This window comes from Saccharophagus degradans 2-40, from assembly GCF_000013665.1.
GTDB classification, from domain to species: domain Bacteria; phylum Pseudomonadota; class Gammaproteobacteria; order Pseudomonadales; family Cellvibrionaceae; genus Saccharophagus; species Saccharophagus degradans.
Genome location: NC_007912.1, coordinates 2,738,946 through 2,796,616 on the forward strand (window position 1 = coordinate 2,738,946; position 57,671 = coordinate 2,796,616).

General features: G+C 45.2%; 53 protein-coding genes (2 of these 53 cut by a window edge). 9 read left to right on the top strand and 44 right to left on the bottom strand.

Translation table 11 applies throughout. The features are described 5' to 3' along the window. A protein-coding gene (gene pheA / locus SDE_RS11255) for a prephenate dehydratase (RefSeq protein ID WP_011468625.1) crosses the window boundary here: on the bottom strand, positions 1–638 show its 5' portion. 484 nt of this gene lie to the left of the window's left edge; 638 of the gene's 1,122 nt are visible here — the first part of the coding sequence; the start codon lies at positions 636–638; its stop codon lies off the left edge, out of view. Positions 639–668: 30 nt separating this feature from the next. Next, complete coding sequence (gene gyrA / locus SDE_RS11260; protein WP_011468626.1) at positions 669–3,329, bottom strand: DNA gyrase subunit A; 2,661 nt, start codon at positions 3,327–3,329, stop codon at positions 669–671. A 276-nt stretch (positions 3,330–3,605) separates the two neighbouring features. Between gyrA and SDE_RS11265 the strand changes: the two genes are divergently transcribed. From SDE_RS11265 to SDE_RS11280, 4 genes are all read left to right on the top strand, one after another. Continuing rightward, entirely contained in the window at positions 3,606–4,946 is a 1,341-nt protein-coding gene (locus tag SDE_RS11265; RefSeq protein WP_011468627.1) for a TRZ/ATZ family hydrolase, read from the top strand. 10 nt (positions 4,947–4,956) lie between these two features. Beyond that, complete coding sequence (ubiG, locus tag SDE_RS11270; RefSeq protein ID WP_011468628.1) at positions 4,957–5,667, top strand: bifunctional 2-polyprenyl-6-hydroxyphenol methylase/3-demethylubiquinol 3-O-methyltransferase UbiG; 711 nt, start codon at positions 4,957–4,959, stop codon at positions 5,665–5,667. A gap of 114 nt (positions 5,668–5,781) precedes the next feature. After that, positions 5,782–6,468 carry an HAD-IA family hydrolase gene (locus tag SDE_RS11275; protein WP_011468629.1) on the top strand — a complete coding sequence of 229 codons (687 nt, stop codon included), beginning with the start codon at positions 5,782–5,784 and terminating at the stop codon, positions 6,466–6,468. Next, positions 6,465–7,229, top strand: coding sequence for a YciK family oxidoreductase (locus SDE_RS11280; protein WP_011468630.1), 765 nt, complete (start codon positions 6,465–6,467; stop codon positions 7,227–7,229). The genes SDE_RS11275 and SDE_RS11280 overlap by 4 nt, the downstream gene beginning before the upstream one ends. Positions 7,230–7,309: 80 nt before the next feature. Here the strand turns inward: SDE_RS11280 and SDE_RS11285 are convergent, their stop codons facing one another. From SDE_RS11285 to flhA, 15 genes are all read right to left on the bottom strand, one after another. Next, positions 7,310–7,978: a hypothetical protein gene (locus tag SDE_RS11285; RefSeq protein WP_158303875.1), complete on the bottom strand. Its 669-nt coding sequence runs from the start codon at positions 7,976–7,978 to the stop codon at positions 7,310–7,312. 222 nt (positions 7,979–8,200) lie between these two features. Next, the gene (locus tag SDE_RS11290; protein WP_011468632.1) at positions 8,201–8,605 is read right to left on the bottom strand and encodes a DUF2802 domain-containing protein; all 405 of its coding nucleotides are present in this window, start codon (positions 8,603–8,605) and stop codon (positions 8,201–8,203) included. Between the two features lie 55 nt (positions 8,606–8,660). Continuing rightward, a complete protein-coding gene (locus tag SDE_RS11295) occupies positions 8,661–9,146 on the bottom strand; it encodes a chemotaxis protein CheW (RefSeq protein WP_011468633.1) in 486 nt (161 codons plus the stop codon). Between the two features lie 252 nt (positions 9,147–9,398). Beyond that, positions 9,399–10,556 carry a chemotaxis protein CheW gene (locus SDE_RS11300; RefSeq protein WP_011468634.1) on the bottom strand — a complete coding sequence of 386 codons (1,158 nt, stop codon included), beginning with the start codon at positions 10,554–10,556 and terminating at the stop codon, positions 9,399–9,401. Further along, positions 10,553–11,353 carry a ParA family protein gene (locus SDE_RS11305; RefSeq protein WP_011468635.1) on the bottom strand — a complete coding sequence of 267 codons (801 nt, stop codon included), beginning with the start codon at positions 11,351–11,353 and terminating at the stop codon, positions 10,553–10,555. The genes SDE_RS11300 and SDE_RS11305 overlap by 4 nt, the downstream gene beginning before the upstream one ends. A gap of 206 nt (positions 11,354–11,559) precedes the next feature. After that, on the bottom strand, positions 11,560–12,426 hold the full coding sequence (locus tag SDE_RS11310; RefSeq protein ID WP_011468636.1) for a flagellar motor protein MotB: 867 nt from the start codon (positions 12,424–12,426) through the stop codon (positions 11,560–11,562). A gap of 14 nt (positions 12,427–12,440) precedes the next feature. Then, positions 12,441–13,181: a flagellar motor protein gene (locus SDE_RS11315; protein WP_011468637.1), complete on the bottom strand. Its 741-nt coding sequence runs from the start codon at positions 13,179–13,181 to the stop codon at positions 12,441–12,443. A 15-nt stretch (positions 13,182–13,196) separates the two neighbouring features. Continuing rightward, on the bottom strand, positions 13,197–14,294 hold the full coding sequence (locus SDE_RS11320) for a protein-glutamate methylesterase/protein-glutamine glutaminase (protein ID WP_011468638.1): 1,098 nt from the start codon (positions 14,292–14,294) through the stop codon (positions 13,197–13,199). A gap of 38 nt (positions 14,295–14,332) precedes the next feature. Continuing rightward, positions 14,333–16,636 (bottom strand): chemotaxis protein CheA, encoded by a 2,304-nt coding sequence (locus SDE_RS11325; RefSeq protein WP_011468639.1) that lies wholly within the window; start codon positions 16,634–16,636, stop codon positions 14,333–14,335. Positions 16,637–16,647: 11 nt separating this feature from the next. Then, positions 16,648–17,448, bottom strand: a complete 801-nt coding sequence (locus tag SDE_RS11330; protein WP_011468640.1) for a protein phosphatase CheZ — start codon at positions 17,446–17,448, stop codon at positions 16,648–16,650. A gap of 17 nt (positions 17,449–17,465) precedes the next feature. Further along, on the bottom strand, positions 17,466–17,852 hold the full coding sequence (cheY, locus tag SDE_RS11335) for a chemotaxis response regulator CheY (RefSeq protein ID WP_011468641.1): 387 nt from the start codon (positions 17,850–17,852) through the stop codon (positions 17,466–17,468). 192 nt (positions 17,853–18,044) lie between these two features. Next, positions 18,045–18,797, bottom strand: coding sequence for an RNA polymerase sigma factor FliA (locus SDE_RS11340; RefSeq protein WP_011468642.1), 753 nt, complete (start codon positions 18,795–18,797; stop codon positions 18,045–18,047). Positions 18,798–19,020: 223 nt separating this feature from the next. Then, positions 19,021–19,860 (bottom strand): MinD/ParA family protein, encoded by an 840-nt coding sequence (locus SDE_RS11350; RefSeq protein WP_011468643.1) that lies wholly within the window; start codon positions 19,858–19,860, stop codon positions 19,021–19,023. 91 nt (positions 19,861–19,951) lie between these two features. Next, entirely contained in the window at positions 19,952–21,535 is a 1,584-nt protein-coding gene (gene flhF / locus SDE_RS11355; protein ID WP_011468644.1) for a flagellar biosynthesis protein FlhF, read from the bottom strand. A 32-nt stretch (positions 21,536–21,567) separates the two neighbouring features. Next, positions 21,568–23,835 (bottom strand): flagellar biosynthesis protein FlhA, encoded by a 2,268-nt coding sequence (gene flhA / locus SDE_RS11360; protein WP_011468645.1) that lies wholly within the window; start codon positions 23,833–23,835, stop codon positions 21,568–21,570. Between the two features lie 223 nt (positions 23,836–24,058). Between flhA and SDE_RS11365 the strand changes: the two genes are divergently transcribed. Continuing rightward, positions 24,059–25,258, top strand: a complete 1,200-nt coding sequence (locus tag SDE_RS11365; RefSeq protein WP_011468646.1) for a tetratricopeptide repeat protein — start codon at positions 24,059–24,061, stop codon at positions 25,256–25,258. Between the two features lie 13 nt (positions 25,259–25,271). Here the strand turns inward: SDE_RS11365 and flhB are convergent, their stop codons facing one another. The 12 genes from flhB to SDE_RS11425 all read right to left on the bottom strand — a co-directional run bounded on the left by flhB (position 25,272) and on the right by SDE_RS11425 (position 35,404). Next, positions 25,272–26,402 carry a flagellar biosynthesis protein FlhB gene (gene flhB / locus SDE_RS11370; protein ID WP_011468647.1) on the bottom strand — a complete coding sequence of 377 codons (1,131 nt, stop codon included), beginning with the start codon at positions 26,400–26,402 and terminating at the stop codon, positions 25,272–25,274. A 16-nt stretch (positions 26,403–26,418) separates the two neighbouring features. Further along, positions 26,419–27,204 carry a flagellar biosynthetic protein FliR gene (gene fliR, locus SDE_RS11375; RefSeq protein WP_011468648.1) on the bottom strand — a complete coding sequence of 262 codons (786 nt, stop codon included), beginning with the start codon at positions 27,202–27,204 and terminating at the stop codon, positions 26,419–26,421. Between the two features lie 5 nt (positions 27,205–27,209). Beyond that, positions 27,210–27,479, bottom strand: a complete 270-nt coding sequence (locus SDE_RS11380; RefSeq protein ID WP_011468649.1) for a flagellar biosynthetic protein FliQ — start codon at positions 27,477–27,479, stop codon at positions 27,210–27,212. Positions 27,480–27,575: 96 nt separating this feature from the next. Further along, entirely contained in the window at positions 27,576–28,418 is an 843-nt protein-coding gene (gene fliP / locus SDE_RS11385) for a flagellar type III secretion system pore protein FliP (protein WP_011468650.1), read from the bottom strand. A gap of 1 nt (position 28,419) precedes the next feature. Next, complete coding sequence (fliO, locus tag SDE_RS11390) at positions 28,420–28,899, bottom strand: flagellar biosynthetic protein FliO (RefSeq protein WP_011468651.1); 480 nt, start codon at positions 28,897–28,899, stop codon at positions 28,420–28,422. A 118-nt stretch (positions 28,900–29,017) separates the two neighbouring features. Then, entirely contained in the window at positions 29,018–29,425 is a 408-nt protein-coding gene (gene fliN, locus SDE_RS11395; RefSeq protein WP_011468652.1) for a flagellar motor switch protein FliN, read from the bottom strand. Further along, on the bottom strand, positions 29,418–30,419 hold the full coding sequence (gene fliM, locus SDE_RS11400) for a flagellar motor switch protein FliM (protein ID WP_011468653.1): 1,002 nt from the start codon (positions 30,417–30,419) through the stop codon (positions 29,418–29,420). Before fliM ends, fliN begins: the two co-directional genes overlap by 8 nt. Before the next feature lie 13 nt (positions 30,420–30,432). Continuing rightward, positions 30,433–30,975, bottom strand: coding sequence for a flagellar basal body-associated FliL family protein (locus SDE_RS11405; protein ID WP_011468654.1), 543 nt, complete (start codon positions 30,973–30,975; stop codon positions 30,433–30,435). Between the two features lie 256 nt (positions 30,976–31,231). Next, positions 31,232–32,689: a flagellar hook-length control protein FliK gene (locus SDE_RS22645; RefSeq protein ID WP_011468655.1), complete on the bottom strand. Its 1,458-nt coding sequence runs from the start codon at positions 32,687–32,689 to the stop codon at positions 31,232–31,234. Positions 32,690–32,942: 253 nt separating this feature from the next. Beyond that, the gene (locus SDE_RS11415) at positions 32,943–33,284 is read right to left on the bottom strand and encodes an Hpt domain-containing protein (RefSeq protein ID WP_011468656.1); all 342 of its coding nucleotides are present in this window, start codon (positions 33,282–33,284) and stop codon (positions 32,943–32,945) included. A 5-nt stretch (positions 33,285–33,289) separates the two neighbouring features. Then, the gene (locus SDE_RS11420; protein WP_011468657.1) at positions 33,290–35,017 is read right to left on the bottom strand and encodes a SpoIIE family protein phosphatase; all 1,728 of its coding nucleotides are present in this window, start codon (positions 35,015–35,017) and stop codon (positions 33,290–33,292) included. 78 nt (positions 35,018–35,095) lie between these two features. Next, positions 35,096–35,404 (bottom strand): STAS domain-containing protein, encoded by a 309-nt coding sequence (locus tag SDE_RS11425; RefSeq protein ID WP_041324621.1) that lies wholly within the window; start codon positions 35,402–35,404, stop codon positions 35,096–35,098. 271 nt (positions 35,405–35,675) lie between these two features. On the opposite strand from SDE_RS11425, the gene SDE_RS11430 reads away from it, so the two are divergent. From SDE_RS11430 to SDE_RS11440, 3 genes are all read left to right on the top strand, one after another. Next, positions 35,676–37,022 carry a substrate-binding domain-containing protein gene (locus SDE_RS11430; protein WP_011468659.1) on the top strand — a complete coding sequence of 449 codons (1,347 nt, stop codon included), beginning with the start codon at positions 35,676–35,678 and terminating at the stop codon, positions 37,020–37,022. Positions 37,023–37,024: 2 nt separating this feature from the next. Beyond that, entirely contained in the window at positions 37,025–39,049 is a 2,025-nt protein-coding gene (locus SDE_RS11435) for a hypothetical protein (protein ID WP_041324622.1), read from the top strand. Positions 39,050–39,151: 102 nt separating this feature from the next. After that, positions 39,152–40,843, top strand: a complete 1,692-nt coding sequence (locus tag SDE_RS11440; RefSeq protein WP_011468661.1) for a substrate-binding domain-containing protein — start codon at positions 39,152–39,154, stop codon at positions 40,841–40,843. 58 nt (positions 40,844–40,901) lie between these two features. On the opposite strand, the gene fliJ is transcribed toward SDE_RS11440, so the two are convergent. The 9 genes from fliJ to SDE_RS11480 all read right to left on the bottom strand — a co-directional run bounded on the left by fliJ (position 40,902) and on the right by SDE_RS11480 (position 50,717). Further along, complete coding sequence (fliJ, locus tag SDE_RS11445; RefSeq protein ID WP_011468662.1) at positions 40,902–41,333, bottom strand: flagellar export protein FliJ; 432 nt, start codon at positions 41,331–41,333, stop codon at positions 40,902–40,904. Next, the gene (fliI, locus tag SDE_RS11450) at positions 41,326–42,702 is read right to left on the bottom strand and encodes a flagellar protein export ATPase FliI (protein WP_011468663.1); all 1,377 of its coding nucleotides are present in this window, start codon (positions 42,700–42,702) and stop codon (positions 41,326–41,328) included. Before fliI ends, fliJ begins: the two co-directional genes overlap by 8 nt. Beyond that, positions 42,689–43,738 (bottom strand): FliH/SctL family protein, encoded by a 1,050-nt coding sequence (locus SDE_RS11455; protein ID WP_011468664.1) that lies wholly within the window; start codon positions 43,736–43,738, stop codon positions 42,689–42,691. Before SDE_RS11455 ends, fliI begins: the two co-directional genes overlap by 14 nt. A gap of 99 nt (positions 43,739–43,837) precedes the next feature. Then, positions 43,838–44,878, bottom strand: coding sequence for a flagellar motor switch protein FliG (gene fliG, locus SDE_RS11460; RefSeq protein ID WP_011468665.1), 1,041 nt, complete (start codon positions 44,876–44,878; stop codon positions 43,838–43,840). Continuing rightward, a complete protein-coding gene (gene fliF, locus SDE_RS11465; RefSeq protein ID WP_011468666.1) occupies positions 44,875–46,545 on the bottom strand; it encodes a flagellar basal-body MS-ring/collar protein FliF in 1,671 nt (556 codons plus the stop codon). The genes fliG and fliF overlap by 4 nt, the downstream gene beginning before the upstream one ends. A 112-nt stretch (positions 46,546–46,657) precedes the next feature. Continuing rightward, positions 46,658–47,023, bottom strand: a complete 366-nt coding sequence (fliE, locus tag SDE_RS11470; protein ID WP_011468667.1) for a flagellar hook-basal body complex protein FliE — start codon at positions 47,021–47,023, stop codon at positions 46,658–46,660. Between the two features lie 381 nt (positions 47,024–47,404). Next, complete coding sequence (locus tag SDE_RS22950) at positions 47,405–47,581, bottom strand: PA3496 family putative envelope integrity protein (RefSeq protein ID WP_011468668.1); 177 nt, start codon at positions 47,579–47,581, stop codon at positions 47,405–47,407. Between the two features lie 321 nt (positions 47,582–47,902). Then, on the bottom strand, positions 47,903–49,396 hold the full coding sequence (locus tag SDE_RS11475; RefSeq protein ID WP_011468669.1) for a sigma-54-dependent transcriptional regulator: 1,494 nt from the start codon (positions 49,394–49,396) through the stop codon (positions 47,903–47,905). Continuing rightward, positions 49,389–50,717, bottom strand: a complete 1,329-nt coding sequence (locus SDE_RS11480; RefSeq protein ID WP_011468670.1) for a sensor histidine kinase — start codon at positions 50,715–50,717, stop codon at positions 49,389–49,391. The genes SDE_RS11475 and SDE_RS11480 overlap by 8 nt, the downstream gene beginning before the upstream one ends. Before the next feature lie 537 nt (positions 50,718–51,254). Here SDE_RS11480 and SDE_RS11485 point away from each other — a divergent pair. Further along, the gene (locus SDE_RS11485) at positions 51,255–51,527 is read left to right on the top strand and encodes a hypothetical protein (protein WP_011468671.1); all 273 of its coding nucleotides are present in this window, start codon (positions 51,255–51,257) and stop codon (positions 51,525–51,527) included. A gap of 81 nt (positions 51,528–51,608) precedes the next feature. Here the strand turns inward: SDE_RS11485 and SDE_RS11490 are convergent, their stop codons facing one another. The 6 genes from SDE_RS11490 to SDE_RS11515 form a co-directional block, all read right to left on the bottom strand. Further along, positions 51,609–53,048 carry a sigma-54 dependent transcriptional regulator gene (locus SDE_RS11490; protein WP_011468672.1) on the bottom strand — a complete coding sequence of 480 codons (1,440 nt, stop codon included), beginning with the start codon at positions 53,046–53,048 and terminating at the stop codon, positions 51,609–51,611. A 342-nt stretch (positions 53,049–53,390) separates the two neighbouring features. After that, a complete protein-coding gene (locus SDE_RS11495; RefSeq protein WP_011468673.1) occupies positions 53,391–53,651 on the bottom strand; it encodes a hypothetical protein in 261 nt (86 codons plus the stop codon). A gap of 104 nt (positions 53,652–53,755) precedes the next feature. Further along, positions 53,756–54,148 (bottom strand): flagellar export chaperone FliS, encoded by a 393-nt coding sequence (gene fliS, locus SDE_RS11500; protein WP_011468674.1) that lies wholly within the window; start codon positions 54,146–54,148, stop codon positions 53,756–53,758. Between the two features lie 291 nt (positions 54,149–54,439). Further along, positions 54,440–54,844: a flagellar export chaperone FliS gene (gene fliS / locus SDE_RS11505; protein WP_011468675.1), complete on the bottom strand. Its 405-nt coding sequence runs from the start codon at positions 54,842–54,844 to the stop codon at positions 54,440–54,442. 186 nt (positions 54,845–55,030) lie between these two features. Continuing rightward, entirely contained in the window at positions 55,031–57,109 is a 2,079-nt protein-coding gene (gene fliD / locus SDE_RS11510) for a flagellar filament capping protein FliD (protein WP_011468676.1), read from the bottom strand. 256 nt (positions 57,110–57,365) lie between these two features. Next, positions 57,366–57,671 carry the 3' portion of a flagellar protein FlaG gene (locus tag SDE_RS11515; protein WP_011468677.1) on the bottom strand. 93 nt of this gene lie beyond the right edge of the window, so only the last 306 of its 399 coding nucleotides appear in the window; its start codon lies off the right edge, out of view — the gene reads right to left on this strand; its stop codon occupies positions 57,366–57,368.

Genomic DNA, 57,671 nt, shown 5'->3' on the forward strand with positions numbered 1-57,671 from the left:
CTGCATTGCGCCAAAGACTGCGCATGAGAATAAATGCGCGAAATATTTTGTACGTGTGTTACATCAGAAACTAACAGGTGGTGATGAATACGCAGTACAACTTCACCACAAATTTTTACGCTACTGCCTAAAAAGTTATCTAAGGTGTGCGTAACCACGCCTTCGGTGGAGTTTTCTACCGGCACTACACCATAGTGCGCAGCACCAGATGCTACTTCGCGGAAAACTTCATCAATAGCGGGCAAAGAAACAGCTTGAGCGGAATGACCGAAATGCTTAAGTGCGGCTTGCTGGGTATAGGTGCCTTCTGGCCCCAAGTAAGCCACTTTTACTGGTGCTTCTAAAGCCAAGCAAGCAGACATTATTTCGCGAAATAAACGGGCAAACTCTTCGTTAGACAACGGACCCTTGTTACGCGCCATAGCATTGCGCAATACCTGTGCTTCGCGCTCTGGGCGATAAAACTTTGGCTCGGTGATATTAGAAAAGCGTTTTTTTACATGGGCAACTTCTACCGCACAATTTGCGCGAGCACATATTAAGTCGCCAATCTGCTGATCTATATCGTCTATTTTTACGCGCAATTCACCAAGAAGCGCCGCTTCTTCTGCACTAATTGGCTCGGATTTATCACTCACTACTGCATAACTCCGTAAATTAGGTGACGACTATGCGTCGTCACCAGTTGCGTCTTCGTCTGCGCCACTCACATCGGGAGCGTTCACATTCGCTTCGTTAGCATCTGCTGTATTTTCTACCACTGCAGATTCTTCGCCGCCTTCAACGGCTTCTGGCACAGGTGGCTCATCTATTCGCTCTAGGCCAACAATATGTTCGCCCTCTTTAACGCGAATTAAGCGAACACCCTGAGTGTTTCTGCCAGATAACGATACTTCGTCTGCACGTGTTCTAACCAAGGTACCCTGGTTAGAAATAAGCATAATTTCATCGCCTTCAAATACCTGAGTAGCACCAACCAAACAGCCGTTACGCTCAGACATCTGCATAGCAATTACGCCTTGCGAACCGCGGCCTTTTGCGGGGTATTCTGTAACTTCGGTACGCTTACCAAAGCCGTTTTCACTTACAGTAAGTACTTTACCGCCTTCTTCCGGCACAACCATGGCTATTACACTTACGTCGTCGGCCATGCGCACACCGCGTACACCGCGTGAAACTCGGCCCATAGAGCGAACATTTTCTTCGCTAAAGCGTGCAGCTTTACCAGCAGAAGTAAGCAAAATAATATCTTTTGTGCCGTCTGTAATTGCGGTGCCTACCAAGTGGTCGCCTTCAACCAAATCGATAGCACGTAAACCAACGCTACGTGGACGAGCAAATTGCGACAATGGTGTTTTCTTCACTGTGCCGTCTGCTGTCGCCATAAAGATAAAGTGATCGTCGTCGAACTCACGCACAGGCAGTATGCTAGTAATGCGTTCGCCCTCTTCTAGCGGCAATAAATTCACAACAGGTCGACCACGAGATTGACGACCAGCAACGGGTATTTGGTATACCTTTAGCCAGAACACTTTACCTACGCTGGTAAAGCACAATAAGTAATCATGAGTATTAGCAATTAATAGATGCTCTACGAAATCTTCATCTTTAACCGAGGTAGCCGCCTTACCCATGCCGCCGCGACGTTGCGCTTGGTATGCATCTAACGGCTGGCTCTTAGCATAGCCACCGTGCGAAATAGTCACTACGCGATCTTCTTCGCTGATGAGATCTTCGTGGGTAAGATCGGTCATGCTTTGCTGAATAACAGTACGACGCTCATCGCCGTAATCGTTATAAATAACTTCAAGCTCTTCACGAATTACGTTCATCAAACGCTCAGGGTTACCTAAAATTTCTAAGTAGCCTGCAATTTGAATTAATTTCTCTTCGTATTCAGCAAGTAATTTATCGTGCTCCATACCCGTTAAACGGTGGAGACGTAAATCTAGAATGGCTTGAACCTGAACCGGCGATAAGTAGTAGCTGCCATCTTCACGTAAACCAAATTCTTCTGGTAAGCCATCTGGGCGACAAGCGTTTTCGCCAGCGCGATCAAGGAATTCACTTACCGCACCTACTGGCCAGCCGCGAGCAAGCATGGCGTCGCGCGCATCGGCAGGGGTTGGCGAAGACTTAATTAAAGTAATTACTTCGTCGATATTGGCAATAGCTACAGCTTGGCCTTCTAACACATGGCCGCGCTCACGCGCCTTGCGCAACAAGTAAACCGTACGGCGTGTAACTACTTCGCGACGGTGTTTAACAAAGTATTCAAGCAACTCTTTTAGGTTTAATAGCTTGGGCTGATCATCCACCAGCGCAACGATATTAATACCGAATACGTTTTGTAGCTGTGTTTGAGCATACAAGTTGTTAAGTACAACTTCGCCCATCTCACCGCGTTTAATTTCTACAACTACGCGCAAGCCGTCTTTATCGGACTCGTCGCGAATTTCTGAAATGCCTTCTATTTTCTTTTCTTTTACCAGCTCGGCGATTTTTTCGATTAATCTCGCTTTGTTTACCTGGTAAGGGATTTCATTAATAACAATGGTTTCGCGGCCGGTTTTTTCGTTGGTTTCTACTTCGGCTTGCGCGCGAACATAGATACGACCACGACCAGTGCGGTATGCCTGCAAAATACCTGCACGGCCATTAATAATGGCACCCGTTGGGAAATCTGGACCAGGAATATGCTCCATTAACTCATCGATAGTAATTTCTGGGTTATCGATAAGCGCCAAACAACCTTTAATCACTTCGCGCAAGTTGTGCGGCGGAATGTTAGTTGCCATACCTACAGCAATACCGGACGAGCCGTTTACTAGTAAGTTGGGCACGCGGGTTGGCAATACGGCGGGAATAAGCTCTGTGCCATCGTAGTTGGGCACAAAATCGACGGTTTCTTTATCTAGGTCGGCAAGCAGTTCGTGCGAAATTTTGGCCATACGGATTTCCGTATAACGCATTGCCGCGGCGCTGTCGCCATCGATCGAACCGAAGTTACCCTGCCCGTCTACCAGCATATAACGCAACGAGAAAGGCTGCGCCATACGTACAATTGTGTCGTATACAGCGGAATCACCATGCGGGTGATATTTACCGATTACGTCACCTACCACACGGGCAGATTTTTTATAGGCTTTATTCCAGTCGTTATTCAATTCGCTCATTGCGAATAATACGCGGCGATGCACGGGTTTTAAGCCGTCTCGCACATCTGGAAGCGCACGCCCTACGATTACACTCATTGCGTAATCGAGGTAAGACTTTTTCAGTTCGTCTTCAATCGTGACAGGAAGGATTTCTTTAGCTATATCACCCATGTTTCTTGTTCCACCGATCAGGTGCGCGCACAAAAATGCGTGCAATCCTTATTGTTGTATTTTGGATGGAGTCGGGAACCCCCGAAAGGCGGCGATGATAGCATAAAAACGCCTCTCAAAGCACTATGAGCGCGTTTAGCCAAAATATTAGCTTGGGTAAGGGTTTCGTACAGCTGATCACACAGCGTAGTTTAAGGGGTATACTGAGCAGCACCGTTTAAAACGGCGCCCATAAACGCGCCTTTTCACTCACTTTTCAGTCAATTCGATTACGCCATGACCAACAAAACACCTGCCGACCTTATTGTAAGCGCCCGCTGGATATTGCCAGTTCGCCCAACAGGCCGCCTATATGAGCACTGCGCATTAGTAATACGAGATGGCAACATTATTGAAATTGTGCCAACTAGCGGTATAGACAGCCAATTTGACTACCAAGAGCACATCGATTTGCCCAATCAGCTACTTATGCCAGGGCTTATTAATATGCACGGGCATGCAGCCATGAGCTTGTTTAGGGGTTTGGCAGACGACTTACCGCTTATGGAGTGGCTGCAAGATCACATTTGGCCTGCTGAAGGTGAATGGGTAGACGAACAATTTGTGCTCGACGGTACTCAGCTAGCCATGGCCGAAATGCTATTAAGTGGCACCACTTGCTTCTCAGATATGTACTTTTACCCCGAAGCTGCTGCCGGCGCAGCCTTTGAAGCGGGTATGCGCGCCCAAATTAACTTTCCTATACTCGACTTTCCCACCCAATGGGGAAGCGGCCCCGAAGATTACATTCACAAAGGCCTAAAACTGCACGATAACTATCGCTCTGTAGATCTTATCAACATTGGCTTTGGCCCACATGCGCCTTACACAGTGTCTGATGAGCCTTTAAAGCGAATAGCGGTTTTAGCAGAAGAGCTGCAAGCCCCTATTCAAATACATATGCACGAAACCGCGCAAGAAGTAAGCGACTCGATAGCTAATTTTGGGGTGCGACCATTGCAACGCATTGCAGACCTAGGCCTACTCGGCCCCGCTACCCAGCTAGTGCATATGACGCAAATAGATGAACAAGACATAGCACTACTTACCACCTATTCTGCCCATGTAGTGCACTGCCCTGAATCTAACTTGAAATTGGCCAGCGGTTTTTGCCCTGTACATACACTGCAAGAGCACTGCATTAACACGTGCTTGGGCACAGACGGCGCTGCTTCGAACAACGACCTAAGCTTGTTTGACGAAATGCACACAGCAAGCTTGCTGGGCAAAGGCGTTGCACAACGCGCCGATGCACTTAAAAGCGATACTGCAATAGAAATGGCCACCATTAATGCCGCCACAGCAATGGGGCTAGACAATATTGTTGGCAGCTTAGAAAAAGGTAAGCGTGCAGATTTTATTGCAATTGACTTTAGTAATTTGCAGCAAGCCCCCATCTATAATTTAAAGAGCCATCTCGTTAATACCCACGTTAGCCACCTAGTTACCCATGTATGGGTAGATGGCAAATGCTTAGTTGCAGAACGCGAATTACAAACCTTGGACACCAAAGACATTTACAGCAAAGCCTGCGCTTGGCAAGTTAAAATTCAAGCGCAGCGCGCTTCCGGCAAATAGGGTTACCACAATGACTACACAAGAACTGAACGTAGACAGTGCAGAAATAGCAAAATTCGAACGCTTGGCAGCCCGCTGGTGGGACTTAGAAGGCGAATTTAAACCCTTACACGACCTAAACCCGTTGCGCGCAAATTATATTGATGAGCGCGCCCAAGTAGCGGAGAAAAAATTACTCGATGTGGGTTGCGGCGGCGGCATTCTATGCGAAGCCATGGCCCAACGCGGCGCCATAGTAACCGGTATTGATATGGGCGACGCCCCACTAGAGGTTGCTAAATTGCACAGCTTAGAAAGTGGCGTAAATGTAGACTACATAAAAACCACCGCCGAAGAATTTGCAGCTAAGCACCCACAAAGTTACGACGTAGTTACCTGCTTAGAAATGTTAGAGCACGTGCCCGACCCAGCGCAAACCATTGCCGCCTGTGCACAGCTGGTAAAACCAGGTGGAGATATTTTCTTTTCCACAATAAACCGCAACCCCAAAGCATACCTATTTGCTGTGGTTGGTGCAGAGTACGTACTAAAAATGCTGCCTAAAGGCACCCATGACTACAACAAATTCATTCGCCCATCTGAGCTAGCCCAATGGATGCGCAACGCAGGCTTAGAACTGCAAGAGATGTGCGGCATGACCTATAACCCAATCACTAAACACTATAAGCTAAATGCAAAAGATGTATCGGTAAATTACATTATGCATGCGCGAAAAATATAAAATTCGCCACAACCAAAAACACTGTAAAAAAAGCGTCTCTTTAGAAGCGTACTATTGAGACTTGCAAATTTGCTTTACGGGTAAGCTTCTACGAATAATGGCACTACCAAAACTATGACAATCCGAGCAGTTTTTTTTGATTTAGATGGCACACTGCTGGATACCGCCAGCGATTTAGCCCATGCACTAAATGCGTTACTAGAAGCTAAAGGCAAACCAGCGCTACCTAACGATACGATTCGGCGTGTAGTATCTGATGGCGCCGCGGCACTTATTAAATTAGGCTTTAATGTGGATGATTCGCACAAAAGCTACGCAGCTTTACGCGAAGAACTTTTGGCGTTTTACCACGACAACCTTTCCACCCACACACAACCTTTCGACGGTATTGGCGCGCTTATAGAACAACTCAACCAACACAATATAGCTTGGGGAATTGTTACCAATAAGCCCTGGCCCTACACTGCCCCACTTATGCAAAAACATTTATTTGCAAGTGAACCAAGCGCAGTAATTTGCCCAGACCATGTACAAGAAAAAAAGCCGCATCCAGAAGCCCTACTGCTAGCGTGTAAGCAAAGCAACTGCTCTGCAAACGAAGCAATTTATATAGGTGACCATTTACGCGACATTGAATGCGGCCGCCGCGCCGGCTGCGACACAATCGCCGTTGGCTATGGCTATATACCCGAAAATGAAAAACACACCGATTGGAATGCTACACACTGCGTAACACACGCAGATGAATTGTGGCCTATTATTAAAACGTACATAAAAAAAAGTCACGAGGAAGCACTATGATCGACTCGGAATTTTTGACGCAGTATAAACCGAGAGAAAACTCGCTAGCCGATAAAATAATCGTAATTACCGGCGCTGGTGACGGTATAGGCCGCTGCGTTGCAAAAACCTGCGCACAGCACGGCGCAACAGTGGTATTGCTAGGCCGCACTCAAGCGAAATTAGAAAGTGTTTACGACGAAATAGAAGCCGCCGGCTACCCCAAACCCGCCATTTACCCTATGAACCTTGAAGGCGCTATTGAGCAAGACTTTAGCGCAATGGCTGATGTATTAGAAACTGAATTTGGCAAAATAGACGGGCTTATTCACAATGCCAGTGAATTAGGGCCGCGCACACCCATTGCAAATTACAGCGCTGTGCAATGGCAAAAAATTATGCAAGTAAATGTAAATGCGCCTTTTATGATGACCAAAGCGCTGCTGCCTTTGCTCGATAAATCCACCAGTGCTTCTATATTATTTACCAGCTCGTCGGTGGGTGCTAAAGGTCGTGCATACTGGGGAGCCTATGCAGCCAGTAAAGCCGCAATAGAAAACCTAGTAGAAACATTGGCAGATGAGCTAGACGGCACAAGTAAAATTCGCGTTAACAGCTTAAACCCAGGGGCAACTCGTACGGGTATGCGCGCAGCGGCTTACCCCGCAGAAGACCCAACCACTGTGACCGAGCCAGAAGCAATTATGAACAGGTATTTGTTTTTACTTGGCCAAGAAAGTGAGCTAATAAACGGTCAGCACTTTGATGCACAACCCAAATAATTATTAGCGTTACAATCATAATACTAAAACGGCGAGCTAACCCTCGCCGTTTTTATTTGTGTTAGAGCCAAACATAAAATTTAGCGAGTAGGAGGGAAATTAAATTCTTTAGGCGGTGGTGTGTTTACAGGTGGTTTTTCAGACTCTTGCACACCCTTATTTGGGGTAACGCGCTCTTGCGGCGGCTGCACTTTAGAACCGTCGGCTTGCATTAAATCTATTTCTACCACTTCGTTTTGTGGTTGTGGCTTGTACATTACTGAGTTGTCTGCACTAGTAGCTCGCGTCATAACTTCTGTTTCGCTTGCGTTGCTGTTGCCACCGGTATTCATATTGTTATTCATAGCGCTTTGCGAACTAGGCTTTACAGCTTGACTTTTTGGCGCCACTAACTGAATTTCGTCACGAATAAATGTTGTATTTACGGGCGGCTCGTTAAAGCTTACCTGAGGCGAGGAATCCCCCCAATGGGATACCAGTTTATCGTCGATAAATACAAAATGTAGATATTCGGCTTGCTGTTGCGTTTCGCTACTGCGAATTAGCCACATGTAATTTACTTGCTCTATTTTTTTTGTGGTTACTTTGTAGGTGTGTATTTTTTGCTGCCTAGGGCCATCTTGAATGATGCTTCCTTGGCCTAACTGGCTTGCCAACCATGCTTCGCTTACGGCATAGGTATTAATGGTTTCGAAGAAACGCTCGGGGATTCTGCCTTCTATATCAGAGTACTCCACACGCTCACTCATAGTGCATGCAGATGCAAAAACTAGAATAAATAGAAAAGAGAATGCGCGTAAACTAGAAGTAAACCATGCGTGCAAAACAGGTTGTAACGAAGGCATACAATGTTGTGTATGCACATTACCTAGTAGTTTATTAGCAACTTTATGCCACACGGAGCTACCACCTGTTTTACATTGAGCTAACGCAGAGCTACTAGCTAATTTAAATAAAAATGCCTAAAAAACTTAAGCTGTATCGCGCTGACCGTGTACAAGCTGCATTAATTGAATTTCACTTTTAGACAATCCACTATTTGCCGCAACGGTTGAGCTATCGGCGCCCTGCTCTAACAAACGCAGCGCTTGGGTATAGGCAAACTGGGCTTCGCTATCGTTCATTTCGCTTTGATTGCTTTGCAGCTCATCCAGCTTTGCCTGTAGTTGCACCATGCGCTGACCCATACCTACCGTGCTAGACGACAGTAGAGCCAGCTCTTTAGAAAGTGCTACCAGAAGCTTCTCGTCGTGCTCACTTTTGGCTTTAAGCTTTAGTACAACAGTGGTTAATTTAAGCAAAATTGCCCCACACAATGTAAACCCCACCGTGAGCGGCCAATCTTGCGCTAAATTTTGAATAATAATATCGAACATATACGTACCTACACTGTTGCTTACTAACCTAAACCCAATAAACGACAGGGCCTTACTAGATTTCGTCTATTTCAGCCCACTCGTCATCGGTTAGCAACTTATCTAATTCAATTAGAATAAGCAGCTCTTCGTTTTTATGACATACACCTTGAATAAATTTCGCGCTTTCTTCATTCCCCACATTAGGGGCGGTTTCTATTTCTGATTGGCGCAGGTAAACAACCTCTGCCACGCTATCTACCATAATGCCCACTACATGCTTTTCTGCTTCGATAATGACAATGCGCGTATTGTCAGTGACTTCGCCATCGGTTAAACCAAAGCGCTGGCGGGTATCAATTACAGTAACCACGTTGCCACGAAGGTTAATTATGCCTATCACATACGTTGGGGCACCTGGTACAGGGGCAATTTCTGAGTAACGCAGCACCTCTTGTACCTGCATTACATTTACACCATAGGTTTCACCAGCTAGTTTGAAGGTAACCCACTGCAGGACCGGATCTTCACTGATATTGTTTTTACTTAAATTAGCTGCCATCGATGCTTGTCCTCGTTATCACCCTTGTCCAACAACCCTTTGACGTCATTTTTTTGTCGAGCGTTGTCGTTTTAATACTTTTTACCACCGCATCTTGCTACTTTTACCGCCCAAACCAGCGCAGGGCTAGCGTTTGCGTCAAGAATACGTAGTCTTTCTCTTTTTAATATAGTTTAGGGCAGTATTTATGCCAGCAAAGAAAACTTTTTTATGTGTTACGGAGTTAAAAACCGTTAAATTAAGCCACTTAAGCTAGCGCTTTTGGGCATTTTTGTCGGAATCGTGCAGTAGTTTCGCCATCTGCGGAATATCTATTAATGCACACATTGCAGACTTTACGGTGCCCGCTAGCCAAGGGCGCTTGGTGCGCTCCCCCCGCCATTTCACTTCACTGGGGTTTAAGGTTACTGGTTGATTCACCTTATCTACCGCTAGCCCCCAACTTACGCCATCAATTGATATAACGTATTTGGCCGTTTCTAAGAAGGTTTCGTTGTATTTTTCGGGCATTACAAATAACGCCGTGTTAATAGTTTTAATTTTTCCGTGGGCTGAGTTAAGCAAGCCCATAAACCAGTTAGATTGGCCAAATAAAGGGGTTAGATTTTCGTTAAGTGGCTGAATTTGACCCAAGGCCACCAACGGCACCGCTAGTGTTAAGCCGCTCACCTCGAATAACAGCACATCAAAGCGCTCTTGCGCCCACATCGGACGGCCATTTTCGTGCCATTCGAGCAGGTCGTTCACTCCCAAGGAATAACCCGTTTGCGCCGCTGTTTGCTGCTCCACTGTGGTTATTTCTTGCACCGGCGCTTTTACTTCAACATGTACTTCTTGTACTTTCTGCTCAACCTGTATCTTCTGCTCAACCTGTACTTTTTGCTCAACCCGTACCTTTTGTTCAACTTTTTGCGCAACCTTCTCTATTACCACTTGCGCTGTTTGTGGCTTGGTTTTAACAGGCGCCTGTAGCTGTATTCCCTGATTAAGTAACGCCTGCAATTTCTGCTTTTGCGTTTCTTCTAAATAAGCTTGTCTTTGCTGCAGCTCTGATTTGGCTTCCGGCTGTAACTGCGGCGCAGGCTCCTCCTCTGAGGCTGGCGTGACAGTGTTACTTGGCGCGGGAATGGACGACGCTGCAGCAGGCTTTTGTATCGGCTGGTGTAGCTCGGGTAATGCTTCTGGCTCGGTGCGGGCTAAGCTGGCATTTTTAGGTGTTTTTTTTTCCGGTGCTTTAATTACATTTGCTTCTGCGATTTTTTCTGGCGTTTGGTTCGCCTTAGGCGCAACTGGCTTTGCAGTAGTTTTTTCTTCTTCGGCGGGCTTCTGAGCCGGTACTGGGTCAGTTAGAAGCTCATCGAAATAGCTTGCCAAAAAAAAGTCAGAATCTTTGGACGATGGCGTGCTCATTCACCTGCCTCCATCGCGATATGCTCTTTTTCATAACTGGCCAGTACAAACTTATAGAGTGACCGGTAAGCCTCTACGGCGCGGCCATTGGGGTCGAATAAGTGCGGTGGTACACCCGCCCTGCTCGCATCTCGCAACTTTGTATCAACGGGTATTTTGCCGGCCCATACACATTCGCCATAATCGTTGCGAATGGTACGTAAGCTAGAAACAGATGCTTGTGTTCGCCGGTCGTACATAGTGGGTAATATGATGTGATTTAGCGGCTTTTTACGCGATTTAGCCAGCATTTCTAGGGTGTGCAATATACGCTCTAGCCCTTTAATGGCTAAAAACTCGGTTTGTACAGGAATAAGTAAACGACTACAGGCCGCAAGTGCATTAACCATAAGCACACCAAGCTGCGGGGGGCAGTCGATTATGGCCAGATCGTATTGGTCGGTAACCTTGGCCAGAGTGCGCGATATAACCAACCCCATACCATCGCCTATTGCTTGACGCTCGAGCGTTGCCAAAGCGGTGGCTGCGGGCAGTAACGATATACCTGCGTATGGTGTTCGCACCGTTACTTTCTCTATGAGCGACTCTGTTAGCGCTGTGCGCTCCTGAAACAAAGTAAAGACGCTGGATAACTGCATATCAGGGTCGAGACGAAAGTAGCTTGTAAGCGAGCCATGCGGGTCTAAATCGATAAGTAATACCCGCTTACCCGCTTCGGCAGCCAAACCTGCAAGCGCAACGCTGGTGGTGGTTTTGCCTACCCCACCCTTTTGGTTGGAAACAGTCCAAACAATCAAACAATTAGCCTCATAGTTCTTACTATATCGCCCTAAGCGTCAAAAACTTTACGCACATTGATACTATTAACCACAACGCAAGAAGCATGCCCTATTGGAAGTAACAATACCGCGAAACCAACATCCCTACATTTAGGGAACAGCGTTTAAAGCATAATGAGTGTTTGATTTAAGAGACAATAATCAATTGAAATACTAGCGCGACCCTATCGATTGTTTCGCGCTCTATCGGGGTCGCTTGTAAACAGTAAGCCACCGTTTTTTAATCTTACTGGTTCGACTGTTTCTGGTTGCTCTTCAGCTGGGCCGGGGTTAACTACTGGCTCTGGGTTGGCTGGCGTTGCAGGCGTTTCGCTTTGGGGAATTGCATTGGGCGCAATCACTTTAGGAATATCGGCCCTATCGCGGGCTACACGTAACACAACACGCCTATTGGCACTGCGCCCCTCGGGTGTTTGGTTATCGGCGATAGGTCGGTATTCCCCGTAACCTACAGCAGACATTCTCTCGGGGCTAACACCTGCAAAGGCCAATAGATTCACCACCGTCACTGCTCGGGCGGAAGATAGCTCCCAGTTATTTTTGAATTGGGCATTGTTTATTGGCGTGTCGTCGGTATGGCCACCCACTGCTACAGCGTTATCAAAGGGGGAGATAATATCGGCAACCTTGTTTAAGACAGTGCGCGCCTCATCACTTGGAGTGGCCTGCCCAGACGAAAAGAATGAATTTGCATCTATTACAATTTCCACCCAGTTTTGATTGCCATTTAACGTTACCTCACCGGTAGCTAGCACACCGCTTAAAGCCTGTTCCAGCTGCTGTTCTATTTGCTTAAGGGGCGCCACTTCTGCTTCGGTAGTGTCGGGCGAACGGTTTTTATTTGTTTTTTTGGCGCTACTAGAAAACGCGTTACCCAAGGTTTCAGATAAGGTGCGATATTTGGTTTCGTTAACCTGCGAAACTGAATACATAACCACAAAAAAAGCAAATAGCAGCGTAATAAAATCGGCGTAGGAGACTAACCAACGTTCGTGATTAATTTTTGTTTCTATTGGCTGCCTTCGGATCATAATTAAACGCCCCGCTAGTGCAGGTAACCGCTTAATTTCATTTCAATTACTTTTGGGTTTTCACCGTCTGCTATGGCGATTATGCCCTCTACAAGTAATTCTCTGAATTGCGATTGCTGTTTGATACAGGCTTTTAGTTTATTGGCGACGGGCAATAAAAATAAGTTGGCAAATGCCACCCCGTAAATTGTGGCAACAAATGCTATAGCTATGCCGGGGCCGAGTTCGGCCGGGTCTGCAAGATTTTGCATAACATGAATAAGCCCCATTACTGCACCAATAATACCAATGGTGGGTGCGTAGCCGCCCATGCTTTCGTAAAACTGTACGGCATCGTGATCGCGCTGCTCGGCTACAATTAAATCGGTTTCCATTACGTGGCGGATAACATCTGTTTCGCTACCATCAACCAACAGTTGTAAACCTTTTTTGGCGAAGCTATCTTTTTCTTTTTCGGCAATATTTTCCAAGCCAAGTAAGCCTTCTTTACGGGCAGCCATGGCCCAGCTTACAACTTGTTTAATGCCCGACTTAAAATGTAAGCGCGGGGGCTTAAAGATCCATTTGAATAGTGTAAGGGAGCGCTTTATACCGCTATAAGGGGTTTGCAAAATAGCCGCCCCTAAAGTACCACCCACTACAACAAGGGCCGCCGGCCCATTGACTAGGGATGTCCAATTGCCTCCTTCTAGGAAGTTTCCGCCTAACAGCGCGGCAAAGCCAATTATTACACCTACTACGCTGAGAATATCCACACCCTGCTCCCGAGACTAAACATCCGAAACCAGCCGTTGCCACACTTGATCTAACGGTAAAACTTCATCTGTTAGTCCAGCCTTGGCTACAGCCGCTGGCATACCATATACAACACAGGAGTCTTTATCCTGGCCCCATATGGTTGCGCCTTTTTGTTTTAATAACTTAGCGCCATCGCATCCATCTGCGCCCATCCCCGTTAATACTATTGCCAACACTTTATCGCCCATGGCACTTGCAGCAGACGCAAACAACACATCGACCGAAGGCTTGTAGGTTAAGCGCGCATCGCCATCAAGAATACGTATGGAGCGACCAGTTTTATCGACCATTAATTGGTTGCCGCCAGGCGCCACATATACCACACCGGACTTAAGTAAATCGCCATCTTGCGCTTCTCTTACCTCTACAGCCGACTGCCGATTAAGGCGCTCTGAGAATGCTTTGGTAAAGTTTTCTGGCATGTGTTGCGCCACAATGACTGGCACGGGAAAGTTGGCTGGCAAACGAGTGATTATTTCTGAAACGGCAACAGGCCCACCGGTAGACGCGCCAATTGCTACTAATTTAACTAAGCCTTTTATTCGCTTTTTAGGGGCACTGGGTGCACTACTAGCCGGCCTGGGTGAGCGACTGGAAGACAGATTTGCACCTAAGGCAGAGGGCCTAACCCCGCTTGGCTGGGTTGTACTGCGTGCCGCCACACTCGGCTTAGCTTTTTGTGCAAACAACAATAGCTTTTCGTGCAAGCGCTTTTTTAAAACGACTGAATCGCGGGATACTTCAGCGAAGTTTTTAGGAATAAAATCCACTGCCCCAGCATCTAAAGCTTCTAACGTAATTGTGGCCCCTTCGTATGTCATAGATGAAAACATAACGATGGGTATAGGCCGCTTGGACAAGATCGAGCGCACAGCAGAAATACCATCAAGATGTGGCATTTCATAATCCATAGATATGATATCGGGGCGCAATGACTCTTCTAGGTCAATAGCTTCTTGGCCATTAGCTGCGATGCCAACAACTTCTAAATCAGGATGCTCATTAATTATTTGCTTTAATCTCACCTGAAAAAATTGTGAATCGTCTACAACCAGAACTTTATAAGCCACTATAGCTCCCACTGCTTACAAAAAAGAGAAGCTGGCGCTTAACGCGAACCAGCATAGCGTTTTAACAAACTAGGAACATCTAGAATTAATGCGATGGTGCCATCGCCTGTAATGGTGGCGCCGGCCATGCCAGGTGTGCCTTGAAGCATTTTACCTAATGGTTTAATAACCACTTCTTCTTGGCCTATAAGCTGATCCACAATGAAACCTACCCGCTGTGTACCAACTGATACAATTACAACGTGCCCCTCTTTCGAGTCGCTTTCTGGATCGTTTTTATAAATGCTGTGATCGCGCACCAGCCATTTTTTTAGTTCAAAAATAGGCACAGCATGATCGCGAATTGTCACGCACTGCTGACCGTCTACAACGTGTGTTCTTGATAAATCCATATGGAATATTTCGTTCACACTTACAAGTGGCAAGGCAAATGCTTGCTTGCCTACCATAATCATTAACGTTGGCATAATGGCGAGAGTTAACGGCACTTTAATAATAAAGCGCGTACCTTCACCAATTTTAGATTTGATTTCTATAGAGCCGTTTAACTGAGTGATTTTGGTTTTTACAACATCCATGCCTACGCCGCGGCCAGACACATCAGAAATTTCTGTTTTAGTTGAAAAGCCAGGAGCAAAAATAAGGTTAAACGCTTCTGTATCGGATAAACGCGCGGCGGCATCGGGCTCTAGAATGCCCTTTTCTACCGCTTTATCGCGCAAGCCGTTAGGGTCCATGCCAGCGCCATCGTCGGTAATGGACAATAGAATATGGTCGCCCTCTTGCTCGGCAGCCAAAATTACTTTACCTACTCTAGGCTTGCCTTTTTCTTCGCGCGCACCAGGCAGTTCTATCCCGTGGTCCACTGAATTTCTAACCAAGTGAACCAGTGGATCTGCTAACGCTTCTACGAGGTTTTTATCTAAATCGGTTTCTTCACCTTGTAGCTCGAGGTTTATTTCTTTTTTCAGGTTACGCGCTAAATCGCGAACAACGCGTGGAAAGCGGCCAAATACTTTTTTGATTGGCTGCATGCGAGTTTTCATTACTGCTGTTTGCAAATCGGCAGTAACCACGTCTAAATTACCTACCGCTTTTTGCATTACTTCATCGGCGGAATCGATACCTAGGCGCACGAGTCTGTTACGTACCAACACCAACTCACCCACCATGTTCATAATGTCGTCTAGGCGCTGGGTATCTACACGAACGGTCGTTTCGCCCGCTGCAGCACTGTTCCCACCGGGTGCCGCTTCTCGCGGTTTAGGCGCTGCAACTGGTGCAGTGGGCTTTACAGGGCTAGGCGCTGTAGGCTCTTTGCTTGGTGTCGCAGCAGCGACTGAAGGTTTTGCAACTGGCTCTGGTGCTGCGGGTTTAGCTGGCGCTGCAGCAGGTTTAGGCGCGCTAGAAGCAGGCTTAGCCGCTTTAATGGGGCCATTACCCTGACCATGCAGCTGATCGAGAAGATCTTCAAATTCATCGTCAGTAATAAGGTCGTTGTTGGCACTGCCGCCATCGGTAGGCGCTGGTGCAGCTCCGCCTGTGCCGGGCCCTTTACCTAGGCCGTGTAGCTGATCTAATAAATTGTCGAATTCGTCTTCTGAAATTTCATCAGTGCTAGAACTCGCTGCAGCACTACTCGTTGGTTCAGGAGCTTCGATTTTAGGCGCTTTGCCCGCACCGTGTAACTGATCCAATAAAGATTCAAATTCGTCTTCGGTTATTTCATCGCTATCGGAGCCTCTGATTGCAGGCTCACTAGGGGCTGCTTGTTGCGCTGGGGCTGTATTAGCCGAGGAATTGGAGTCTTCGTTTATGGCGTCGAGAAAGCCTTCAAATTCGTCGTCTGAAATAGCTAACTCGCCTGCATTGTCGGGCTCTTGTGTAGCAGGTTCTACCGCTACTTCGTCTGGCTGCTCGGGTGCAGCGACATCGGCCGCGCCAGCTGGTGTTTCGCCATTAATAAGCGCTTCTAAAGCCGCGATTAATTCGGGGGAAGCAGGCGTTATTTCTTGTCTGTTTTTAACTTCATCAAATTGTTCGTTAACTAAATCTAGGGCTTGCAATACAACATCCATTAGCTCGGAGCTAACTACACGTTTACCATTGCGAAGCATGTCGAATAGGTTTTCGGTTGCGTGACAGCAATCTACCATTGCATTTAGTTGTAAAAAGCCAGCACCACCTTTTACGGTGTGAAAGCCGCGAAATATCGCGTTAAGCAACTCTTTATCGTCTGGACGTTGCTCCAAGTCTACAAGCTGCTCGGAGAGCTGCTCCAGGATTTCTCCAGCTTCGACTAGAAAGTCCTGAAGAATCTCTTCATCTTCTCCGAATGACATTCATATGCTCCTCAAAAGCCCAGGCTAGATAAAAGGTCGTCAACATCATCTTGACCCGAGACCACATCATCACGTGTTTCTGCGTGAATTTGCGGGCCTTCACCTTTTGAATTTTTTGCTTCGCCGCTGCCAGTGGCAGCCGTATCGGCACCACCTGCCATACCCGTTACATGTTCTACCTCGCCCGCAATACGCATTAAATTCACGAGTTCACTTTCAACATCGGTTACCAAGCCAATCACTTTTTTAAGTACTTGGCCGGTAAGATCCTGATAGCCCTGCTCTAATATAATATCTTGCAGGGATTTGTTCAGTTCTTGCGTGCCCATATCCATTTGGTCGAGAAATGTGCCCATACGATCGTATAAAACTTTAAACTCTTCTTTCGATATTTCACGGCGTTTTAATTTTTGCCAATCTGCCCTTAAAAGCGTTGCCTCTTGCCCTAGGTTCATTGCTATTGGGGCAATGGACTCTACCTTATCCATGGTTTTATCGGCCGCTTCTTGAGTCATTTTAATGACGTAGTTAAGCCTATCTGAAGCATCGCGTATTTCTGAGTTGTTAATTTCTGGTGGATTATTATCGAAGTCAGCATCGACATTAAAATTGACAATGGCATTATGTAAGCCGCGAGTTAATCGGCCCACCGACTGGAAAATATGACGATCTCTCGCCTCTACCAAGGTGTGAATAAGCTCCGAAGCACCGTCAAAATTATTGTTTTGGAGGTTCTCTACTAGCTGTTTCGCACAATCTTCAAGCTCAGTTAAAAACTGCTCATTTTTATGCAGATCACGTTGTGTTTCCATGTAACTGCCTTTTTTAATTATCCGCCTACGCGCTCAAAAATTTTGTCTATTTTTTCTTTGAGCACTTGAGCAGTAAAGGGCTTAACAACATAGCCATTTACACCAGCTTGCGCGGCTTCGATAATTTGGTCGCGCTTCGCTTCTGCCGTAACCATTAGTACGGGAATAGTTCCCAGCTTGGCATCCGCACGGATCTCTTTAAGCAGCTCGATGCCGCTCATACCGGGCATGTTCCAATCGGTAACTAAGAAATCGAAATCTCCACTTTTAAGCATAGGCAATGCGGTGCTGCCATCGTCCGCCTCATGCGTATTGGTGAACCCCAAATCTCTTAACAGATTTTTAATGATCCGACGCATCGTCGAGAAATCATCAACAATCAGTATTTTCATGTTTTTATCCAATGCAACCTCCAATAGTCTCGTCGCTCGGAAACCTAGTTCACCAGAGCAGGTTTTACTAGGCGTGTTATCCGTTGATGTAAAAGCTCTACACCTTTAACAGCCCTGATTACAAGTCTAGACGTTAGATAGAGTTCATCCAGTTTTTAGCCTTGATATTCCAAAAATTCCTTACGTTTAGGGCAAAGTTGGCCATCATTCGTACGATTGCCAATCTTGCATGCGGGATTTGAGCCTTAAAGCAGCCTGACTGTGGATTTGGCTTACCCTAGATTCAGATACACCAAGTACTAGCCCAATTTCTTTTAGGTTCATTTCCTGTTCGTAATACAGCGATAGCACAAGCCTCTCTCGCTCTGGCAATTTGCCAATGGCGGCCACTAAATCGGTGTAGAGGGCATTACGGTGAACTTGTTCGGAGGGGCCGCGCAAACCGTCACTAGGCTCGTATTCGTCAAAGCGCGACTCATCGTTTTCGTAGGTTTCTTCGTAGCTAAACAGGCGAGTAGATGCACTATCGCGCGCCATAGCGTAGTACTCGTCAAGGCTTAAACCCATCTCTTCTGCTATTTCGTGGTCGCGTGCATCGCGCCCATGGCGAGCCTCTACTGTGGCTATTGCCTCTGCTACACGTCGACTGTTGCGATGTACAGACCTAGGCGCCCAGTCTCCGCGGCGCATTTCATCTACAATGGCACCGCGAATGCGTATTCCAGAATAGGTTTCGAAGCTTGCGCCTTTACTGGCGTCATATTTTTGTGCTGCTTCTAGCAGCCCCAGCATGCCCGCTTGAATTAAATCTTCTATTTGAACGCACGAAGGCATGCGCGCCATCATATGATGGGCGATACGTTTCACGAGATAGGCGTAATCCTCTACCTTTATTTCTTGGTCTCCTTCCTTAGGTTTTTCGTAGACCATCAAATTTTCTGCCACTGAGACTGCCATAATTCAGAGACGCACTCGTGCAACATGTAATGTAATTTGCTGCCAAGTTTGCGTGGTTACCCTTTGAATGCGGGCACATAAAGCCCCGATTAATTTTGCTTGATACTTGTTTTGTTGGTTTAATTTATTACTTGTTTCTAATGTTTTGTATAGGTGCGAGTAATAGGATAAAAGTTTAGCTTGGCGGCATGTAACCAACCGCCCTTCTAGCACTAAGCAACCGCTAATAACCACCTCCGGCGGATGCAGCCTGCGCACTTAGCAACTGCTCTATAAAGAATTCCAAATGCCCTCTTGCGCTGGTTTGCACCGGCCACTCATCTACTTTTTGCGCAAGTACTCTAATTGCAGCAGCCGCCTTCGAACGCGGCGCAAACTCCAATATTGGCCGCCTTTTTTGCACGGCTTTGCGCAGGTTTTCGTCAAACGGCACGCTGCCTACATATTGCAAAGAAGCATCTAAAAATCGCTCACACACGGCATTTAATTTATTAAATAGGTTTATGCCTTCTTGCGTGGAACGCGTCATATTGGCAACTACGCGAAAACGGTATACGCCATGTTCCATATTTAATAATTTCATTAGAGCGTAAGCATCTGTGATAGACGATGGTTCGTCGCACACCACTACCAACACCTCTTGTGCTGCGCGTACAAAACTTACAACCGTGTCGGATATACCCGCTGCGGTATCTATTAACAGTACGTCTAACTGATCACCCAAATCGCTAAAAGCGTGAATAAGCGCTGCGTGCTCTTGGTGGGTTAGGCTAGCCATTTGCTGAACGCCAGAAGAGGCAGGCACAATTTTTATTCCCGCCGGGCCATTTACCATCACTTCGCGTAAAGTTTTGGTGCCGTCGAGTACATCTGCCAGTGTGTATTTGGCCTGTACTCCTAGCAGTACATCCACATTGGCCAACCCCAGGTCGGCATCCATTAGCACCACTCGTCTGCGTAGCTCCGCCAACGCAATGGCGAGATTTACCGAAAGATTGGTTTTGCCGACGCCACCTTTACCACCCGTGACAGCTATAACTTTTACCGGCCGGACTGTACTCATACGACTACATCTCTTATTTAATGACTTTCTCCCTTTGGCGCTAGTACGTTTAGCGCTAAAGGTTCAGCGGGGTTTTTATGAGTATAGTTGACTATAGCGCGGCCATACCGTTGCCCTGCTTTTCTACTTCCTGTGCCTGTTTTGCTAAAGCTACAGCCTTGGCGATAAGCGCGTGCCCACTGGCTGGTGCTATGTCTTTAGGAATTTCCTGTCCATCTGTTGTATAGGCTACTGGCACAGATTTTTCCACTAATACACTTAATGCTTCGCCCATGCTCAGGGATTCATCAACCTTGGTAATTACGCAAGCATCTACGCCTCGCATACCAGCGTATGCGTGTACAGAAGCCTTAAGGGTTTGCAATTGACTGTTGCATGCCATAACTAAAATACGGCGCATGGTTGGGCAAGTGTCTAACTGGCGAAGCTGTTCTTTTAGCAATGCATCGCCCTGCCTAAAGCCTGCTGTATCTACAAGTATTAGTGGGAACTGCTTAAGGCTAGCGAGTAGTACTGGCAAGCTGTGGTCTTTATCTAACGCCCTTACAGGCACGCCTAAGATGCGCCCTAAAGAGCGTAATTGATCGTGCGCACCCACGCGGTAGGTATCCGTTGTAATGATGGCCACTTTGCCAGGGCCGTTTTCTAGAACAAATCGCGCGGCAAGTTTAGCGATGGTTGTGGTTTTACCTACCCCTGTAGGGCCAACAAAAGCAAATACGCCACCACCGCTAACCATATCGCCCTTTAATGCGGGAATACGGCGCGATAATTTTGCCAAACAGCCTTTCCAAGCTTCGCTAGGGCGTGTAGTGCCATCTTGCTCTAAGAGCAGCTCTTGCACGAGGTTCTCGCTTAAGCCTAAGCGCTTTAAGTGATCTCCCACTAGCGAATAGCCAACCGGCAATTTAATTTGACTAGGCATGCTTGTGCGCTGCTGGTTTTCGTTCATATGCCACAACTGCTGCTCCAGCAATAAACGCATGTCGGCCAATTCACTTTGCAATTCGTTTAAGCGCAGCGTTTCTTGTGGAGCGCTTTGCTGATGGTTCATTGCCGTTGCAAAACTTGGCTCGGCATATGAGGAAGGCTTATTAAACTGGCTAGGCTCGTCGCTATAGCGGTTATATTCTTTAGGTGTTGGCCGCTCTTGGGCCGGAGCGCTTTGTTGCGCTGGTGCCTGTTGAGCTTGTTGCTTAACAAACTTATGGAAAGATTGATCTGACGGCGCTTCTCGCGCTTCGCGTTTTGCCGCTAGCATACGTTCGCGTGCGCGTTCGATTTCGTGGGCCAGTTGTTCGGGGTCGCGCTTGTTGCCGGCTGCTGGTCGGCTATCTACCGATGCACTGGCTTTGAAGGAAGCGGCAGCCTGATCGATGCCAGCCTGCATACGCCATGCGCTGTCGCTTTCCATGGGGTGATCTAAGTCGGCGTCAAAATTCTGACCAAACTCGCGTCTTACATCTATGCCGCGTGTTGGTAAGTCTGGCTCCACAGAGGTAATAACCTCCACGCCGTTGGGGGTACGCTGGCTAGATAAAATAACCGCTTCTGGGCCCATCTCATCGCGCACCAACTGCAATGCTCTGGCCATACTCGGGGCCACAAACCGTTTGATTTGTGTTTTGGCTGGCTCGCCGCCATTACCTCTACCCTGTGGATGATCATTAAACATTGTTTACCTCCTCACTTACGGGCTAAGCCCTGTTAGCGCTGCTTTCCGCCGTTTACCACATCGGCTCCTATGGTTGCCTCTATGGTAATTTGTTTGTTGTCGGGCACTTCGTTGTACGCTATTACGTGCATTTCACTTATGTGGTAACGAACAAACTGAGCCATCATTGGCCTTATGGGTGCCGCAACTAGAAGTACTATTGGGCGGCCGGCCATTTCTTGCTTTTTCGCTGTTTCAACAAGTGACTTATTTAGCCTTTCTGCAAGCTGCGGTTCGATAAACGCTCCGTCGCTAGCGCCAGCTTTTTGTGCCTGTTGTACAGACTGTAGCAACAACTGTTCCAATGACGGATCTAAAGTAATAACCGGTAAGTTTGGATCTTGCCCCACAATGTTTTGCACAATTTGTCGCGCAAGTGAAACGCGCGCAATTGACGTTAAAGCAGTGGTATCCATCGATTTATTGCCGTGCGCTGCCAACGCCTCGGCAATAGTGCGCATGTCGCGAATGGGGACTTGCTCGCGCAGTAAACCTTGCAGCGTTTTTAAGAGCTGATTGATTGAAAGTGTCTCTGGCACTAGCTCTTCAACCAATTTAGGCGATTTTTCACCGAGTAAATCCAACCATTTTTGTACTTCTTCATGCCCCAATAATTCGTGTGTGTGCGTTTGTATTATTTGGTTTAAGTGCGTGGCCACCACTGTGCTCGGGTCAACAACGGTATACCCTAGAGTTTGCGCTTGCTCGCGCTGCGCCTCGTCTATCCAAATTGCTTCTAAGCCAAATGCTGGGTCTTTTGTTTTGGTACCCTGCAAGCTACCAAACACTTGCCCGGGGTTTATCGCCAAAAATTTGTCGGGGAATACTTCGCCTTCACCAATACTCACACCCATAAGCGTTATACGGTAGCCACTGGGTAGCAGGTCTAAGTTATCGCGAATATGCACTGCAGGTATTAGGAAGCCCAAATCTTGCGATAGTTTTTTACGTACACCCTTGATACGGCCCAATAATTCACCGCCCTGCCCTTTGTCCACCAAAGGAATTAAACGGTAGCCCACTTCTAACCCCACAAGATCTACCGGCGTTACATCATCCCAACTTACTTCTGTTGGCTCGCTACTTTGTGGTGGCGGGTTGCCTTGGCGTGCGCTTTGGTTTTCTATTGCTGGCATATTACCAGCGGGCATAGACGGTTGCGCACCCGTTTGGCCACTCGGTGATGACTGCGTGAAGCCGCGCGCATTGCCGACCTCCACCACTTCCGCTTCTTGGGAGCGAAAATGAATGTAATACGCCAAAATACCGCAAATAATTGCAAGGGTAATAAAGGGGAAATGAGGCATGCCAGGAATGGCACCCATAATAAATATAATACAGCCGGCAACAGCCAATGCTTTAGGGGACTCAAACATTTGAGATAGAACTTGACGGTTCATATCTTCTGAAGAGTTTACTCGCGTAACCATAATAGCTGCGGCTACCGATAATAAAAGCGATGGAATTTGAGCTACCAGACCATCACCAATCGTTAGCAAAACATATTTTTCTAAGGCGTCACTAAATTCAAGCTGATGTTGCACCATGCCTACTAGCAAACCGCCGCAAATATTAATTATTAGAATTAAAATACCGGCGACGGAGTCACCGCGTACAAATTTGCTGGCACCATCCATCGCTCCGTAAAAATCCGCTTCGGATGCCACGTCTTCTCGGCGTGTCCGGGCTTCATCTTGATCAATAATGCCTGCATTTAAATCGGCATCAATTGCCATTTGTTTGCCGGGCATTGCATCCAAGGTAAATCGTGCGCTTACTTCCGAAATACGCCCCGCACCTTTGGTAACCACAACAAAGTTAATAATAATTAATATGATAAATACAACCAAACCCACAGCGTAGTTACCACCAATTACCACTTCACCAAAGGCCTGAATAACTTTGCCTGCAGCATCGCCCCCTTGATGCCCTTCTAAAAGCACAACCCGTGTAGAGGCCACGTTTAGGGCTAATCGCAAGAGCGTGGCGATGAGCAAAATAGTAGGAAACACAGCAAAATCAAGGGGGCGCAAGCTATAAACAGCAACCAGTAGCACCACAATTGAGAGAGCGATATTAAACGAGAAGAATGCATCTAACAGAAATGCCGGCAAGGGTAATGTCATCATGCCGAGTAGCATTAACAACAAAATAGGTACGCTTAAGTTACCTCTACCAGCACCGCGAATGCCATCTAAGGTGGATTTGCCGGTAATCGTACCGGGTAAGGATTTTAGATGGTCGTAAAAAGGTTGTGGCATACCAATACTTCACCTTGTTTGGATAATGCTGCGCAAGCGCCATAAAGTTGGCAATTTCGCGAGTTATATCAAGGTATGGCAAAAAGCGTTCCGCTTTTGACAGGTGAAGCATATTCGAAGCCTATTCATAGGTACGTTAACCAAATTGCAACTAAACTAATAAACATGGTTCAATAACGAAAAGGATCTTGTAGCGACTTAACCCCATTGAGAGGGTACGATTATGCGTATTTATCAATTAGTTAGCACACTACTAGCTTGTGGAATAGGCTTTTTAATATCCATTAATAGCTATAGCGAAAACAGCGTATTAACCCAACCTATCGCAGAAGCCGAGCAATCGCAAAACACCGTTAAAAATTCCACCTACCTAAATGAAATAAACGACGAAGATATAATGGCAATTAGCGATGAGCTAAAGGCTATTTTAGATTTGAACGTACGCCCTATTAAACGCATTGAAGCAAAAACCATTCGCTTGCATGAAATACTGTTCGGCAGCAACTATTACAATATTCGCTATGCATTTGACGATACTCGCATAGCCAACGACGTATTTGAAGCAAGAACCGGTAACTGCATTTCATTGGCAGCGCTATATGTCGCCTCTGCGAGGTATGTAGGTTTAGATGCGTACTTTCAGTCGGTAGACATAGAGCAAACCTGGGAAAAGCGCGACGGCCACTACGTAGTACCGGGCCATGTCAACGCACGTATTGCTCACCCAAGCAAAACCATTGTGGTTGAATTTATTTCCACTTATTTCTTAGAAACACTCTCACAAAAAAAATCACGCAAAATTTCAGATAAGCGCGTATTTGCCGAGTTTTATAATAATCTGGGAATGGAAGCATTTGACGCGGGCCACTTAGAACGTGCCGAAACACTGCTCGCCAAGGCAGTAAGCAAAGATAAAAAGCTAGATTTTGCATGGTCTAACCTTGGCGTAATATACAAACACCAAGGCAAATTAGACCAGGCAGAAAAGGCGTATTTAAAAGCGCAAAAACTAAATAAACGCAACCCTACTTTTGCCAACAACCTATATGTGTTGTATCGCGAAACTGACCAACACAAAAAAGCCGAAGCGCTAGCCAAACGCGTAATTAAGTACAATCGTAAAAACCCGTATTATCTCGCCCAATTAGCGCAAACCGATATGGAAACCAAACATTACGACAGCGCTGTAGAACACCCTTTAAACGCTATAAAAATAAAACCAGAAGAAGAGCAGTTTTATGTTGAACTCTCTAAAAGCTATTACTACAAAGGCGATTTAGAAGGAACAAAAAAAGCATTAATTGGTGCAGCAACTGCAGCCAACATGCCTGAGAATCAAGCGCGCTACAACCATAAAGTAAAACTTATAGAGCAGTACGTTAATGAAGCCCAACTTAATACCTCTAGGCAAGCACAGTTTTGACTGCTAAAACAGCTTAATAGCGCATATCCTTCGGTACAGGAGGGTTGCGCGGGTATGTGGGGCGCTCGCCACGACCGCGTCTGTATTCCCTAATTTGAAACACATAAGCCAATACCTGCGCTACGGCAACGTATAAACCAGAGGGAATTTCTTCATCTACTTCAGTCGTGTGATAGATGGCCCGCGCCAACAAGGGCGACTGAATAAACTCAATTTTATTAGCCTTAGCAATTTCACGTATCTTCATTGCCATATGATCTACGCCCTTGGCCAACAATATAGGTGTTTCCATTGAGTTGGGGTCGTATTTAAGCGCTACAGAGTAATGGGTTGGGTTGGTAATAACCACATCGGCTTCAGGTACGGCGGCCATCATGCGATTCTGCGCCATTTCATATTGCAACTGACGAATACGCCCTTTTACTTCGGGCTTGCCTTCTGAATCTTTCATCTCGTCTTTTATTTCTTGACGCGTCATGCGTAACTTTTTGACGTTATCCCAAATTTGGAATGGGATATCAACAGCAGCAATAACCAATGTAGAAACAGAAATAATAATAGCGGCAATAATACTTAGGTAAACGGAATGTGCCATGCCCCGCTCTACACCTTCGAAGCCCAAGCCTAATAAGTCTTCTTTCATGTAATTAAGCAATACAAACGCAAAGGCCACCACTACACCTACTTTGCCAATTGCTTTTACAAGCTCGACCAGCGATTTAACAGAAAACATGCGCTTTAAGCCGGCGACTGGGTCCATTCTATTTAACTTGGGGGCTAAACTCTTAGTGCTAAACAGCCAGCCACCTAAAGCAATAGGCCCTGCAATGGCGGCCACCAACAAAACAGCAAAAAGCGGAATAAGTACCTTTAGCCCTAAATAAAATGAACTGCCTAAATGCCCCAACATTGCATTGGGGTCGAAAATAGCTTCGCGTTCGATAGTGAAATTGAATTTAAGGATATCTGCCAAGCCCTGTGCAATTTGGCCACCAAACATATACAGGCCAACGCAACCAACTATAAGCACTGCCGAGGTGGTTAATTCTTTAGATCGGGGAATTTGTCCGTCTTCACGCGCCTTTTCTTGACGCTTGGCCGTGGGTTCCTCCGTCTTTTCCTGGGCGCTGTCTTCCTCGGCCATTTAATCACACCTCCTATTATTTCTGATGCAGAACTTGGTGTAAAAGAATAAAACCGTCATCCATAACGCTTTCAAAATTAGAATCGAAAGTAACCAGCCCCAGCCATATCATTAACAAACCGCACAACAAGGTGAATGGAAAACCAATAGCAAATATATTTAGCTGTGGCGCTGCTCGGCTCATTATGCCGAAAGCAATATTTATAAACAGCAAGGCAGTTAAAACCGGCAACGCCATTAGCAAGCCTGCTGCGAATAGCCAAGTGCCTACATTGGCAATTTTCCACATAGTGTTGGTTGAAAAAATAAAGCCGCCAGGCGGGAAAGTAACAAAGCTTTCTACCAACATATTGATCATTACCAAATGCCCATTTACAGATACAAACATTAACGTAACAAGCATTAAATAAAACTGCGAAATGGCCGTGGTTTGCACGCCGTTTACGGGGTCGTTCATAGAGGCAAAGCCCAGGCCCATTTTCATTGCTATAAGCTGGCCCGCCAATACAAACACCTGAAACGCCACCTGAAAACAGTAGCCTGCAGCTAACCCCAATAAAATCTCTTGTGAAATATAAATAAATGTTTGAACAGATAGCCCGCTAACTTTGGGAATACTACCCAGCATGGGCACAACCATAAGGGTAACAATAAAGGCTAAACCTAGGCGCACACGTGGCGATACCAACTGCGACCCCAGAATAGGCATAGCCAAAAACATAGCGCCAATACGGCAAAAAGGTAAAAAATACTGCTGTAAAAGCAAGCCTAAGTCTTGCTCGGTAAAAAGCAGTGGCATCATACGCGCTAACCAATCAACTCGGGTATACGCATAACCAGCGATGTGAATAAATCTGAAATGCTACCCAGCAACCACGGGCCAGTAACCATAATAGTGGCTATTGTCATCATTAAACGGGGTAAAAAGCTTAAGGTTTGCTCGTTAATTTGAGTGGCGGCTTGAAATGTACTTACCACTAAGCCTACCAGCAAGCTTGGCCCCACTATTACCGCCACCATTAACATGGTGAGGTAAAACGCTTCGCCAAATAACGACAATGCAATTTCTGGGGTCATGAAATGTACTCCTACATTAGTACAAAGTGGTAGCCTGGGCTTTAATCGCTTGGCGGTGAATTTAGCCTAAGCCAGCATATTCAAACAACAAAGTCGTCACACACCAAAACTGGCAGCCAAGGTACCAATAATTAGCGCCCAGCCATCAACGAGAACGAACAACATTATTTTGAACGGTAATGAAATAATTAGGGGCGACAACATCATCATACCCATCGCCATAAGTACACTCGCTACAACTATATCTATAACTAAAAACGGTATAAAAAGAATAAAACCAATTTGAAAAGCTGTTTTTAATTCCGAAGTAATAAATGAAGGCACCAGCACACTAAACGGAATTTCTTCTGGCGTTGCGACTGGCTCTAAGCTAGCAATCCTAAAAAACAGCTCTAAATCTGACTCGCGCGTATTGGCTAGCATAAACTTGCGCACAGGCTTCTTAGTTTCTTCCAAAGCTTGCTGTGCCGTTATTTGCTCTGCAATATAGGGCTGTAGCGCATTTTGGTTAACCTTTTCTATTACTGGGGTCATAATAAAAAAGGTAAGAAACAGCGTTAAACCAATTAATATTTGGTTAGATGGCGATTGTTGCAAGCCCAGCGCTTGGCGCAATATTGAAAATACAATAATAATGCGAGTGAAGGCAGTCATCATGATTAAAATTGCCGGCAAGAATGTTAGTGCCGTCATTAAAAACAGAATTTGAAGAGTAATGCTGTACTCTTGGCTTCCGTCTGGCTGGGTGGTTACTTTCATGGCCGGCAACCCACTTATTGGGGCAAAGCCGTTTCCATTTTGCTGATTGGCACTAGTAGATTGCGATGCTTGCAAGTTGGGTTGCACTTGTGCATAAGTATTTGCAACAAATAGCATGCACATAACTGTGCATATAACAGCCAAAATGCGAGTAAATTTTTTGACGGTGCTATTCGGCATATTATTTATTCCCCGGTGTGAGAATGTTTTTTAAATATGCCGAAAAATCATTCTCACTTTGCACGGCTGTTTTATTCGTATTTACAGGCGAACTAACCGCAGTTGGTGATTGCGTTGGCACGTCATCAAAGTCGGCGTGTATAGTTTGTAAATAGTTGACTCGGCCAGGAGCAATACCAAGTAGTATTTTTTCACCTGCCACATCAATAAGCACTACACGCTCACGGCCACCCACTGCCAAACTGCTAATTACACGCATATTTTTCTGGCCGTTTAACCCAGCAAGCCCTAGCCGCTTTACACCCCACCCCAAAGCAAATATTAGTGCGGTTACCACAACAAGGCCCATAACTACTTTACTTACAACTGCCGCAGGGTCGCCCATTGCAGGCTCGGCTGCTTGTTCTGCAAGGGCGGTTTGACTAACAAGCAATATGAATACGGTTGGTAATAAGCAATGTAATTTGCATTTATTATTCATTTGTATGTCCCTGATCACCCATCTCGAATTAGCTAGTTAGAACTACCAAGCTAAAATCACCAAAATCCAACTACCACATTCCATTTACGAATTAAGTTGCGACATATTTAAAATGGCATTAACGCAGTTTTTTAATTCGCTCGGACGGGCTAATTACATCCGTCATGCGTATACCAAATTTTTCGTTCACTACAACCACCTCGCCGTGCGCGATAAGCGTGCCATTTACGAGCACATCCAATGGCTCACCGGCCAGCCTGTCTAGCTCGATAACAGAGCCTTGGTTAAGCTGAAGTAAGTTGCGAATAGTAATTGATGTTCTACCCACCTCCATGGATATGGAAACAGGGATATCTAAAATAACGTCTAAATCTGGATTGTTATTTGTAGGCGCACCCGTTACTGGTTGAAACTCATCAAGATCAATAGACTGTGCAGCACCGTCTTCAGTTTCTTGCTGCTCCATGGCGGCGGCCCATTCGTCCGCCATACTATCTTGGTCTACATTCTCGTCTTCATCACTCACGAGCTTCTCCTTCATCATTTACTACGTGCACATTTGAACGATCGACAAAACCTAAAATGCGCATTGCCAAATTGTCGTTCAACTGCCCTAATTGTGTTTTGAACATGGGTACACCGTTGGCCGTAAGTATGTTGTATTCCGGCATGGTGATTGGAATAATGTCGCCTTCACGAAGGTCAACAATATCTCGCAGGGTTACTTCACGGCGCACCAAGTCTGCTTCTAGATCTACTCTTGCTTCCATCACATCTTCTTGCAACGCTCTTACCCAGCGGTCGTCGCGCTCATCCGTATCGGATTGCAAACCTGCGTCTAACACTTCGCGAATTGGCTCTACCATGGAGTAAGGCATGGTGATATGTAATTCACCACCACCACCGTCTAACTCCACATGGAAAGTGCTAACCACAACCACTTCGCTTGGGCTAACAATGTTCGCCATAGAAGGGTTAACTTCTGAGTTGATATATTCAAAATCAATGGCTTTGACGGCTTTCCACGCTTCTTTTAAGTCAATAAATACTTGTTCAAGCACCATTTGTACTACGCGCAGCTCGGTGGGTGTAAATTCCCTACCTTCAATTTTTGCGTGCCTGCCATCACCGCCAAAAAAATTATCCACCAACTTAAAAACTAGTTTTGCATCCAAAATAATAAGTGCTGTACCGCGCAACGGGCGAAACTTAACCATATTCAAACTGGTGGGAACGTATAACGTGTGGACGTATTCGCCAAATTTTTGAATTTGAATACCACCCACAGATACATCTGCTGTACGGCGCAGTAGGTTAAACATACTAATACGGGTGTAACGTGCAAAACGCTCGTTGATCATTTCTAAGGTAGGCATGCGCCCGCGTACTATACGGTCTTGACTGGTTAAGTCATACGCCCTAACACCGGTAGGGTCTAAGTCGCCCTCCGTTTCTATATCACCATCATCTACGCCGTGTAATAAGGCGTCGATCTCGTCTTGTGATAATAAATCTTGCACGTTTTATGCTCCGCTATTGCATAACAAAACTGGTAAATAACACTTCTTCGATGCCAGGTTTACCTATTTCAGCTTCCAGGTTTTTACGAAGCGCCTGCAAACATTGCTGTCGCATTAACTCCTTGCCTTCCGCCGTTTGAATTTCTTGATAAACCTGCCCGCCAATAATCATATTTAGGGTGTTTCTTATCATTGGCATATGTGTTTCGATTGCCGCTATCACATCAACATCTCTAATAAGCAGAGTTATGTCTGTTCTTAAGTAGCGCTGCCGGCCACGTGCCGTGTAGTTGACGATTATTTCTGGCTTAATTGGAAAATAAATCGCATCTTTTTTAACTTCTTCAACTGGCTCCGCCGCACCCTCTTCACCCTCTGCTGGTGCAGCGGGCGGCTGAGTCATTTTTAATACGGTTAAAGTACCACCTACAGAAATACCTACTATTACTAGACAAACTACCGCCAAAATAATGATTCGTTTTAACCCGCCACCTTTTTTAGCCCCTTCTTCAGCGCCATCTTTTTCATCTTTCTCGGCATCTTTCTCTTCCGCCATGTCAAAGTTCCGTCACTAAGAGGTTTACTATCAGTTAGAGCAAGAGCTATGCCAGACATCTGACAATTTATTACTCTTCTCTGGTTTTAAGCGCACCACATACCCAAGCGCCCAGCTCTAGGCTACAAAAAGCAATGTGTGCCTTATTACTGTAGTCGCAGTTAGAGAGTTTTTTTAGTCGAATAGGAAAGTTTGTGCGTAAATAGGTTACGCACAAAATTGAAGTGGGGCTAAATCGCCTTATCGATAGCGAATTTTAAGCGTAGGAATCTACGCCATAAGTTGCAGTAATATTGGTGGTGGCTTGATCCTGTTGTTGCGCTTCGCGATCCTGCTTTTCAGCTTCGGTTAACGCGGGCTTCTCTGTACGCTCATCATCCGACGAGTTGGAATCTTGCTGATCGTAAGCACTGTGATCTGACACACTAGCATCCACAAGGTCCATCCCCTCTTCTGCCATCATATCTCGCAGTTTGGCAAGCGATTGATCTAGCGCTTCACGAACCTGCTGATTCGACGAGGTAAACACAACTGTTGCCTGATCTTGATGGGTTGTTACCTTAATATGTACAGGGCCCAAATCGGCCGGGTCGAGCTGTAGCTCGGCAAACTGTATATTTTGCAACGCCATAGACGCCGCGCGCTCAGCAACCATACCAGCCCACTGCGGCTGCCCAAACGATATCGTTGCGGGCATTACCAACCTTGCCTGACTAGCAGATGCACTGTTAGGTGAAGACAACATTGAGCCGTGCTCGGAGACATTGCTAATGGCTGTAAGTGGTGACTCCCCTGCTGTTTTAGCTGAGGGAGCCACTAAACTTTCAGCAAAGCTTAAGCTAGATTGCTTAAACGGTTCCGCGCTGCTTTGCCTCAGGTTAAGTTGCAGCTCTGCGGGGTTCAAACTAGCACTGCCATTTTGCCCCACACCTTGCGCTAGAGGTTGCGCACCTTGTTCGCGAGCAATAAATGCCGAGATTGGGCGATTATTAAAAGTGCTAGCGGTTTCGTCTTGCTGACCATTAGCTACACCGCTTTTTATCGAACTTGCCAAACCAGATACCGTTGTTAGCCCCGAGCTGCTTACAATGGACTGAGCAGGTGTCGACGCTAATGGCATGGCTCCTTCTTCAACCGAGCCAAAGGTTAAAGCGTCGGAAGCTGATACGTCTAACGGCATACTTATGCCAGTATCAGTAGTTTGAGTAACGTCTATAAGCCCTAACCCGAAAGCAGCTAGCACCCCTTCTACCGCTGCTTCATCAGCTTGTGTGATCGAAAAAAATGATTTTGCCTCTTCTTGAGTAGCGCTTTCGGGGTCGGCTTTTACTTGCCAGCTATTTGATCCTGCATCACCTTGCTTCCGATCATCAGGCTCGGCAGATGAATTCGATGGTTGGGTTGAGTTAACGGCACCCGAATCACTTCCTTCCCCCTGCTCGCTTGCATCGCTACTGCGTTGCGCTTTGTTTTGCTGACTTGAAGCCTCGGCTGCCGCCGTTTGTGCATGCTGCTTATCATCATTTGATTTATTCGCAGCTTGAGGAGTGTGCTCTTTTTTATCTATTTTAGCGCTACTTGAGCGCTCATTTTCAAAGGCATTTTTAAACGAGTCTTTAGCGTTATTGTTAGCTACACCTCTATCGCGATTACCAAAAGTATTGGCCTGTGTAGAGTCCAACTTTAATAGCGTATCCGTTGTTTGCATTACCATAGCTTACCCTTGCATCGTGAAGGCGCATCGTGAAGGCGGTCAGTAAAAGGGCTAGTGCCGCACTCGCATTCGGTTAGGGGCCTTCTAGCTATTTACTGCTAGAGACCACAATTCTTTTAATATTTAGAGCAAGGTATATGCCAGCAATAAGGGTAATATAAACAAAACAAAAATTTAAAAATATGCGCGAAAAGCGCTTAAAAGGTGGGATTTTTGCCCTTTTTGTAAAGGGCAAAATAAAAAACCAATATGATTAAGTGCGGTGGGATTCCAACTCGGCAACGGCAGCGGCAAATGCTTGCTGTATAGCGGCAAGAGTTTGCTCTAAGTTCGCATCTTGCTGTGCTTTACCTGCTACCTCTAATACGTCGCAATGCTCTGCCAACAGGTTGGCACCCAAATTACGGGCGCTGCCTTTTAGCCCGTGCGCCTGCTTATTTATCGTATCGTAATCGCGCTCACGCACAGCTGGCCCAAGGGCATCTACGCGGCGCTGGCCATCTTCTTCGAATTGACCAATCAAACTATTAAAATTGTCTCCTAAAATATCTTTTAAACTAACGATCATTTCTGGATCTAATTGATTTTCACTCATAGTACTTATACCGTTGCTTTCCAGCGGAAGTGGACTTCGATATGGTTGCCCGGTGGGTGGATAATAAGTTTTTCGCTTATGGAGCTAAGCAGCGTAAGCCCTCTACCATGGTAGACAGTTTTGGAATCGCGGGTTTTGGCTTCTTCACGTTTTCTTTGCTCGCGCGCTTCAACATCGAACCCTTCGCCAGAATCCTTAACCACCACAATCAACAAACCGCCATCCTCACTAGCCTCATGTTTAAACTCAAACTTCACACTACCATGCTCTAACGCGGCTAAACGTTCTTTTCGCTCTTGGTAAAACTGAGTAAACCCTCTTGGGTCGTGCTTATCTGCCGATTTTAAGGCAAGAACGCCATGCTCAAGTGCGTTGGCGTATAACTCTGCAAGCATGGTGTATAAAAAAGTACTGTTCTTTTGCAGGCCGGGCACTTGCGTAACGATGTTAATAAGCAAAGGAAGCGGGTCGAACTCTTTAAGGCTAGACTCACTTAAAGTAAGGTCCATACTCCAATCTTGCATACCCGATTGCGATAAAATTGCATCGGTATTTTCGGGAACCACTTCGATATTTTGGATAATTATCTCAACAAGAGATATATCATCGTCTTTATCGTTAGCTCCTATATGTTGATGTACGCGGCCTAAAATAGTATCAAAAAGCGTATTCTTGCCGCGCAATTCTTGCATTAAATCATGTAAACGATCTTCGCCAAACATATCGCCTTCGGCGTTTCGAGATTCGAAAACACCATCTGACCACATATACAATCTGTCGCCTATATCCAATTCAATACGGGTGGGTTCGGCCTTAAAAGTGCTGCTAGCCAAAACACCTAAAGGTAGATTAGATGAGTTGATAATATCGTAACTGTCAGTTTTATAACGATATAAATAACTCGGCGGCAATCCACCAGTCCAAGTAAACATTGTTTGCTCGGCAAAGTTTAGCTCTATGCAGGTTGCACAACAGAAAAAGCCCACGGGCAATATTTCGTGTAATTTATGATTTATTTCTCGCAAAATATCGGGTAACGCAAACCCCTTTCTTACCATGCCATAGAAGGTGGTAGCTAAAGGGATAGACCCCACCGCAGCAGGTAAACCGTGGCCCGTAAAGTCACCCAGCAAGATAATCATATTGCCACTGGGGCTCACTTCGGCAACTAATACATCGCCATTAAATACCGCCAATGGGGACATGGAGTAACGAATATTGCTTAAATCTAAACACCCAGAATGGGCAATTTTGTCGAATACTTGTTTGGCTACTCGCTGCTCTTGAATTAAATGATTGTGGTGACGTTCAATTTCATCACGCTGTTTTGCCACCGTCGTATGCATTTCTCGCATACGGCCAAACGCTTTAATTTTAGATTGAAGTACAACGCGATTATAAGGCTTGGATACAAAGTCATCCCCGCCGGCTTCCAAACATTCCACGAGCGAATCTGTATCTGAGAGAGAAGTTAGAAATAAGATGGGCACTAATTCGTCGCGAGCTATTTCTCGAATTTTCTTGGCTGCCTCTACGCCCCCCATATTGGGCATGAGCACATCCATTAAAATAATATCTGGCCTTTCGGCTTTAAACGCTGTTACTGCTTCTACACCGTCTGTAACGGGTATGGCTATGTGGCCAGCATTAGAAACTATAGTTGCCAGAATAAGCCTATCTGGCGCCGAGTCTTCAGCTATTAAAACCTTTAGTGCGTGCTGTTCTACATCCACGAGGGAACATTCCTGCAACTTGTGGTGATTGGCTCGATTAAACTACTCTCGATTATGCAAAAACGCATAAGCTGCGCCTTACTGAATTTTAAATAGCTGCTCAAAACTAGAGATAGAAAATATTTTCTTAACCTCTGGCGAACAATTAGTAATTGTAATTGCAGCTTTATCTCCACCGGCATAATCGCGCAGCACTAACAGCATACCCAGCGCAGAGCTATCTAAATGCTCGGTTTTACCCAGATCTACAGTGTAATTTTTGACAGCTGGACCTGCTATATCCTCGTAGCTACGTCGAAACTCGTCGAGAAGGGTCGCATCAAAACGACCGTTTACAGTAATAGTTAGGGTACCACCGTCACTAGAAACAGAAGAACTAATAGGCATACTGATCTCTCTTGAAAATAAACATGTTATCTCTTGCCGTTTAGGGCAAACCCGCTCGACAATCCCATTTGACTTAAGCATAGACTATTTTCTGTCAATTCAAATGGTAATTTAAAGGCCGCTACCCTTGGTGCCACATGATTGTGCACAGAGCTAAACATCTTGGCCCTTCTCACTAAAAAATTGGCTTTAAGCCCCCTTTTTATGCTCGCCTGCTAAGCTTACTAAGTAATGTACCTACTTTTATACGTTAGCGCGGTAATTCTCTATTATGACAAGTGCCTCCCAACCAGATAATCAGCACATCGCCGTATTTTCACCCTACCTGCAAGGTTTTTACCTTGGCGAAATTGTCGATCAAATTCGACAGCTATGCTCAATCAACCACTACAAGTTCACAGCGATTCGCACAGATAGCCTAGCCACTTTTGATATCCCCCTTGGAGTATCACATTTTACCGGCGTAATAATACTCAAAAATGCTATATCACCCGCCTTAGCAGACCGGATTCTTACAATGGGTATTCCTGTTGTATCCATAGCCTATGACTACTACCCGCTGGAAATTCCAGTGGTAGGGTGTGACAACGAACAGGCTGTAGCCCTAGCCTATAACTATTTAAAAGAACTTGGTCACAATCAAATTGCTTATGTTGGTGATTTTAGTCAATACGATTTGCGTAAACGCTTTGAGTATTTTGGTAAATTATGCGATCAAGACAAGGACAGCAATAGCGACTTAGACACTTTTTACCCAGTAGATAATTCCCTATACCGCGGAGGGCTGAATGCAGCCAAAGCATTCCTCAAACGCGGCGACACCTCCACGGCGGTTATTTGTGGGGCTGGGCTTACCGCTATAGGGTTTTATGAAAAGATAAACAAGAGCAACCGCAAAATAGATGTGGTTGGTTTTGACGCCACATCTATCACACCTATTTACGCGCCAAACATCATAGCCGTTGATCAAAACTTGCATTTAATTGCGCATAAAGCACTTGCTGTAATAAAGAATATTCAGCAACAGGAAGAGGTTCAGCGTGAAGAGCAAGTACCGGCACGCTTGATACTGCCCAACGAGAATAAAGACGCCACATTAAACGACTACATGGTAACGTGCACAGAAAAAAACATCTTCGCGAACCCCAATTACGCTAAAGCTTTAATAACCAACAACTACGAATGGACTAAGCAGATAATTGACAGCAACCTAGATGAATTAATGAGTATTTACCCCGTATTTAGAGATTTTATGCAAGCTGGGCTGCTGTGTAGAACAAAACTAGGAGCCAATAACGAAACTCAACTTGTAGCCACACGCGCTTATACAGAATCCGAAACAATTAATCTAGGAAGCATGGACCCGCCTTTAAGCTTCAGTGCAGACACTTACCCTGTTGAAAAGCACAACTCCCATATATTTATAGAGGGCATGATAAACACCCACTTTCCTATAACGGTGGGCGGTAAAAACTGGGGCGTACTTAGCTTTTCTGGACCTGCTAATTTAGCGGAGACAAACAGTAGCTACATGGGCTTTACAAGCTATGTTGATACTGTCACACAAAATTTAGCCCACGTGCTTTTGGCGAAAACGGTACTAAAAACGAGCGAATGAACATGGATATTGAAACATACATGTACACCGTTAGCGCGTTATTTGTAGTAAGCGCCCTGCTAAACTTTATTGTTTTATTTGCTTATAATCGCTTAGAGGTTAAGAGCAAACAATTCAAAAAGACCAAACAAGAAATTAACATAGATTCAATCACCACCTATTTTGAAGAGCAATTCAAGCAGACCAAGGGCCTGCTAACAGACAAGCGCTATCAAAAACTGCCCGAGAACATACTAAGAGGTGCAAACTTTAACCATATAGTGGCATTGCGATCTGCTTACCTGCGCCTAGAACGCAAGGCCATACCAAACGGCATAAGCAGTTGGGAATACAATATTTTTATTATCGAAAAATTGGCTACGGTATTAAAAATATACATGCCGTCGCTATTCGAAAACAAAAAGCTTATTTCTGCGCTCGAAAGGCAAGTAGAAACGCTTAAAAACAAGCTAAAAAATACGCTAAGCGAGCTAGATACGTACGCAAACAACCCAGTACAACATATTTTAGAATTTGAAAAACTAACCAAAAACAACAAACTAACCCAAGAAGAGATTCAACCTTACATTAAAAAGCTAGAGCGTATCATTCACACCTTTTCCGACCCAGAAGCGAGAAAAGCGGAAAGTGACAAGAGTATTGTTATTGAAAAATCAAAAAATATAGACGAGGCCTATAACAACCTTTCCAGTAATTTCGACAAGCAGACCAAAGAAATTATCGAGCTAGGCGCCAGCTTAGAAAACTTAAAAGATACCGATCAAGAACAACTGGCCGCCTCTATTCTTGATGACTTGAACTCAGACCTCTCTAAAACTAAATCTAGCAATATTCACCTAAAAGAAGATATGAGCGAACTTAGAGAAAAAATTTCTTCTATATCATCTAAGCTAAACCCGAAAACAGGTGGCATCCTAAGCTCGGCTCGTATATCTGTAGCTAAGACAAACGGCGATGTAGACACATCAGAGTTAAAAACGCTTTCAGATGAAATTCAAGAGATAAACGCCAAAGAAATTGACCGCCTACGCAACATAGTAAAAGATCAAAAATCATCCATATTCAATATGGAATCTAAAATTACTACTCTAGAGTCAGAACTGGACGGCAAAGGGGAGCTCACCTCTGAGACCCAGTCAGTAATCAATCAACTAAAGCGAACTATTCAAGAATCGGAAATGTGCATTCAAGTACTTGAACAAGAAATAGACCAAATGCGCAATCAACTAGTAACCATGGATCAGAGCAAAACCCCTGCGCCGCCAGAAGTTTCCGAAAAAGATTTAGAGATGCTAAACAACCAGTTGGACACACTAAACAAAGAGTTAAACGAGAAAGTTAATGCATCGAATACCAACGAAGCAATAAATAATTACGTTAAAGAAGCAATCACAGCGAATTCTATTGAAGATATATCACTGCTTATTTTTGACTGCATTCAACAAGCAGGTGGCGACCCACACATAATTATAAGCTGCAAAGGCAAGGATGTAATTGTTTCAAGCACGGGCAAAATAGCACCACGCGACAAAGTTGTTATAGACAACATGCAAACCAATGAAGTTAATGAGAGTGGCGACAAAAAATCGATTAACTTTAAATACAACAGTATAAGAGGCACGATTAAAGCACTTAACCCAGATGAAAATTTATCTGGCAGCAGTAAAGCCATGCTAGAAATAGCAAACATATCAAATAGTATTATTGAAAAAATACTCGCCATCCAAACAGCCAAAGAAAACACGAAAAAAATTGAGGATTGTAAAAACTCAATACGTAAAACAGCAGCAGACCTAGACAAACTTTACAATAGTAACTCCCGCAAAACGAAAGATATTATCAGTAGCAGCTTAGGCCAAGTTGAGGATATTGCACGCACGCTGGGTATCCCCAACAACAAAATAAAGACAATTAAAGAAATAGAAGACGATGCGATAGCAACCGTTGATGCAGACAAGGTGCTACAACTAACAGCTAGAAAGCAATTTGTTAACATAATATCTAGCCTAGACCAACTTAAAGGCTAACATCAAAGCCCTTACTCGCCCTTACTCAAAAAGCAATATTGAGCATATGTAGCTTAGGGAGTAAACTTAGCTTAACGAATACAAAACAAGGTATATAGCTACATGAGCGCGCTCCACCTTTGTGTTATTGCACCCTATTTACAAGGCGGCTATATGGGAGAGATTATCAACCATATACGCCGAGCTTGCGCCACAAGAGAGTATAGATTTACGCTCATCCGTACCAATAGCCTTGGCGAATTTTCCCTTAACCTAGGCGCTAGCGAGTTTGATGGGGTAATTACCATTCGAAATGCAGCCAGCCCAAAAATGGTAGAGTACCTGCAGAACAGAGCAATTCCTGTTGTAGCCATAGCACACGATTATTTCCCGCTAGATGTTCCTATTATCACATCAAACAATGCCAAAGGCATGGATCTAGCGTTTAATTATTTACTAGAACGCGGCCATAAAAAAATCACATTTATAGGCGATTTATCACAATACGATTTACGCAAACGCTTTGAACGTTTTTGCGAACTACTGGATGAGAACAAATTACAACTTACCGATAAAAGCCTAATATGCGTAGACGACACCCTCTTTACTGGTGGCAGAGAAGCCGCTGCTCAGTTTATTAAACATGTAGATCAAGTTGATGCCGTTATTTGCGGTGCTGGCAACACAGGCATGGGCTTTGTTAAGCAACTCAAAGCACAGGGTGTAAATTTACCAGAAAAATTAGAAGCAATTAGTTTTGACGACGTAGCATTTATGGAGCTAATCACACCCGGCATGCCTAGGATCGATCAGAACTTAGATCAAGTTGCAGCGCACGCACTAGAGGCCCTTGAGGCTCTTATTACGCAGACGCCCCTTACAACTCATACGTTACATGTTGATCCAACATTAATAATCGGCAAACCTGCTACTGCAGAACGCAACTGGCAAATGAGAGTTCATGAGCTAGATGGGCTAAATAACCTTAACTATGTTGATTCATTGGTAAACAATAGCTTCGAACTAACGCATAAAATTCTTAATTCCAACCTCGATAAACTCATGAGTTTGGCTCCGTTATTTCAGCAACACATGCACCTAGCATGCTTAGCTGAACTTAAAAAAGACAAGTTCAATAGAACCAGATTAAATATTAAAAAGATATTTGAAAGCGCTTCGGCGGAAGTACTATTGCTCGAAGATGAAGAAAACCTAGTACCTGTTGAGTCGTACCCCGGCAAGGCATTTAAAGAGAAGTATGGCAACAACCACCCAACCCTTGTTCACTTCCCTATTTTTGTTGACGATGTGCTATGGGGTTTTATTAGTGTATTTGGCGACCCACAGAGGGCTTCCTACCCCACTTCGTTTACTGGGTTTACGGGGTATATGGATACCATTGCACACAGTTATTCTTTATTACTTTCAAAGCAACAACACGAAGTAGAGTCAGAAACAACCGAACCATTAATAAGCGACACCCCCGATATATTAACCCCGTGCTTAAAATGGGATTTAGAAACGGGCAGTGTAGTATGGAACGAGAAAGCGCTTGAAAAACTCGGATTTACTACTGACCTAGAAAAAAGCATTTACCGCAACATGGAAGTGTTCGATCGCGTTCACCCTGAAGATGAGCACAACTTGCGTAAAGAAATCACATTAAGCTTATCGCACTTAGACAGGATGAATACTTTAGTGCGCCTTAAACTCGCGCAAGGTGGCTACGCTCAGTTTAGAATTGAAGGTGAAGTAGTTCAGAAAAAGGACGACCGCGCAGTAATATACCGCTGTGTAATATCGCAAATAAACTAATTCTATTTTACTCAGCGAGTATTCAATCGATCGAACTGAGGTAACCAAACTTTGCAAGCTAACGATCATTTTGGCTGTTAAACCATTCATCTAGCATTTTTTGTTCGTTTTTATCTAACACTGCCTGCTCTTCTGTTTTGTACCTCGCAATCATGTCTTTCATTAGCTTGTGTTTTAAGTGGCATGCTTGCCACGCTTCGCGCGCTTGCCGCTGAACGCCTTCCACACGCTGTATTTGTAACATTTGTGCTTGCTTAGCCATTGCCAGCTGCTGCAGGAAATTACGAATTCTAGCTAAATCTTGCGCGTTTACACCCGTTCGCAGCATTTGCTGGCTTTGTTCATATTGACCATAATATTCTTCTAAATCGCGCAGACGTGAGATTTCGTTATTTAATTGTTTTTGAATGGTAGCAAGTTTTTCTGCCGCAGCATCCTCTTCGCGTCGCGCCATATCTACCACTACTTGCAATCGATCTGATTTAGCCACCTAGCTTACGCTCCGTTCTCTCCGTTGGCGCTATTACATTAAACAACTGCTCCATGCTGGGTACCAAACCAGATGCTTCTTTCATACCTTGGCAAATATATTTATTTAAATGCGGGTAGCGCTCTATGGCTCCATCAATATTTGGGTCGGTGCCGGGGGTATATGCACCTATCGAAATTAAGTCTTTGTTCGCTCTGTAACGTGACAGTAATGCTTTAAATTTTTGCGCTTTTTGTAAATGGTCGGGAGTAACAATGCTGGGCATCACACGGCTTACCGATGCGGAAATATCTATTGCTGGGTAAATGCCCTCCTCGGCTAAATCGCGCGATAACACTATATGGCCATCTAAAATTGCGCGGGCGGAATCGGCTATTGGGTCTTGTAGGTCATCCCCTTCGGTAAGAACTGTGTAAAAAGCCGTTATCGAACCGCCGCCCTTATCGGCATTACCTGCACGCTCAACTAATTCTGGTATTTTAGAAAAAACCGACGGTGGGTAGCCTTTGGTTGCGGGTGGCTCACCTATCGCCAATGAGATTTCCCGTTGTGCTTGCGCATAGCGCGTGAGCGAATCCATAAGCAGTAAACAATTTAACCCTTGATCGCGAAAAAATTCTGCTACGCGGGTACACAATTCAGCCGCGCGCAAACGCATTAGCGGTGCATCGTCTGCCGGAGATGCGATAACGACAGCGCGAGACATGCCAGCGTCCCCAAGAATTTGATCAATAAACTCTTTAACTTCGCGACCACGCTCGCCAATTAAGCCTACAACAACAATATCGGCCGTTGTAAAGCGAGTCATCATACCGAGCAATACACTCTTACCCACACCCGAGCCAGCAAACAAACCAATGCGCTGGCCTCTACCAACTGTTAGCAAGCCATTTATTGCACGCACACCTACATCTAGCGGTGCATCTATGGGGTGCCGAGACAATGGGTTTATTGCACTTGGCGCCATATCCACATTCGATTTACCGGGTAGCGGCCCCTTGCCATCTAAAGGCTGGCCAATACCGTTAATAATTCGCCCACGCAAGTGCTCGCCAATAGCCATATGCTGATGCGCATCAAGCGGTACAACACGCGCACCTGGTTGCAGGCCTTCAACTTTTTGCACCGGCATTAAATAGGTTTTATCGCCGTTAAACCCTACCACTTCGGCGTCGATATTTTTATTATGGGGCAACACCACTCGGCACTGGCTGCCTACGGGTACATTTAAGCCAACAGCTTCGAGAGTAAGCCCAACCATACGTGTAAGCCGGCCTTGAGCTGTAGGAAGGTGATCTAACAACTTGTAATTGCGAAAAGGCTTTAACCTTTCTGCGATAGGCGCGCCAATAGTATCATGCCTGGTCATCGCTTGGCTCTTCTTCAGACTTTAAAGGACTACTACCCGCTTTAGACGCTTGCCTCGCCTCACCCGCCTCTGCTTCTCTATCTGTTTTATTGCTTTCTCTTTCAGAGTCTTCTGTTTTACTGTCCTCTGCCTGACCGTCAGCTTCCACGAAATCCAACTCTGATTCATCCCCTTCTGCTTTTTCTCTTTCCAGCTCAGTATCGCTTGCTAAACCTCTATTGCCATCACCAATCGGCTCAGGTCGTTCGATCATTGGGGGATAATCTTCGTCGTCTTCAGCCTCGACGCTCTCGCGTGCCTCGTCGAAATACTTTGCTATACGCGTACTTACATCAAAATCAATAAGGCTTTCATCGCTGGTTACGCGGCAACCACCAGATGTTAAAGAGTTATCTATATGGACTGGCCACTCTTTAATTCCTGCAGTTTCTTCAGCTAAACCTGCCATTAACTCTGCATCTTGCTGGTTGAGTGAAACGTGTATATTTTTTGCCCCTACCGGCAACTCATTTATGGCTCGGTTTACAAGCGCAAATAGCAGCGAAGGGTCGGTGCTTATCTCGGCTTGTAATATTTTTTTTGCCATATTCACAGCAATATCAACCACTATTTGCTCTAGATCCTGTTGTTGCTTTTGCATTGGCAACAACAATTCTTCGGCAATAGACGCTAAGCGCGCGCGCTCATTTTCTATAGAGGTTAATGTTTCTTGATATGCTTTTTTACTGCCAGCATCGAAGCCTTTGTTATATCCCTCGGTGTGACCCGATTGCAGACCTTCTGCTCTACCCTCGGCAAAACCCTCTTCTTTGGCCTCGGCAGCCATTTTTTGAAGCGCATCAGCGGTTAGAGGCGGTGGTCGTTTGGATGGGGGAATATCTTCAATAGATTCGTTTTTAGCGCGTTTTTTTTCTTTAATTGCACTTTGTACTACACGACCAGGTACCGTCATGCTGGGCGGCGCCCAAGACTCTACCCCCTCTTCTTGGCGTATAATCTCGAACGGTGCATGTGTGTTGCTTTTGTTATCTGCCATGCGCTAAGTACTGCCTTTGGGCGCCATATTGGGCCGCGTTAATTTGCACAATGTTTATACATAAGGTGTATAACGAGATGGGAATGACTGGCTTAGGCTCTAAAGCATATCTTCGCCGCCACCACCTAAGTTTATTTCGCCCGCATCGGCCATTCTGCGCGCAATAGTAAGAATTTCTTTTTGTGCACCTTCCACTTCGGATACCTTGACTGGGCCTTTTGCTTCCAAATCGTCGCGTAACAGCTCGGCGGCGCGTTTGGACATATTTTCGAATATTTTTTCTTGCAGTATGTCGTCTGCACCTTTCAGCGCGATAATTAAAACGTCGGACGACACTTCGCGCAACAACGCTTGAATACCGCGTGCATCCACATCTTTTAAGTTGTCGAACACAAACATTAAATCTTGAATTTGTGTACCTAAATCTTCGTCGACTTCTTTAATACTATCTAGCAATTCAGTACTTACCGAGCTTTCTAGGTTATTAACAATCTCAGCCGCCGTTTTAAAGCCACCCAAGGCTTTGTTTTGCGAACCTGCATTACCACTAAATTGTTTTTCTAGAATATCGTTAAGCTCTTGCAGAGCACCGGGCTGTACTGTATCGAGCGAAGCTACACGCATCATTACATCTAAGCGTACTTTTTCTTGGAAAAACGTGAGCACTTCTGCGGATTGGTCCGCATCGAGGTACGCCAATACAATGGCCTGAATTTGCGGGTGCTCGTTGCGAATAATATCGGCAACCGAGCGCGGGTCCATCCACTTTAAGGTATCTAAACCGGTAGTATTACCGCCCAACAATATGCGGTCTATAAGGCCATTGGCTTTATCTTCGCCCAGTGCTGTCACTAGCATGTTGCGAATGTAATTATCGGCCCCCATACCCAAACCTGTTTGCGTGCGTACTTCCTCCATAAAGTTTGATAACACAACCTCTACTTCGTATTGCTGCACATTATTTAATTGCGCCATAGCAGTACCAAGGCGCTGTACCTCTTTGGGGCCCATATGTTTTAAAATTTCAGCCGCGGCAGATTCACCTAATGTCATAAGCAATATTGCAGCTTGATCGACGCGATTAATTTTTACCGCAGGGGGTTGAGATTTATCGCCAGCTTCATTGGGCTTTGGACTCATTCTTCATTTATCCATCGTTTAATTACTTGTGCCACACGACCAGCATCTTCTGCCACTAGCCCCTTCACAGCATTAAGCTGCTGTTCGTACCCTTCTTCTGGGCTGGGTAGTGCAAGTGCATCCCCACCGGTGAGGGTAACCGTTTCATCCGAAAGCGAGTCAAAACCATCCATACCTGCAGCTTGCAATGCGGCCATTTCTTTCGCTTCGTCTTGCTCTCTTGTTTTTACTCCCGCCACAGCCAAGCTTTTAAGCACTGGGCGTACTAACCCCACCAACAACGCTACAATAATTAATGCGCCGGCTATGGGTTTAATTAGCTTTAAAATACTTTCGTTCTGCCAAAACGGTAGGTCGTCCAATACCTCGATGGCCGGCTCGGGTAAAAACGCTTCGTTGAGTATATTGACACTGTCACCCCGCACAGCAGAGTAACCCACTGCATCTCTTACAAGTATAGCGAAGCGTTCTAGTTCTTGCTGTGTCCACTGGGTGCGCTCTACGGCGCCAGTTTCGGGGTTAATTGTTTTTTTATCGTCTATTACTACAGCAACCGTTAACCTGCGCAAGCGACCTTTCTCACGCTTGGTATAGCTAACCGTTCTATCTAGCTCGTAATTACGCACGGCCTGCGAGCGAGTATTACTGGGTTGACCACCTGCACCTTCGCCGCCCTGCCCAGCTTGCTCTGGCGCCTGCCCATCTGCGGGTGGTTGATTGGTAAGGGCACCAGGAATGCCGCCAGGCGCGCCACTGCCAATACGCTGTTCTTCGACGGTTTGCTCGCTGCGCACAGCGGGTAAGTCGGGGTTAAATACTTCTTCGGCTTGTTCTATTTCAGTAAAATCAATATCGGCTGCAACTTCGGTTTTAAAGTTCTGATCGCCTAATATTGGCGACAGCAAACGACGTACGCGCATTATCATGCCGTCTTCTACTTTTTGCGTATATTCCAAATGTTGCCCGGCAATAAGTAAGTCTTTGTCTTCTGCAATACCTGTAGTAAGTAGGTTGCCCTTTTGATCTACAACGGTAACATTCTCTACTTGCAACTCTGGAATACTGCTAGCTACCAAATTAGCAATACCTTGAATTTGTTTTGGTTTGATGGGCCTGCCTGGGTATAAATCTAAAAATACCGACGCGCTAGGCTTGCGACCATCCCCTACAAATACAGAGCGCTTTGGAATTGCTAGGTGTACACGTGCACCGCGTACCGAATTTATGCTGGCAATAGTTCGAGCCAATTCACCTTCTATGCCGCGCTTGTAGCGCGTTGCTTCCATAAATTGACTTGTACCTAACGGTTGCTCTTGGTCGAGTAACTCGTAACCCGTTGAGTTATCACCTTGAATGCCATTTTCTGCTAACACCAAGCGCGCTCTATGCACTTCATCCACCGCCACTAGCAGCGCACCGGTCGAGCCATCTATTTTGTAGGGAATCTCGTTAAAATCTAAAATCGCGCCTACTTCAGAAGAATCTAATCGATCCAAACTACCATATAGCGGTTTGTAATCTTCCCCTTGACTCCAAAGTACAACCGCAAAACCAATAGCCACACTTGCCGCAAGCCCTACCATTAAACCGGCTTGGCGAATAATGTTTAGGTTGTTAAACCCATCTATTAGATCGTTAGTGCTTGTATGCGCGGGCGCTTGGGCCATGGCTCTATTCTCTTTTTAAGCGGGTATTTAAAGCAGTTATGTTCGCGGTTTATTTAATTAGCTGTATTACTTTGATGTACCTAGATTGACGCATCCTATTAAGATGCCACCATTAAATCGGCATGTTCATCACATCTTTATAGGCTTCTACTAACTTATTTCGAACTTGCACCATCGCATCAAATGCCACACCTGCCTTTTGTGAGGCAATCATCACGTCGGTAATACCTACGTTAGAATCACCTTGAATATACGCTTGCGACATAGCGCCAGATGCCTGTTGCACTTCGTTCACTTTACTAACCGCCTGCTCGAGTAGTTCACCAAAGCGAGGGCCGTTTACTTGCTGAGTGCCGCGCGTGTTGTTAACGCCCTCAAGGGAGTTGCCCACACCCTGTACAGAATTCATTGCCTGGTTTTGTGCTTTAAAGGATCGGATCTCCATAAGCACGCGATTAATATCTACTCGGTCAGTCATAAATCATACCTGCGATATTTTTTTGTCACTTTTCTGGTGAAACTGTTGAATTAATTGCCCAAACTTTTTAATGCGTCAAATAATTAGCGAAATGCTTAGGCTTTTAACGTGTTACAGGGGATTTTGCACAAAACGGGCCAGAAATGGCCGCAGGAAAGGAATTGCCGCATTACAAATACGGTAAAAAAAATATTGTATAAAATTAATGCGGAACGGAAGGAAAATTAAAACGCGAATATTCTAAATGCTACGTAGGAAATTGCTGCCAGACAGCGTAACTCCGAAATTTATAGACTCAAATATATAGCCCTAAAATACACTGCCCCAAAATACAAATGGCCTGACAAGTCAGACCATTTGAAGAGCTAAAAATATTTGTTGTTACGAATCGAAGTCAAAATCGAATTCTTGCATTTCTCGCCGTAAACGCAATTCTTCTATTTTATCTTCTAAACGTCGTCGAGAGTCAATAGAATGGGCATTACCTTCTGCAAGGATCGCCGATTCCGCCATATCGTCAGTCATATCTAGGTTACTATCCAAGACCCCACCACCCATAATTCATGCTCCTCTGGGAATGCGATAATGAAGTGCCAAAGTAAACAATTACTCTGTAGCGAGTAATAGTCTCTTACGCGGATATTACAATAAAATGATAGCAGCGCAATATTATTAACGCCTGTTTTTTATTCGAATTCAACGACTAATTTACCAGCAAAAAACACGTTTTAAAACAATAAGTTATAAGAGCCTTACAATATACATATAGCTATAAATATTTTTAAGTTATAGCTAAAAAACATGCCCCTATTTGCTAGCCAAAACACTATTTTTTAACTTTGAAGTGTATACATTTACTGCAGCGCAGCGTTACCCCCCCTAGGAGTAACTTAATGCCTGCTGCAGGTCGTAACCTTCCTCTTTTAATCTAGCTAACTTATACCGAAGCGTACGGGGGCTAATACCTAACTTTTTAGCGGTATTTTTCTTGCTTCCGCGCTCGTCTCTTAATGTTTGCACGATTATCTCGAATTCACGTTTGCGTAAATCGTGACCAAGTACCGCACCTTCTGGTTCTGGTATATCCAATTCTTTTGGGGCCACCTCGACTGCTCGCGGCTGAGCAATAGCGGCAATGGCGTTTTGGCTATAGGTGGCAATATCATCCACCAACGAAGGCTTGTCACTGTAAAGTGTTTCTGTTTGTAGCCCTAGGTCTGGCGAATGAATAATATTGCCTGGCTGCAAAATAAGCGCCCGCTGCATTACATTGTCTAGCTCGCGTACATTGCCCGGCCACGGGTAGGTTTCTAAGGTGTGTTTTGTATCATCCGATAACTGTACGCCCTGCCTGTGTTGCTTGGCCGCATGACGGCTAAGTAACGATTCTGCCAGCGGGACGATATCTTCGCGTCGGTCGCGTAGTGGCGCCCACTGTAAAGGCAGTACACTTAGCCTAAAATATAAATCTTCGCGAAATTTTCCGTTGGCCACTTCTCTGCGCATATCGCGGTTAGAGGTGGCGATTACGCGCACATCCAACTTGATGCTTTTACGACCGCCCAAGCGCTCTACTTCTCGCTCTTGTAGCACCCGCAACAGCTTTGCTTGCAAGCCTATATCCATTTCGGAGATTTCGTCCAATAGCAATGTACCACCGTTAGCCTGCTCAAATTTACCGGGTGCCGAGCTGTACGCCCCAGTGTAGGCGCCTTTCTCGTGGCCAAATAACATAGCCTCTAGCATGTTCTCTGGTATGGCAGCGCAATTGATCGCCACAAACGGCATATCGGCTCGCTTACTTTTGGTGTGAATATAACGCGCCAATACTTCTTTACCAGTGCCAGATTCACCAATGACTAACACGGTCGAATCGGATTGCGCTACTCGACAAGCAAGCTGTAAAAGCTGACGGCTACCCGGCGCATTCGCAATGGGCTCATCGCTTGCACTTGTATTGCCACCCACTACTTTTTTTACTGTGTCGATGAGTACTTGTGTTTCGAAAGGTTTTACTAAGTAATCGACTGCGCCCTCTTTCATTGCGACTACGGAATCGTTGATGCTTGCGTAGGCGGTCACTAACACCACCGGTATTTGCGGGTAATCGGTGCGCACTTTACGCAATAAATCATGGCCGCTCATAGCGCCCATATTCACATCAGATATTATTAAATCTTGATCAGGGCTAGCTTCCAACAACTCTAAGGCCTGCTCGGCACTTGCGGCTTGCACAACACTAAAACCGGCTAAATCTAGCGTGTCGACCACGGCTTCGCGTAAATCTAAATCGTCTTCTACTACCATTATTTTTATTTCTCTGGCGTATTCTTCGCTTAGCAATTGGCCTGTGGATTGCGCTGGGTTAGTCATGGGATACTCCGCATTGTTGTTTGGTTATGTCGGCCACGTCACTGGGTGTTGCGCAGTGCTCCGGCAAAATAAGTGTTGCTTTGGTGCCGCACTCAGGTGGCGACATAATAGAAAAAGTACCGCCGTGGGCGCGGGCAACAGATTGCACAACCGCTAACCCCAGGCCTGTGCCGTGCGCTTTGGTAGTAACAAACAACTCCATGGCGCTGTCTAACACAGACTTGTCTAACCCCGGCCCGTTATCCACTACGTTTATACACACGCGTTTAGGCTCTAGGTTTTCTGGGCTACCACTTAGGTTAACGAGAATGGTAATGGGTTTATCGGATGCTTGAATGGCGTTATTTATTAAATTCATTATTGCGCTAATAAGCGCTTCGCGGTGGCAGCGGATTTGCGTGGAGGGATGGGTGTTTCGCCACGTAATTTTGGCAGCAGATGTAAGAATGGGCACTTCGCTCGCCTCGCGTAAACCCACTTCCAAATCGGCTAATGAAATTACATCGTTAAGCGGTAACTCGCTTTTTACAAACAGCATCATGTCGCGCACTGTGCGCTCCATATGCTGTAAACGGCCCAATAATTTTTTTGCAAATGTATCTTTTTTCGCTTGCGCGATAGAGCCATTGGTTAAATGCCCTGCATATAAAATGGCTGCAGATAGAGGCGTGCGAATTTGATGAGCCAAAGCAGAAACCATTTTACCCATTGACGATAAACGCTCGTGGCGGCTTAAATTTCGCTGTAATTCTCGGGTTTCTGTTTGATCGGTTAGCAGTATTATTTGGCCGTGATTATCCATCGAGCTTGTGGCGATACTAATGCGCTTACCAGTTTTGGTGGATACCTCTAAGCCGTCATCATTGCGAGGCGCAAAACATTTACTAATAACATGTCGCCAAAGCTCACCATCTAACTTGTCGTCTAGTAGCGCCCTTGCAGCGGGGTTACTTTCAACAATATAACCTTGGTGATCGAGCACAATCACACCACCGGGCATAAAATCTAGCAAGGCTTGCATGCGCCCCGCTAATTTCTCTTCATTTTTATGGGCGCGCTGTTTAGCTTCGCTTACTTCATCTAGCTCTTGCGTAAGGCTCGATACGCGCTTTTCCAACAGTTCGTAAGATTGCGCGAGCTGAGAAGAGGTATCGTTAAAAAATTGAAAAGCCGCCTCCAACCTTTCTAGGTTAGATTGCGACGTAGGCAATTTTGCCGAAACGATTTTAGGGGTACCCGATTCGGGTGGAGTACCAGAACTTCTTACACTCAACGACACAGCTTTACCTCCAGAACTGTCAATGCGCCAGAAAACCATCATTTTCTGTATGCAGATATAACTACTGCAAGGTGAGTGCCATTTTTATTTTTTGTTAATTTTCAATAGGTTATAACACCTATAGCCTCAAGTCAGTTATGGCGACGTTTTGACGTCTACTTTAAAGCCGCACATATGGCGCTGAAGAAGTTTTGTTGCGGCAGCATCTACACCACTAGCACTAGAAGCTTTATTGAGTACGAACAAGGCGCATCACATTATTCGACTATCATTCGGCCATGCGGTATTTGCTCACGGTCATCCCAGAGTATTCACTTACCTAATTTGCAATTTGGCATGGCTTATTAAAATTGCTTTTTACAACCATTGCTTCCAAGGCTTCGCTTAAATCATTGCCTAATAGGCTTAAGCAATAAAAAGCTTATATGGGTAGACCTAAATACTAGGCGTTATATGTTTTTGCGCTTTCAGCTCTTCTGTTTAAGTGCGAATCGGTTTTTGACTAAAAACCGATTGCAAACGATGCTTAATGTATACGGAGTCACAAAATTACAATTAATAAAATTGGAGCAGTGCCATATGGAAGCAAGCGCTTATGAGCAAAATGCAAGTCAGCGAGAACGACGAGCAAAGAGAGAAAATAATACGCAGGTACTCGAGAGTATTTTATCGGAGTTGCAGCGACTTACGCTGCACCAGTTAGAAGGATTTGGCTGGCGATTAGCATTTGTAAGGCGGCCTCTATTTCAAGACCCTATTGTTGTAGTAGTAAATTGCGAAAACAGTAAATATGGCGTACTTGAAGATGATGGCTCTATTAATGTTGAGCACAACATACAAATACGCCACTAAATAAATGTAAAATACAGCTCTGAGCATTATGCGAACCCATTAAAATATTTGGGTTCGCTTTCGCTTGTAAGCAATAAAATACTAGCTGCGCTGCAACCCGTATTTACGCATTTTCTCCACCAAAGTGGTTCGACGAATTGTAAGCCTATCGGCCGCTCTCGCCACCACACCGCCACAATCATCTAGCGCTTGCTGAATTAAACTTTGCTCTAAGCCGGTTATATATTCCTTTAAATCTATTCCACCATCGGGCAACAAGGTCACGTCACCCGCACCAACCATGGTCGTTTTAACTGGCATGCTTTCTAGGTCATCTAGCGGGTCATCATCTTCAAGCTCTACATGACGATACTTAGCAGGTAAATCTTGCACACCCACAACGCCATAAGGTTGCATAATAGCCATGCGTTCCACCAAGTTGGCCAGCTCTCTTACATTACCCGGCCAAGGGTGGCGACACAAAGATAGAATTGCCGCAGAGTTAAAGCGTATGGAGCCACGGTGTTCGCTTTCTAAGCGATTTACTAACTCGTTTATAAGTAGCGGAATATCTTCTGCGCGCTCGCGCAATGGTGGCATTTCTATGGGAAACACATTTAAACGGTAGTATAAATCTTCGCGAAAGCTTCCATCTGCAATCATTACATCTAAATCGCGGTGGGTAGCGGCAATAATGCGCACATCGGTGGGGTACGATTTGTTACCCCCTACTCGCTCGTAGGATTTCTCTTGCAGTACACGCAATATTTTTACTTGCATGTGCAGTGGCATATCGCCAATTTCATCTAAAAATAATGTGCCGCCTTCAGCGAGTTCAAAACGCCCCGCTCGCGCGTTAATAGCCCCTGTAAACGCGCCTTTCTCATGCCCAAACAACTCACTCTCTAGCAGCTCTGCCGGAATAGCACCGCAGTTAACAGGCACAAATGGCTTGTCTCTACGCGGGGAATTATAGTGAAGGTTGCGTGCCACAACTTCTTTGCCCGTACCCGATTCGCCCTGAATAAGTACAGTTACATCGGTATCGGCAACCTGATCCATCATTGTCCTTACCGTTTGCTCCTCGCGACTGGTGCCCACCAGACTGCGGAACAGATGGGTTGGTCTAGATGCCAAGCCCCCGCGCGCGGCATCCCTCGCGACGTTCAATCGCTGCGCCCTATGCATGGCATCTATTAAGGCATTGTAGGTAATTGGCAGCTCTAGGGTACCAATGGCCATATGGCGCAGGTACGGGTCCCATTCGGGGTTTATATCGCCATATTCGCCTACTACGGCAACAGGCTTTAACTCGTAAGTGTTTTTTATACCCTCTAAATGTTGTTTTAACGTTTCCCCGCCGTGGGTATTGCCAAGAATAATCATGCCGACTTCGTCGTCAGCGGCCTGAGCGGCAATATCTTGCCAGCTCGAAAACGCCGTTTGTATGGGGCTCTCCCCTAAAAAGTCGATTATCACCACTAAATCGTGTAATCGAGTCGCGTCGTCTTCGACAATGAGTATTTTTTTGTCACCTAACATCTATATTAATCTTCCCAATATTGCCAGCTAGCGCACTTATACAGCGAATTAAGTGATTGCCACAATGGCAAAAAAGCTAAGCAAAGAAATAACCGCTATTGATTATCTAGCCGACCGTTTATTGACAAATAACGCGAACCGACCGTTCCTTAACTTAGTAATAGTCAACGAACTGGCATTGGTCAAATTTCTGACGGGAAAATTTTGATATATCTATCGCCTGTTGACGTAGATGAATTTTAGGGGGAAAGCTAGGTTTCTATAGGCTTTAGCTAAAAAAGCACCAGCCTACTTAGATCAAGAATGCGTCAACCTTCTCAGTAGAGACGCTCAAAAAACATACTACTCTGCTCTAGGTCCAGCCAATTTGCCTGCATGTGCAGGTAAACATGCCACCATCTCACCGTAGATGCTCACAATTCTTTCTAATTCTTCAATTAGCGCACGAGTATCGCGATTGGAGTCATCGAATGCTTCGTTTAGGCTTTGCGCCAAAAGGCGATCCACATCTCTTATGGTTTGCCAATCTTTGCTTTTAAATGCCTCTTGCAATTGCTTTCGTGTACGAGCTAAAGAAAATTGGGAAGCTGTAACCAAGTTCATGGTGTTCTCCTAAATAGGCGTTTACGAAAAGTCTATCTAGGCTAACGGCCTATCCCAAAAACTCTTTAGACGTTTTTAGCAATAAAAACATATTTGCTCTTTTCTTAAACAGCGACTTTTTGCTGCTGGATGTTCATCTCATCCCAACCGCTTTTAACCTCGCTCAACAATACCCGAGCCTCATCCATACCGGCGGCTAAGTTCTCGATAGTAGATTGCTGAATAAGCTTAATAATGTAGCTATACAATGCGAAAAGGTTAACCGCAATGTCTCCTCCGCGCTCTACGTCGAGGTAGCCCTGTAAACCCTCAACAATCCCTAAAAATTTTATTTTGAGCGATTGCGCATCATCAATATTGCTATTGTGTAGAGCCAGCTTGGTATGCTCTACACGCTCTAGAGCTCCATCAAGCAACAAAGAAATTATTTGATGCGAAGTAAGAGATTCGGCATGTAGCTGAATATATTGCGCCGCTTTGGTTTGTGGTAAAGACATAACGTTCTCCATCAACCGATAGTATGTATAGGTGTTTTTACGCAGATGCTTACTCTCACACTACTACTTAGCCTTCGACTCCAACCAAGGTGCCAAGCACACCACATAGCCAGAAAAACAAGTCGTTAGTCATTACGCACAGTAATTAACCAGTGAACATCTGTTAACCAAAAGTAAAAACTAGCACAGCGCTCAAATAAGTAGGAGCGGCAATAATTCGCCTGTTTTTATCTGGTATAGATATAAATGCACATAGGGTGCCAATTGGTACCCTATGTTTTACAAAGAATGTTACAAAGAGGATTCTGTTACTTTTGAAGGGGATATTTCACGCCAGGCGGAAGCCATATTACCAATTAATTGCGCAGCTTCATCCAGTAAAGCGATGTCGTTTTTTTGATGAGCTTTGTTTAGTACAGAGAGAATATAGATGTAGAGCATTTCCATATTGTTAGCGAGATCGCCGCCATTATCTAAATCCAAGTTTTCCCGCAACCCGTTAATAATAGCTATTGTTTCATTAATTTTCTTGCCTTTAACACCTACTTGATTGTGCTGTATAGCGCCTTTGGCCTGCACTATCCGCTGCAAAGCTCCGTCGTAAAGCATTTGTATTAGCTCATGGGGTGACGCCACACCAATGTTAGCCTCACAGCTTACTTTGGCATAAGAGTTTAATGCTCGGCGTGTATTCACGGGTCTACCTCTGTGGTTAAATTTGCGGGGCAACAACCTAAAGGAAATTTAAAATTTAGTTTCCAGGGTGATACCTGTGCAAAATTTGCTATGAGTATTTGTTATCTTCTTAATGGTTTTCGGCCATTCAAAGCAAATATTTAGCAATATTTCGCATTCGCCATTAAATATTCTTAAGTTACTTTGCTAATCTCTTTTCGCAGTAAACGGCAAAGTATTCACTAAATTATCTAAAAATGATCCTGAACTATTCAAACTGTTCAAAATTCTTTCCATCGAAATAAACTGCTGAATAAGCCGTTCTTGGTAGGCTGTCATTCTGCGATCTAGTGAGGTTTGATCTTCATCTAAATCATCAAGATCACTTTCTAGGCTGTCTTCACGTAGATCAATCACTCCACCCGCTGTGAGAAAGCTAGTAATAAGCTCATCCAACTCTCCGGCAAAACCGCGAGAAAAATTAACTGTGCCAGTAGAGGAATTTTTACCAATAACCAGCGCTAAACCTTCTGCTGGCTCGCCCAGTTTTGGGAGCAACACATTACCAGACGCAAACCCTGCTACTCCATCTATGGTGCCGACAACGGTAACACCAGGTGTACCCGCTGCCACCGCAAGACCTAAGTCGCTTGATGTCGATGCACTTGCTTCAGTTATTTCAACAGTCGAGCTAGCGCCATATTTATTAGAAGTAATATCAAATCGGTCGTTTATTGAGTCATAGGTTACTGTAACTGTAGCTGCGTTGGCTGCGAGCGTTTCGTCGGCATTTATTAACGTTTGCAGTGCGGCTGCCATTTCATCTTTATCTGCATATACAGCACTTGGAATAACTAGTGTATCCGAGGTATTACCATTTACGCTTATTTTGAAATCGTAAGTTTTTGCTGAAGAGTCAAAGTTCGGGAAGGTCGCTTCTGTATCGTCTATATCCCCGCCGTTATAATAACCTTGATCTGGTGCAGTCGTAATATTTACCTCGTACTCTCCTGCAGTGGTATTTTTCCCATAACTATTAATAAATATTTCACCACTTGAGGAGTATGTGGTAGGTGCAAATAGCTTTTGAACATCTTCAAAGTTCGTATCGAAGGCACTAGAAAAGTCATCTTCGTCAATACTCAATGTTCCATCCAGTTCAGTTCGAATGCCCACATTAGTTAACGAAGTAAAATCAGAATTGCCAAGCCCAGGTATTGAGGAGGCGATTGTAGATCGAATTTGGGAGAGTATAGACTTGGCCAGTGAATCTTTAGCAAGCGATCCTGTAACGGTGGTTGTTTCGCCCTCGTCGTTTTCGACTTCAGAGGTACCGAAAATAGGCTCTAACACTTCCAAAAATAGGTTATAGGCCTCCACAAAGTCGCGTATATTTTGTTCTGCAAAGGCTTTATCGTCAGAAATTGTTATGTTTATTTCTTCGCCTGGTGCCGCTTTTAATATATCTAAGGTTAACCCTTCTACAACATCTTCTACTTTATTGGTTTCTCTGGTTATAGCCAAACCGTTCAGCGTTAACGAGGCATCTTGCCCCCCCTGATTTTCGGTTAACTGAGATACAGTGGTATTAAACGCGAATCGAGACAAACCATTCGCATCTTCATTTGTAGGCGTACCGCCAGATTCCGCTACGGTTATTTCTAGTTCATTCGCTGCACCAGAAGCAGCTTTTATTTGCAATTTGTAGCCTGAACCGTCGTTTACAATGGTTGCTTGGATACCTGAATCTGAATTATTAATAGCGTCGCGCAAGCCAGAGAGCGAGTTATTGCTGCTGTCTATTACTATTTCTATCGCGTCTTCTTCTACATCGGCAGAGAACGCTGTCATTTCTCCGTTTACATCGGTAGTTACAGCGCCTAAACGGATAGTTAACGTCCCCTCACCCACGGTATCGGTTATGGAGGCAAAAGACGTTGAGCTGAGAGATTGTGATTTGGCAATAGCGTTCACTTCAAACGTATAGGACCCAGTTTGCACATCTGTGCCTAACTCAACGGGTACCAATGCATCGCTTTCTGTGAACGAAGCTGTTTTGCTAAATAAGCCTTCGGGGTCTGTTAATGTTTTAGTTGCATCTTTCAGGGTAGAAAGCGCACTTTTTAACTTGCCGAAATCAGATATTTTTGATTCTGTTAAATCGCGTGTTTTATCAATTCTATTTTGAGGGGCAGCTTTTTCAATACTGGTCAACTGCTTGACGAGGTTGTTTGTATCGATGCCAGAACCAGCACCAATCGACTGAATAATATTGTTGTCTATCATATTGTCACCTCGTCAGCGACGCCTAGAAACAAAAACCGCGCTCTGCATTAGCTGTTCCATTAGATATTCACGAAAGCTAACTAACAACGGCGCCTTCCACAAGTGTAGCCCAAACCCCGCGGCTTGGGCTTACTTGTAAGCTAGCGATCTAAGTACCTAATTTATATAACCTAAAACTTCTATCATAGAATGCACAAAAGGCGCCAAGTTTAGCTAAGCGCCCAAAATACACCCCCTCTATTGAGACGAAGAATAATTAACTGCGAACATTGAGCAACTGTAGCTCTCCGTCTTGCCTTAATCTTCTTGCAAGCTCAAGGAAAATATCCTCCGGTATCTGTCTAATCAGCTCTCCAGACGTACCATCCAGCACTTTAATAACTGTTCGTTCTGAATCTTCGTCTACAGTAAACTGCAAATTCCTATTTACCGACTGAATAAAGTCATTTACGTTGGTGACAGCGGTCTCAATAGTTTCTGAAGGTACTTTTGATACTGCCTCGCTATTAAGATTGTCGTCAGTTTGGTCAAGACTTTCCGGTTGTAGCGGCAATTCCTTACC

What these genes read in the sequence shown, in the direction of transcription:
- gyrA (WP_011468626.1), bottom strand. Translation starts at nt 3,329, where the DNA reads ATGGGTGATATAGCTAAAGAAATCCTTCCTGTCACGATTGAAGACGAA.
- SDE_RS11265 (WP_011468627.1), top strand. Translation starts at nt 3,606, where the DNA reads ATGACCAACAAAACACCTGCCGACCTTATTGTAAGCGCCCGCTGGATA.
- ubiG (WP_011468628.1), top strand. Translation starts at nt 4,957, where the DNA reads ATGACTACACAAGAACTGAACGTAGACAGTGCAGAAATAGCAAAATTC.
- SDE_RS11275 (WP_011468629.1), top strand. Translation starts at nt 5,782, where the DNA reads ATGACAATCCGAGCAGTTTTTTTTGATTTAGATGGCACACTGCTGGAT.
- SDE_RS11280 (WP_011468630.1), top strand. Translation starts at nt 6,465, where the DNA reads ATGATCGACTCGGAATTTTTGACGCAGTATAAACCGAGAGAAAACTCG.
- SDE_RS11285 (WP_158303875.1), bottom strand. Translation starts at nt 7,978, where the DNA reads ATGAGTGAGCGTGTGGAGTACTCTGATATAGAAGGCAGAATCCCCGAG.
- SDE_RS11290 (WP_011468632.1), bottom strand. Translation starts at nt 8,605, where the DNA reads ATGTTCGATATTATTATTCAAAATTTAGCGCAAGATTGGCCGCTCACG.
- SDE_RS11295 (WP_011468633.1), bottom strand. Translation starts at nt 9,146, where the DNA reads ATGGCAGCTAATTTAAGTAAAAACAATATCAGTGAAGATCCGGTCCTG.
- SDE_RS11300 (WP_011468634.1), bottom strand. Translation starts at nt 10,556, where the DNA reads ATGAGCACGCCATCGTCCAAAGATTCTGACTTTTTTTTGGCAAGCTAT.
- SDE_RS11310 (WP_011468636.1), bottom strand. Translation starts at nt 12,426, where the DNA reads ATGATCCGAAGGCAGCCAATAGAAACAAAAATTAATCACGAACGTTGG.
- SDE_RS11325 (WP_011468639.1), bottom strand. Translation starts at nt 16,636, where the DNA reads ATGTCATTCGGAGAAGATGAAGAGATTCTTCAGGACTTTCTAGTCGAA.
- SDE_RS11330 (WP_011468640.1), bottom strand. Translation starts at nt 17,448, where the DNA reads ATGGAAACACAACGTGATCTGCATAAAAATGAGCAGTTTTTAACTGAG.
- SDE_RS11340 (WP_011468642.1), bottom strand. Translation starts at nt 18,797, where the DNA reads ATGGCAGTCTCAGTGGCAGAAAATTTGATGGTCTACGAAAAACCTAAG.
- SDE_RS11350 (WP_011468643.1), bottom strand. Translation starts at nt 19,860, where the DNA reads ATGAGTACAGTCCGGCCGGTAAAAGTTATAGCTGTCACGGGTGGTAAA.
- flhF (WP_011468644.1), bottom strand. Translation starts at nt 21,535, where the DNA reads ATGTTTAATGATCATCCACAGGGTAGAGGTAATGGCGGCGAGCCAGCC.
- flhA (WP_011468645.1), bottom strand. Translation starts at nt 23,835, where the DNA reads ATGCCACAACCTTTTTACGACCATCTAAAATCCTTACCCGGTACGATT.
- SDE_RS11365 (WP_011468646.1), top strand. Translation starts at nt 24,059, where the DNA reads ATGCGTATTTATCAATTAGTTAGCACACTACTAGCTTGTGGAATAGGC.
- flhB (WP_011468647.1), bottom strand. Translation starts at nt 26,402, where the DNA reads ATGGCCGAGGAAGACAGCGCCCAGGAAAAGACGGAGGAACCCACGGCC.
- fliR (WP_011468648.1), bottom strand. Translation starts at nt 27,204, where the DNA reads ATGATGCCACTGCTTTTTACCGAGCAAGACTTAGGCTTGCTTTTACAG.
- SDE_RS11380 (WP_011468649.1), bottom strand. Translation starts at nt 27,479, where the DNA reads ATGACCCCAGAAATTGCATTGTCGTTATTTGGCGAAGCGTTTTACCTC.
- fliP (WP_011468650.1), bottom strand. Translation starts at nt 28,418, where the DNA reads ATGCCGAATAGCACCGTCAAAAAATTTACTCGCATTTTGGCTGTTATA.
- fliO (WP_011468651.1), bottom strand. Translation starts at nt 28,899, where the DNA reads ATGAATAATAAATGCAAATTACATTGCTTATTACCAACCGTATTCATA.
- SDE_RS11405 (WP_011468654.1), bottom strand. Translation starts at nt 30,975, where the DNA reads ATGGCGGAAGAGAAAGATGCCGAGAAAGATGAAAAAGATGGCGCTGAA.
- SDE_RS22645 (WP_011468655.1), bottom strand. Translation starts at nt 32,689, where the DNA reads ATGGTAATGCAAACAACGGATACGCTATTAAAGTTGGACTCTACACAG.
- SDE_RS11415 (WP_011468656.1), bottom strand. Translation starts at nt 33,284, where the DNA reads ATGAGTGAAAATCAATTAGATCCAGAAATGATCGTTAGTTTAAAAGAT.
- SDE_RS11425 (WP_041324621.1), bottom strand. Translation starts at nt 35,404, where the DNA reads ATGCCTATTAGTTCTTCTGTTTCTAGTGACGGTGGTACCCTAACTATT.
- SDE_RS11430 (WP_011468659.1), top strand. Translation starts at nt 35,676, where the DNA reads ATGACAAGTGCCTCCCAACCAGATAATCAGCACATCGCCGTATTTTCA.
- SDE_RS11435 (WP_041324622.1), top strand. Translation starts at nt 37,025, where the DNA reads ATGGATATTGAAACATACATGTACACCGTTAGCGCGTTATTTGTAGTA.
- SDE_RS11440 (WP_011468661.1), top strand. Translation starts at nt 39,152, where the DNA reads ATGAGCGCGCTCCACCTTTGTGTTATTGCACCCTATTTACAAGGCGGC.
- fliI (WP_011468663.1), bottom strand. Translation starts at nt 42,702, where the DNA reads ATGACCAGGCATGATACTATTGGCGCGCCTATCGCAGAAAGGTTAAAG.
- SDE_RS11455 (WP_011468664.1), bottom strand. Translation starts at nt 43,738, where the DNA reads ATGGCAGATAACAAAAGCAACACACATGCACCGTTCGAGATTATACGC.
- fliG (WP_011468665.1), bottom strand. Translation starts at nt 44,878, where the DNA reads ATGAGTCCAAAGCCCAATGAAGCTGGCGATAAATCTCAACCCCCTGCG.
- fliF (WP_011468666.1), bottom strand. Translation starts at nt 46,545, where the DNA reads ATGGCCCAAGCGCCCGCGCATACAAGCACTAACGATCTAATAGATGGG.
- fliE (WP_011468667.1), bottom strand. Translation starts at nt 47,023, where the DNA reads ATGACTGACCGAGTAGATATTAATCGCGTGCTTATGGAGATCCGATCC.
- SDE_RS22950 (WP_011468668.1), bottom strand. Translation starts at nt 47,581, where the DNA reads ATGGGTGGTGGGGTCTTGGATAGTAACCTAGATATGACTGACGATATG.
- SDE_RS11475 (WP_011468669.1), bottom strand. Translation starts at nt 49,396, where the DNA reads ATGACTAACCCAGCGCAATCCACAGGCCAATTGCTAAGCGAAGAATAC.
- SDE_RS11480 (WP_011468670.1), bottom strand. Translation starts at nt 50,717, where the DNA reads ATGATGGTTTTCTGGCGCATTGACAGTTCTGGAGGTAAAGCTGTGTCG.
- SDE_RS11485 (WP_011468671.1), top strand. Translation starts at nt 51,255, where the DNA reads ATGGAAGCAAGCGCTTATGAGCAAAATGCAAGTCAGCGAGAACGACGA.
- SDE_RS11490 (WP_011468672.1), bottom strand. Translation starts at nt 53,048, where the DNA reads ATGTTAGGTGACAAAAAAATACTCATTGTCGAAGACGACGCGACTCGA.
- SDE_RS11495 (WP_011468673.1), bottom strand. Translation starts at nt 53,651, where the DNA reads ATGAACTTGGTTACAGCTTCCCAATTTTCTTTAGCTCGTACACGAAAG.
- fliS (WP_011468674.1), bottom strand. Translation starts at nt 54,148, where the DNA reads ATGTCTTTACCACAAACCAAAGCGGCGCAATATATTCAGCTACATGCC.
- fliD (WP_011468676.1), bottom strand. Translation starts at nt 57,109, where the DNA reads ATGATAGACAACAATATTATTCAGTCGATTGGTGCTGGTTCTGGCATC.